49 protein-coding genes and 1 pseudogene (1 of these 50 running past the window's edge) are annotated in these 56,945 nt (G+C 68.6%); 27 read left to right on the top strand and 23 right to left on the bottom strand.

From position 1 onward, the window contains the following. The 4 genes from AXA74_RS12425 to AXA74_RS12410 all read right to left on the bottom strand — a co-directional run. On the bottom strand, positions 1-419 hold the 5' end (the start) of the coding sequence (locus AXA74_RS12425; RefSeq protein ID WP_032979783.1) for a thiamine pyrophosphate-binding protein. Its footprint begins 1,363 nt before the window's first position; 419 of the gene's 1,782 nt are visible here — the first part of the coding sequence; the start codon lies at positions 417-419; its stop codon lies off the left edge, out of view. 68 nt (positions 420-487) lie between these two features. After that, a complete protein-coding gene (locus AXA74_RS12420) occupies positions 488-1,468 on the bottom strand; it encodes a Bug family tripartite tricarboxylate transporter substrate binding protein (RefSeq protein ID WP_029577442.1) in 981 nt (326 codons plus the stop codon). A gap of 125 nt (positions 1,469-1,593) precedes the next feature. After that, positions 1,594-2,901: a citrate/2-methylcitrate synthase gene (locus tag AXA74_RS12415; protein WP_029577441.1), complete on the bottom strand. Its 1,308-nt coding sequence runs from the start codon at positions 2,899-2,901 to the stop codon at positions 1,594-1,596. Positions 2,902-3,094: 193 nt separating this feature from the next. Next, positions 3,095-4,018, bottom strand: a complete 924-nt coding sequence (locus AXA74_RS12410) for a LysR family transcriptional regulator (protein ID WP_029577440.1) — start codon at positions 4,016-4,018, stop codon at positions 3,095-3,097. Between the two features lie 134 nt (positions 4,019-4,152). Between AXA74_RS12410 and AXA74_RS12405 the strand changes: the two genes are divergently transcribed. The 8 genes from AXA74_RS12405 (at position 4,153) to AXA74_RS12370 (ending at position 15,422) form a co-directional block, all read left to right on the top strand. Beyond that, complete coding sequence (locus tag AXA74_RS12405) at positions 4,153-5,133, top strand: Bug family tripartite tricarboxylate transporter substrate binding protein (protein WP_029577439.1); 981 nt, start codon at positions 4,153-4,155, stop codon at positions 5,131-5,133. Next, positions 5,130-6,377 carry a CaiB/BaiF CoA transferase family protein gene (locus AXA74_RS12400; protein ID WP_029577438.1) on the top strand — a complete coding sequence of 416 codons (1,248 nt, stop codon included), beginning with the start codon at positions 5,130-5,132 and terminating at the stop codon, positions 6,375-6,377. The genes AXA74_RS12405 and AXA74_RS12400 overlap by 4 nt, the downstream gene beginning before the upstream one ends. Continuing rightward, on the top strand, positions 6,374-7,537 hold the full coding sequence (locus AXA74_RS12395; RefSeq protein ID WP_029577437.1) for an acyl-CoA dehydrogenase family protein: 1,164 nt from the start codon (positions 6,374-6,376) through the stop codon (positions 7,535-7,537). The genes AXA74_RS12400 and AXA74_RS12395 overlap by 4 nt, the downstream gene beginning before the upstream one ends. Positions 7,538-7,546: 9 nt before the next feature. Beyond that, entirely contained in the window at positions 7,547-8,554 is a 1,008-nt protein-coding gene (locus AXA74_RS12390; RefSeq protein ID WP_029577436.1) for an acyl-CoA dehydrogenase family protein, read from the top strand. A 25-nt stretch (positions 8,555-8,579) separates the two neighbouring features. Then, a complete protein-coding gene (locus AXA74_RS12385; RefSeq protein WP_029577435.1) occupies positions 8,580-9,365 on the top strand; it encodes a crotonase/enoyl-CoA hydratase family protein in 786 nt (261 codons plus the stop codon). Between the two features lie 219 nt (positions 9,366-9,584). Continuing rightward, the gene (locus AXA74_RS12380; RefSeq protein ID WP_032962228.1) at positions 9,585-10,772 is read left to right on the top strand and encodes an efflux RND transporter periplasmic adaptor subunit; all 1,188 of its coding nucleotides are present in this window, start codon (positions 9,585-9,587) and stop codon (positions 10,770-10,772) included. After that, positions 10,769-13,957, top strand: coding sequence for an efflux RND transporter permease subunit (locus AXA74_RS12375; protein WP_032962230.1), 3,189 nt, complete (start codon positions 10,769-10,771; stop codon positions 13,955-13,957). The genes AXA74_RS12380 and AXA74_RS12375 overlap by 4 nt, the downstream gene beginning before the upstream one ends. A gap of 1 nt (position 13,958) precedes the next feature. Beyond that, positions 13,959-15,422: an efflux transporter outer membrane subunit gene (locus tag AXA74_RS12370; protein ID WP_032979781.1), complete on the top strand. Its 1,464-nt coding sequence runs from the start codon at positions 13,959-13,961 to the stop codon at positions 15,420-15,422. Positions 15,423-15,458: 36 nt separating this feature from the next. Here AXA74_RS12370 and AXA74_RS12365 read toward each other — a convergent pair whose 3' ends face one another. From AXA74_RS12365 to AXA74_RS12320, 10 genes and pseudogenes are all read right to left on the bottom strand, one after another. Further along, complete coding sequence (locus tag AXA74_RS12365) at positions 15,459-16,271, bottom strand: SDR family NAD(P)-dependent oxidoreductase (RefSeq protein ID WP_032962234.1); 813 nt, start codon at positions 16,269-16,271, stop codon at positions 15,459-15,461. A gap of 33 nt (positions 16,272-16,304) precedes the next feature. Continuing rightward, positions 16,305-17,384 (bottom strand): CoA transferase, encoded by a 1,080-nt coding sequence (locus AXA74_RS12360; RefSeq protein WP_029577430.1) that lies wholly within the window; start codon positions 17,382-17,384, stop codon positions 16,305-16,307. Next, complete coding sequence (locus tag AXA74_RS12355) at positions 17,377-18,711, bottom strand: phenylacetate--CoA ligase family protein (RefSeq protein WP_029577429.1); 1,335 nt, start codon at positions 18,709-18,711, stop codon at positions 17,377-17,379. Before AXA74_RS12355 ends, AXA74_RS12360 begins: the two co-directional genes overlap by 8 nt. After that, entirely contained in the window at positions 18,665-19,348 is a 684-nt protein-coding gene (locus AXA74_RS12350) for a TetR/AcrR family transcriptional regulator (RefSeq protein WP_029577428.1), read from the bottom strand. The genes AXA74_RS12355 and AXA74_RS12350 overlap by 47 nt, the downstream gene beginning before the upstream one ends. A 23-nt stretch (positions 19,349-19,371) precedes the next feature. After that, complete coding sequence (locus tag AXA74_RS12345; protein WP_032979779.1) at positions 19,372-20,535, bottom strand: acyl-CoA dehydrogenase family protein; 1,164 nt, start codon at positions 20,533-20,535, stop codon at positions 19,372-19,374. Then, entirely contained in the window at positions 20,532-21,515 is a 984-nt protein-coding gene (locus AXA74_RS12340; RefSeq protein WP_029577426.1) for a branched-chain amino acid ABC transporter permease, read from the bottom strand. The genes AXA74_RS12345 and AXA74_RS12340 overlap by 4 nt, the downstream gene beginning before the upstream one ends. Beyond that, positions 21,515-22,387: a branched-chain amino acid ABC transporter permease gene (locus AXA74_RS12335; RefSeq protein WP_032979777.1), complete on the bottom strand. Its 873-nt coding sequence runs from the start codon at positions 22,385-22,387 to the stop codon at positions 21,515-21,517. The genes AXA74_RS12340 and AXA74_RS12335 overlap by 1 nt, the downstream gene beginning before the upstream one ends. A gap of 239 nt (positions 22,388-22,626) precedes the next feature. Continuing rightward, positions 22,627-23,124, bottom strand: a pseudogene (locus tag AXA74_RS12330) (ATP-binding cassette domain-containing protein); the annotation flags it as partial. Next, positions 23,121-23,915, bottom strand: a complete 795-nt coding sequence (locus AXA74_RS12325; RefSeq protein ID WP_029577423.1) for an ABC transporter ATP-binding protein — start codon at positions 23,913-23,915, stop codon at positions 23,121-23,123. The pseudogene AXA74_RS12330 and the gene AXA74_RS12325, both read right to left, overlap by 4 nt. Continuing rightward, positions 23,912-25,066 carry an ABC transporter substrate-binding protein gene (locus AXA74_RS12320; protein WP_032979775.1) on the bottom strand — a complete coding sequence of 385 codons (1,155 nt, stop codon included), beginning with the start codon at positions 25,064-25,066 and terminating at the stop codon, positions 23,912-23,914. Before AXA74_RS12320 ends, AXA74_RS12325 begins: the two co-directional genes overlap by 4 nt. 292 nt (positions 25,067-25,358) lie before the next feature. Between AXA74_RS12320 and AXA74_RS12315 the strand changes: the two genes are divergently transcribed. From AXA74_RS12315 to AXA74_RS12290, 6 genes are read left to right on the top strand one after another with little or no spacing between them, the layout of a single operon-like run. Next, a complete protein-coding gene (locus AXA74_RS12315) occupies positions 25,359-26,120 on the top strand; it encodes an SDR family NAD(P)-dependent oxidoreductase (protein ID WP_029577421.1) in 762 nt (253 codons plus the stop codon). A gap of 18 nt (positions 26,121-26,138) precedes the next feature. Continuing rightward, the gene (locus tag AXA74_RS12310) at positions 26,139-26,921 is read left to right on the top strand and encodes a crotonase/enoyl-CoA hydratase family protein (RefSeq protein ID WP_032962247.1); all 783 of its coding nucleotides are present in this window, start codon (positions 26,139-26,141) and stop codon (positions 26,919-26,921) included. Positions 26,922-26,923: 2 nt separating this feature from the next. Further along, entirely contained in the window at positions 26,924-27,304 is a 381-nt protein-coding gene (locus AXA74_RS12305) for a Zn-ribbon domain-containing OB-fold protein (RefSeq protein ID WP_032956188.1), read from the top strand. Beyond that, the gene (locus tag AXA74_RS12300) at positions 27,301-28,464 is read left to right on the top strand and encodes a thiolase (RefSeq protein WP_032979774.1); all 1,164 of its coding nucleotides are present in this window, start codon (positions 27,301-27,303) and stop codon (positions 28,462-28,464) included. Before AXA74_RS12305 ends, AXA74_RS12300 begins: the two co-directional genes overlap by 4 nt. Before the next feature lie 41 nt (positions 28,465-28,505). Then, entirely contained in the window at positions 28,506-29,369 is an 864-nt protein-coding gene (locus tag AXA74_RS12295) for a MaoC/PaaZ C-terminal domain-containing protein (RefSeq protein WP_032979772.1), read from the top strand. Between the two features lie 2 nt (positions 29,370-29,371). Continuing rightward, positions 29,372-30,451 carry an NAD-dependent epimerase/dehydratase family protein gene (locus tag AXA74_RS12290; RefSeq protein WP_032962473.1) on the top strand — a complete coding sequence of 360 codons (1,080 nt, stop codon included), beginning with the start codon at positions 29,372-29,374 and terminating at the stop codon, positions 30,449-30,451. A gap of 31 nt (positions 30,452-30,482) precedes the next feature. On the opposite strand, the gene AXA74_RS12285 is transcribed toward AXA74_RS12290, so the two are convergent. After that, entirely contained in the window at positions 30,483-31,454 is a 972-nt protein-coding gene (locus AXA74_RS12285) for a tripartite tricarboxylate transporter substrate binding protein (RefSeq protein ID WP_032979771.1), read from the bottom strand. Between the two features lie 48 nt (positions 31,455-31,502). Further along, positions 31,503-32,519: a cyclase family protein gene (locus AXA74_RS12280; protein ID WP_032979769.1), complete on the bottom strand. Its 1,017-nt coding sequence runs from the start codon at positions 32,517-32,519 to the stop codon at positions 31,503-31,505. A 360-nt stretch (positions 32,520-32,879) separates the two neighbouring features. Here AXA74_RS12280 and AXA74_RS12275 point away from each other — a divergent pair, with 360 nt between their 5' ends. The 9 genes from AXA74_RS12275 to AXA74_RS12235 all read left to right on the top strand — a co-directional run bounded on the left by AXA74_RS12275 (position 32,880) and on the right by AXA74_RS12235 (position 44,838). Next, the gene (locus tag AXA74_RS12275) at positions 32,880-33,869 is read left to right on the top strand and encodes a tripartite tricarboxylate transporter substrate binding protein (protein ID WP_051594013.1); all 990 of its coding nucleotides are present in this window, start codon (positions 32,880-32,882) and stop codon (positions 33,867-33,869) included. 458 nt (positions 33,870-34,327) lie between these two features. Next, on the top strand, positions 34,328-35,707 hold the full coding sequence (locus tag AXA74_RS12270) for a GumC family protein (protein ID WP_029577413.1): 1,380 nt from the start codon (positions 34,328-34,330) through the stop codon (positions 35,705-35,707). Then, positions 35,704-36,672, top strand: a complete 969-nt coding sequence (locus AXA74_RS12265; protein ID WP_032962255.1) for a polysaccharide biosynthesis tyrosine autokinase — start codon at positions 35,704-35,706, stop codon at positions 36,670-36,672. Before AXA74_RS12270 ends, AXA74_RS12265 begins: the two co-directional genes overlap by 4 nt. 11 nt (positions 36,673-36,683) lie before the next feature. Then, entirely contained in the window at positions 36,684-38,057 is a 1,374-nt protein-coding gene (locus AXA74_RS12260) for an O-antigen ligase family protein (protein WP_051594012.1), read from the top strand. Further along, positions 38,054-40,315: a capsular biosynthesis protein gene (locus tag AXA74_RS12255; RefSeq protein ID WP_032979767.1), complete on the top strand. Its 2,262-nt coding sequence runs from the start codon at positions 38,054-38,056 to the stop codon at positions 40,313-40,315. The genes AXA74_RS12260 and AXA74_RS12255 overlap by 4 nt, the downstream gene beginning before the upstream one ends. Continuing rightward, entirely contained in the window at positions 40,312-41,238 is a 927-nt protein-coding gene (locus AXA74_RS12250) for a glycosyltransferase family 2 protein (protein ID WP_029577409.1), read from the top strand. The genes AXA74_RS12255 and AXA74_RS12250 overlap by 4 nt, the downstream gene beginning before the upstream one ends. A gap of 5 nt (positions 41,239-41,243) precedes the next feature. Further along, positions 41,244-42,434, top strand: coding sequence for a glycosyltransferase family 2 protein (locus tag AXA74_RS12245; protein WP_029577408.1), 1,191 nt, complete (start codon positions 41,244-41,246; stop codon positions 42,432-42,434). Continuing rightward, a complete protein-coding gene (locus tag AXA74_RS12240) occupies positions 42,431-43,711 on the top strand; it encodes a polysaccharide biosynthesis protein (protein WP_032979765.1) in 1,281 nt (426 codons plus the stop codon). Before AXA74_RS12245 ends, AXA74_RS12240 begins: the two co-directional genes overlap by 4 nt. 62 nt (positions 43,712-43,773) lie before the next feature. After that, entirely contained in the window at positions 43,774-44,838 is a 1,065-nt protein-coding gene (locus AXA74_RS12235; protein WP_029577406.1) for an acyltransferase family protein, read from the top strand. Here AXA74_RS12235 and AXA74_RS12230 read toward each other — a convergent pair. The 5 genes from AXA74_RS12230 to AXA74_RS12210 are packed head-to-tail and all read right to left on the bottom strand — an operon-like array spanning position 44,810 to position 50,368. Further along, on the bottom strand, positions 44,810-45,826 hold the full coding sequence (locus AXA74_RS12230) for a capsular biosynthesis protein (protein WP_095075209.1): 1,017 nt from the start codon (positions 45,824-45,826) through the stop codon (positions 44,810-44,812). The two genes, AXA74_RS12235 and AXA74_RS12230, sit on opposite strands and share 29 nt — an antisense overlap. 26 nt (positions 45,827-45,852) lie before the next feature. Continuing rightward, complete coding sequence (locus AXA74_RS12225; RefSeq protein WP_029577404.1) at positions 45,853-46,779, bottom strand: NAD-dependent epimerase/dehydratase family protein; 927 nt, start codon at positions 46,777-46,779, stop codon at positions 45,853-45,855. Beyond that, positions 46,776-48,464 carry an FAD-dependent oxidoreductase gene (locus tag AXA74_RS12220; RefSeq protein ID WP_029577403.1) on the bottom strand — a complete coding sequence of 563 codons (1,689 nt, stop codon included), beginning with the start codon at positions 48,462-48,464 and terminating at the stop codon, positions 46,776-46,778. Before AXA74_RS12220 ends, AXA74_RS12225 begins: the two co-directional genes overlap by 4 nt. A gap of 39 nt (positions 48,465-48,503) precedes the next feature. Then, complete coding sequence (locus AXA74_RS12215; RefSeq protein ID WP_029577402.1) at positions 48,504-49,268, bottom strand: SGNH/GDSL hydrolase family protein; 765 nt, start codon at positions 49,266-49,268, stop codon at positions 48,504-48,506. Beyond that, a complete protein-coding gene (locus AXA74_RS12210; protein WP_048939962.1) occupies positions 49,268-50,368 on the bottom strand; it encodes an SLBB domain-containing protein in 1,101 nt (366 codons plus the stop codon). The genes AXA74_RS12215 and AXA74_RS12210 overlap by 1 nt, the downstream gene beginning before the upstream one ends. 199 nt (positions 50,369-50,567) lie before the next feature. Here AXA74_RS12210 and AXA74_RS12205 point away from each other — a divergent pair, with 199 nt between their 5' ends. Continuing rightward, positions 50,568-51,398, top strand: coding sequence for a WecB/TagA/CpsF family glycosyltransferase (locus tag AXA74_RS12205; RefSeq protein WP_223850510.1), 831 nt, complete (start codon positions 50,568-50,570; stop codon positions 51,396-51,398). After that, positions 51,356-52,720, top strand: coding sequence for a porin family protein (locus AXA74_RS12200; RefSeq protein ID WP_126623560.1), 1,365 nt, complete (start codon positions 51,356-51,358; stop codon positions 52,718-52,720). Before AXA74_RS12205 ends, AXA74_RS12200 begins: the two co-directional genes overlap by 43 nt. A 4-nt stretch (positions 52,721-52,724) precedes the next feature. Here the strand turns inward: AXA74_RS12200 and AXA74_RS12195 are convergent, their stop codons facing one another. Together AXA74_RS12195 and AXA74_RS12190 are read right to left on the bottom strand one after the other, a co-directional pair. After that, entirely contained in the window at positions 52,725-54,143 is a 1,419-nt protein-coding gene (locus tag AXA74_RS12195) for an undecaprenyl-phosphate glucose phosphotransferase (RefSeq protein WP_223850511.1), read from the bottom strand. Between the two features lie 18 nt (positions 54,144-54,161). Next, positions 54,162-55,580, bottom strand: coding sequence for a mannose-1-phosphate guanylyltransferase/mannose-6-phosphate isomerase (locus AXA74_RS12190; RefSeq protein ID WP_032979762.1), 1,419 nt, complete (start codon positions 55,578-55,580; stop codon positions 54,162-54,164). 629 nt (positions 55,581-56,209) lie between these two features. Here AXA74_RS12190 and bcsD point away from each other — a divergent pair. Both bcsD and bcsP read left to right on the top strand, forming a co-directional pair. Beyond that, positions 56,210-56,665 carry a cellulose biosynthesis protein BcsD gene (bcsD, locus tag AXA74_RS12185; protein WP_029577396.1) on the top strand — a complete coding sequence of 152 codons (456 nt, stop codon included), beginning with the start codon at positions 56,210-56,212 and terminating at the stop codon, positions 56,663-56,665. Positions 56,666-56,715: 50 nt separating this feature from the next. Then, positions 56,716-56,945 (top strand): cellulose biosynthesis protein BcsP (bcsP, locus tag AXA74_RS24380; protein WP_248845113.1); only part of this gene is annotated, 230 nt, incomplete at its 3' end.

Genomic DNA, 56,945 nt, shown 5'->3' with positions numbered 1-56,945 from the left:
TGAATCCAGTCTATCCAGGGACGGCGCTTGGCGGCGTCCACCGGGCCGGTGGCGCCGAAGACCAGCACGGGAACGCGATCCACCCAGGCGTCGAAGATCGCCATCGAGCCGTGCATGAGCCCGACGTTGCTGTGCAGGATGGCCGCCAGCGGCTTGCCATGGACTTTGGCATAACCGTGGGCGATGGCCACGGCGTGTTCTTCGTGCAGCACCACGATCATCTGCGGCCGCTCATTGCCCAGGTGATTGACGATGCTGTCATGCAGCCCGCGGAAGCTGGCGCCGGGGTTGAGCAGGACGTAGGGGATATCCAGCCCGCGCAGGATGTCAGCGATCGCGTCGCTGCACCAGACGGTCGTGTCGGGCGAGCTGGGTTGCGGGATGTCGCGGCGCACGGCGCCGTTGGAAAGTGCAGTCATGAAAGCTCCGGCAGAGGGAGTATGGGAAGACGGTGCCCGGCCGGCGCGGCGGCGCCGGCCGGCGGCAATCAATCAGGTTGGATGTGCGCGGCCTTGATCACCTCGGCCCAGCGCTTTTGATCGTCGGCGATCAGGGTGTTGAAGGCGGCGGCCGTGCTGCTCTCGGGAAGGATGCCTTGCTCGGCCAGTTTTTCCCTGACATCGGGCAGATCCAGGGCCCGCCGCAGTTCGGCGTTCAGCGCCGCGATGACCGGCGCGGGCGTCTTGGCGGGCGCGATCATGCCTATCCAGATATCGCTCTCGAAGCCGGGCACGGTTTCGGCGATGGCCGGCAGCTCGGGCAGCAGCGCCAGGCGCGACCTGCCGGTCGATCCCAGCGCCCGCAGCTTGCCGTTGCGGATATGGGGCAGGGCGGAGTTCAAGGGGCAGAAGAACAGGTCGACATTGCCCGAGAGCACGTCGACCAGGGCCGGCGAGCTGCCCTTGTAGGGCACGTGGACCAGCTTGATGCCGGTCATCGACTTGAAGACTTCGGCGGCCATGTGCTGGGGGCTTCCGGCGCCCGCCGACGCATAGGTGAGCGCATCGGGATTGGCCTTTGCCAGGGCGATGAGCCCGGCGACGGAAGAGACCGTCATTTTCGGCGAGACCACCAGCACCATGGGCACCCGCCCCAACAGCGTCACGCCTTGCACATCCTTGATGACGTCGAAGGGCAGCTTGGGGTAGAGCACGGGGTTGACCGCCACCGTCTGGTTGGGCGCGATCGCGATGGTGTAGCCGTCGGGCTCGGATCTCGCCAGATAGTCGGTGGCGATGTTGCCCGCCGCGCCCGGCTTGTTCTCGACGATCACGGGCTGTCCGAAAGTCTCCGACATCTTCTGGGCAAGGATGCGCGCCAGCACATCGTTCGAGCCACCCGGCGGCAGCGGGACGATGATGCGTATCGGCTTGGCCGGATAAGCCTGGGCGCGCGCCGGCATGGGCAGCGCCGAGGCCAGCGCGGTGGAAAGCAGGGTCGTGATGAACGTGCGGCGGCCGTCTTGCATGCTTGTCTCCCTTGGATTGTCGTTGTCAGCGCATCCTAGGGAGATATGGCGGGGGCTTCAATCTTGAACATTGAATCAACCTGAACCGGCGGCGGATCCCGGCGGGCCCGCGCCCGCGACGGCCGTCAGCGTGCCGATCCGCCGGCGACGAACTTTGCCCGCGGCCGCAACAGCATGCTGGTGGCGCGCTGCTCTTGCACATGGGCGATCCAGCCCGCGATCCGCGCCAGCGCGAATAGCGCCGGCGCGGCCTGCGGCGCAAGCTGCAGCGCGCGCGTCACCACGACGACGGCGAGTTCCTGCCGCGGCCGCAGGCCGGTGATCCGCTGCACTTCATCCAGAAAGGAAAAGACCGCCCGCAGTTCGCGCGTGAGCGTTGCGCGCTTGCGTATCATGTCCAGCAGCAGCGCCGCGCGAGGGTCGCCGGCCGGATAGAGCGGGTGATGAAAACCGGGGATGGCCTGGCCCTGCTCGAGCCGCTGGCATGCGCGCCGCACCAGGGTCGCGCGCCGGGCGCCCTTGCCGATGAGTGTCTCGACCCGGGCATACATTCTTCCGAGTTCGACCCCCGAGGTGGCGCACAGCGCCGCGGCCAGGCAGCTCTGCAGCGAGCCGCCCGCCGAGGCCACCACGCGGGCGCTCAGTGTCCCCGGCGGCAATTCATGGTCGGCCAGGAGGATCAGCAGCGCCCGCAAGACCTCGGTGTTTTCGGCCGTGGCGCTCATGCCCAGGGAAGCGGTCAGCGCCTGCAGCAGGGTTTCGCGCGCCTGCATGGGGCGGTAGGCGCGCCCGGGGCCGATAAAGCCACAGAAGCCCACCATGGCCTGCATGATCTCCCGCCCCGCGGCCAGGGTGCCGCCGCGCGCCAGCCGCTGTTCCGTCGAACCATGATCGATGCCCAGCAGCAGGGTGGCCATGGCGAAGACTTCCAGCACGTTGCCGGCCGGGTCGGACGCCGACAGCGAGCGCGCCAGGGCGAGGAGCGCTGGCGCCGGCGCGCGCACGCGCCAGCGCGGCGCCTTGTCCGGCAGCTTGCCGGTCCAGAGCAATTCCGACACCGCCTCCACCGAGGTCCCGGCCCTGACCAGTCCGGCGGCCGGATGGCCGCGGTAGGCGGGGCCTTGCGGGGTGATCTCGGTAATGGAGGTGGGCAGGATGGGCTGGCCCCAGTCCATGGCGGCGGCCGCCACGGCGCCATGCCCCGCGCGGGCCTCGGAGCGCTTTCTGAGGCGCTCTACATCGCCGCTGTGATAGCGCTTGGCCTTCTTGCCCGGCTGGGCGACGCTGCGGATCCAGCCCCGGCTGACGTAGGCATAGAGCGTCTGCGCCCGCACCTTGAGCAACTGCATGGCCGTGGCGGCGTCGATATAGTCGCTTTGCGAAGCCGGGGGCTGCGCGCCGCGGGCGGGAGGTTCCGGTTCGGGTATCAGCACGCTGGGTCGCGGTCCGGCAGCCCTCATGGCGGCGTCCAGAGGCCGGATAAACCCCATTATCGGAAGCCTGCCGCGGGTTTGCTAATGAAAAAAGCTGATCGGATATACGGCTTTTCGTATGCCGGCCAAGACTTGCCGGCGCTTGCCGCCAGCGATGATCCGCCGCCCTGCCAAGCGCCGCGGCGGGCGGGGCTTATCGCGGCGTATATGCCGCCTCGCCCATCCTGTCCTGCCGGAAGCTGAGCGCATGCTGGATGACGTGCTCGATGAGGCGGCTGGCGGGGCCGGCGGCGCGGGCCAGCGCGATGCCGACCTGGAAGCCGGGCGGGTTGTCCGTCAGGCGCAGGCACTTGACGCCCCGGGGCTGCACCAGCCGGGAGACGCCGGCCACCAGGCCCACGCCCAGGCCGGAGGCCACGAGGCTCATGATGGTCTGGACCTGCATGGCTTCCTGCGCGACCTGGGGCGTGAAGCCGGAGAATTCGCAGCGCATGCGCGCCAGGGCCGATAGGCTGGGCACTTTGTCGCGCGGATACATGATGAACGGTTCGTGCGCGGCTTCGCCCAGCGCGATCTCGTCGCGCGCGGCCAGCGGGCTGGCGGCGTTGACGGCGAGCATGAAATCATCGCGGTCCATGGGCACGAGGACGCAGCCGCTGTCTTCCAGCACGGGGTAGCGCAACAGGCCCATGTCGAGTTCGCGGCTGCGCAGGCCGGCGAGGATTTCCGAGGAGGTGGCTTCGTTGAATTCGAGGGCGACCTTGGGATAGCGCTCGCGCAGCGAGGGGATGAGCCGCGGCATGAGGTCATAGGTGGCCGAGCCGATGAAGCCCAGCCGCAGCCGTCCGCCTTCGCCGTCGCGCACGTCGCGCACGGCCTGTCGGCATTTGTCCGCATGCAGCAGGGCGGCGCGGGCGTCGGCCAGCATGGCCTGGCCGGCCGGCGTGAGGAAGACGCCGGTGCTGGTGCGTTCGAACAGCGCGCTGCCGACTTCGGCCTCCAGTTTGCGAATGGAGATCGACAGGGGCGGCTGCGCCATGTGCAGCTGGGCCGCCGCCCGGTGGAAGTTGCCGGTTTCGGCCAGCGCGATGAATTGGCTGAGTTGTCGCAGGTTCATTTGATATTGGACGAATATCAAAATCTAAATTCTTAATATTAGACAGCATAATGCCATGCGCATAGAGTCTGGGACACCCGACAGGGGCAAGCGGCGCCGCCAGAGCGTCCAGGCCCGTCCACCAAGGAGACACTATGTTGCACCGCAGACAGTTGCTGGCGGCCTTCCTGGCCACCGCATGCGTCGGCGCGATCGGCCACCAGGCCGAGGCGCGCGCCGAGGCTTTTCCCTCGCATCCGATCAAGTTCGTGGTGCCTTTCGGGCCGGGCAGCGGCACCGATACCTCGGCGCGCTATTTCGCCCGCCAGTTGCAGACGCTCACCGGCCAGCCGGTGGTGGTGGAAAACAAGCCGGGGGCCAACGGGTTCATCGCGGTCAAGAGCGTGCTGTCGGCGCCGGCCGATGGCTACACCGTGTTCATCGGCAGCAATTCGACGCTGGCGGTCAATGCGGCGCTGTTCAAGGAGCTGCCCTATGACCCGGTGAAGGATTTCGCGCCCTTGACGATGATGATGCGGTCGCCGGCGATGCTGGCCGTCAGCCCCAAGGCGCCGTACAGCACGCTCAAGGATCTCATCGCCTATGGGCGCGCCCACCCGGGCAAGGTGAATTTCGGCGCCGGATCGGCGGGCTACCAGCTGATGGGCGAATTGCTCAACGACGCGGCCGGCCTGAAGGCCGTGCATGTGCCATTCAAGGGTGCCAGCGAGGCGATCACCGCGGTGGCGGCGAGCACGGTCGACTACACCTTCGCCGAGGTGACGGCGGTGCAGGAGCTGGCCAAGGACGGGCGCGTGAAGGTGGTGGCGGTGGCGTCGGACCAGCGCGTGGGCACCTCGCCCGATGTGCCCACGGCGGCCGAGGCGGGCCTGCCGGGTTTCGAGGCTTACACCTGGGTGGGCGCCATGGTGAGCGCCAAGACGCCGCCGGCCGAGACCGCCCGGCTGGCCGAGCTGTTTACCCAGATCTCGAAGATGCCCGACACGCGCGCCTTCTATGAGCGGCTCGGGGCCACGCCCATGACGGGCGGCCCGACGCAGATGCATGAGTTCCAGAAGAACGAGATCGCGCTCTGGCAACGCATCGTCAAGAAAGCGGGCGTACCCCAGCAATGAAGGACGAGGCGGCCATGACGGCGTGTGCCCTGCAGCATGTGAAGGTGCTGGATCTGTCGCGTGTGCTTGCCGGCCCCTGGGCCGCGCAGACGCTGGGCGATCTGGGCGCCGAGGTGATCAAGGTGGAGCGTCCGGGCACGGGGGACGATACCCGGGCCTGGGGGCCGCCCTATGTGACGGACCCGGCCGGCCAGGCCACGGGCGAGTCGGCGTATTACATGTGCGCCAACCGCAACAAGCTGTCGGTCACCATTGATTTCACGCAACCCGAAGGGCAGGCGCTGTTGCGGCAACTGGCCGCGCAATGCGATGTGCTGATCGAGAATTTCAAGACGGGCGGCCTGGCGCAGTACGGGCTGGACTATGCCAGCTTGAGCGCGCTGAATCCGCGCCTGGTGTACTGTTCGGTGACCGGCTTCGGCCAGGATGGCCCATATGCGCATCGCGCGGGCTACGACTTCCTGATCCAGGGCATGGGCGGGCTGATGAGCATCACCGGCCAGCCCGACGGCGCACCTGGCGCCGGGCCGATGAAGGTGGGCGTGGCGCTGACCGACATCCTCACGGGCCTGTACGCCAGCACGGCCATCCTGGCCGCCTTGCAGGCGCGCGAGCACACCGGCCGCGGCCAGCACATCGACCTGGCCCTGCTGGACGTGGGGGTGGCCTGCCTGGGCAACCAGGCCATGAACTATCTCTACAGCGGGACGGCGCCGCGCCGCATGGGCAATGGGCATCCGAACACGGCGCCCTATCAGGATTTCCCGACCGCGGATGGCCATATGATTCTGGCCGTGGGCAATGATGGGCAATTCGCCCGCCTGTGCGTGGCCATCGGCCGTCCGGAATGGGCCACCGATCCCCGCTTTGCCGCCAACGCCGCGCGCCTGGCCAACCGCAAGGAATTGATCGACGGGCTGCTGGCCATCACCGTGACGCGCAGCACGCGCGAATGGATAGGCCTGCTGGAGCAGCACGGCGTACCCTGCGGTCCCATCAACAATGTGGCCGAGGTGTTCGAGGATCCGCAGGTCCAGGCACGCGGGATGCGCATCGCCATGACGCATCCACGGGCCGGGGAAGTCCCCCTGGTCGCCAGCCCCATCCGGCTGTCGGATACCCCGGTGAGCTATCGCCACGCCCCGCCGCAGCTCGGCCAGCACACCGATGCCGTGCTGGCCGCCTATCTGGGCCTGAGCGCCGAGGCCCTGCGCAATTATCGAAGCCATGGAGTCCTGGGATGACGGCCCTTAGCACGCTTTCGCTCGCGCCCACGCGCATCCCGCCCGAGGACGAGGCCCTGCGCGCCGAAGTGCGGGCCTTTCTGCAGCAGGCCACGCGCGAGATGCCGGCCCATGTGCGGGCCCGCTCGTGGGGCGGCTACGACACGGACTTCAGCCGCCGCATCGGCGCCAAGGGCTGGATAGGGCTGACCTTGCCGCCCGAATACGGCGGGGGCGGGCGCAGCGCCTTCGCGCGCTATGTGCTGGTCGAGGAATACCTGAACGCCGGCGCGCCGGTGGGATCGCACTGGATCGCCGACCGCCAGAGCGCGCCGCTCATCCTGAAGTACGGCACGGAGGCGCAAAAACGCTTTCACATTCCGCGCATCTGCCGCGGCGAATCCTTCTTCTGCATCGGCATGAGCGAGCCGAACGCCGGTTCCGATCTCGCCAGCGTGCGCACCCGCGCCGTGCCCAATGAGGGGGGCTGGCTGCTCAATGGGCAGAAGATCTGGACCACCAACGCCCATCACTGCCAGTACATGATCGCGCTGGTGCGCACCTCGGGCGAGCCGAAGGACAGGCACCAAGGCCTGTCCCAGGTCATCGTCGACCTGTCCTTGCCCGGCGTGACGGTGCGGCCGATCGAGGATCTGTCGGGCGACAGCCATTTTTGCGAGGTGTTTTTCGACAATGTGCAATTGGCCGAAGATGCCCTGATAGGCCGCGAGGGCCAGGGATGGGAGCAGGTCACGGCGGAGCTGGCCTTCGAGCGCAGCGGGCCCGAGCGCCTGTTCTCCAGCATCGTGCTGTTCGACCAGTGGCTGCGGTATGCGCGGCTGCCGGCCCATCGCACGCCCTCGGCCGCGCGGTTGGCCGGCAAGGTGCTGACCCAGCTCGCGCCGTTGCGCGCCATGTCGGTGTCCGTGCAGGAGAAGCTCACGCGCGGGGCAAGCCCTATCATCGAGGCGGCGCTGGTCAAGGAACTGGGCACCACGCTGGAGCAGGCCATCCCCGCCGAGATCGCGCAGGATCTGTTTTCGCGCCCGGCCGAGGATATCCCGGTGGAGCTGTTGATGACGCTGAAGTACGTGACCGAGGCATCGCCTTCGTTTTCCCTGCGCGGCGGCACCCGCGACATCCTGCGCGGCATGATCGCGCGCGGCCTTGGCCTGCGGTGAGGTAAGAGCATGAATGACAACGATCTGTATGCCGAGGCCGCGCGCGGCGTGCTGGCGGACCATTGCACGCCGCAGGCGGTGCGCGACATCGAAGCGGGCGGCCCGGCCGCCGGCCGGCTGTGGGCCCAGCTGGAGGCCGCCGGGCTGGCCGATGCCCTGGTCAGCGAGGACGCGGGCGGCTCGGGCCTGGGGCTGGGGCAGGTGTACGGGGTGCTGGAGCAGTGCGGGGCGCACGCCTTGCCCCTGCTGCTGGGCGAGACCATGGTGGCGCGGGCCTTGCTGCCGCAGCGGCCGGCCGGCGCCATCGCCCTGGCCCGGGGGCGGCGCGGGCCCGATGGCGCCTGGCATTGCGCCCTGGTGCGCGGCGGCCGGACGGCGTCGCATGTCCTGAGCCAGGCCGAGGGCGAGTGGCGCCTGCTCGCGGTGGCCGACGCGGATTGCCAGGCCCAGGCCCTGCCGCTGGATGCGGCGATGAGCTGGGCGGCGGCACAGGCCGGGCCGGCGGTCGCCATCGCAGGCGCCGCCGACGGCAGTCTTGACGTCTGGACCCTGCAGGCGGCCGTGGCCGCGGCGCAGATGGCCGGCGCCCTGGGCTGGGTGCTGGAGCGCACCTTGCAGTACGCCAACGAGCGCCAGCAGTTCGGCCGGCCTATCGGCAAGTTCCAGGCCATCCAGCATCAATTGGCGGTCATGAGCGAGCATGTCTGCGCGGCCCGGATGGCGGCGCAGCTGGGCTGCAGCGGCGACGGCGCGCTGCCGGACCGCTTGCGGGTGGCCACGGCCAAGGCGCGCTGCAGCGAGGCGGCCCTGGCGGTGGCCGAGCTGGCGCATGCGATCCACGGCGCCATCGGCTTTACCGAGGAGTACGACCTGCAGCTCTACACGCGCCGCCTGCACGCCTGGCGCCAGACGGCCGGCAGCGAAGCCTATTGGCAGGAGGCCGCCGGCCAGGCCCTGCTCGCGCATGAGGGGCTGACGCTCGATCTGGTGCGCCGTATCACCGATGTCCCGGCCTGAGCGGGACGGCAAGGAGAACCCAATCATGGCATTTCTGCAAATCGAACGCGAAGGCGGCATCGTTACCGCGACGATGAACCAGCCGGAAACGCGCAATGCGCTGACGGGAAACACCGCCGTCGACGAGTTCGTGGCGCTGTGCGCCGACATCCGCCGCGATGCCGGGGTCAAGGTGCTCATCATCACCGCGGCGGGCCCGATCTTCAGCTCCGGCGGCAACGTGAAGGACATGCGGCGCTTTTTCGATGAGGCGGTGACGCCGGAAAGCATTTGCGAAGAGTACCGCCAGGGTATCCAGCGCATCCCGCTGGCGCTGCACGCGCTGGATGTGCCGGTCATCGCCGCCATCAACGGGCCGGCCATCGGCGCCGGCCTGGACTTGGCGTGCATGTGCGATATCCGGATCGCCGCCGATACCGCGACATTCGCCGAGAGCTTCGTGCGCGTGGGCATCGTGCCCGGCGACGGCGGCGCCTGGCTGTTGCCGCGCGCGGTGGGCATGGCGCGCGCCTGCGAGATGGCCTTCACCGGCGAAGCCATCGACGCGGCCGATGCGCTGGCCTGCGGGCTGATCAGCCGCGCCGTGCCGGCCGAGGCGCTCATGCCGACCGCCAGGACGCTGGCCGCGAAGATCGCCGCCAATCCCGGGCCGGTCATGCGCATGACCAAGCGTCTCCTGCGCGAAGGCCAGCAGGCCAGCCTGGCGTCCTTGCTGGAGCTGTCGGCCAGCTACCAGGCGCTGGCGCACAAGACGGCCGAGCACCGCGAGGCGGTGACAGCCTTCATCGAGAAGCGGGCGCCGAAGTTCTGAGGCCTGCGCCGCGGCCCCTGTGCCGGACCGTCCGGCCCGGCCGCGCATCCGGGACGGACACCGGGCCAGCCCGGCAATGATCCCCGACACACCGTGCCCCGGCGTGGAGAGACTCCGCGCCGGGTATTGACCTTGCCGTCGTTGTAATGCCTAGCCTTGCATGGAATTGATGCAGCGCCGCTTCCGTCCTTCCGGAGCGGCACAGATAGGGGCATATCCATGCGTGGAAAATTGAAGATCGCCTTGATGGCGGGCGTCATCGCGGTGGCCGGGGGCTTGGCGCTTGCCGGGCGCGAGGTCTCGGGGGGCGAAACGGCGGCGCAGCAGGCGCCGGCAGGCGGCGCGCCGCAGGTGCCGGTGGCCGAGGTGATTACGCGCGTCCTTGCGCCATCGGCCGAGTTCACGGGGTTCCTGGCGGCGCCCGGGACGGTCGAGCTGCGGTCGCGCGTCGGCGGCGCGCTTGAGACGGTGCAGGTTCCCGAGGGCGGGATGGTGCGCCAGGGCCAGGTGCTGTTCCAGATAGACCCGCGCCCTTTCCAGGTCGCGCTGGATAACGCCCTGGCGCAATTGCGCCAGGCCGAAGTCCTGGCGCGGCAGGCCCAGGCCGACGCCGCGCGCACGGAGCGGCTGGTGGATACCGGCGCGGTTTCGCGCAAACTCCATGAGGATGCGCTATCGGCGCGCAGCGCCAGGCTGGCCCAGGTGCAGGCGGCCAGGGCCGCCGTGGCGGGCGCGCGCCTTGACTTGGCGTATACGCGCGTCGTGGCGCCGATTTCGGGGCGTGTGGACCGGGTGAGAGTCACCGAAGGCAATCTGGTCCATGGCGGGGTGTCGGGCGCCGCCACGCTGCTGACCACGATTGTGTCGGTCGATCCCATGCACGTCTATTTCGATATCGATGAGGCGACCTACCTGAAGGCCATCAGGCATGGCCGGCCCGATCCCGCCGGGGGGCAGGCCGCCCTGAAGGTCGACGTCGGCCTGGCCACCGATCCGGATCTGCCCTATGGAGGGGTGCTGGACTTCGTGGGCAACCAAGTCGATCGCGGCACGGGCACTATCCGCGCGCGGGCGGTGCTGCCCAATGCCGATGGCCAACTGACGCCCGGCCTGTTCGCGCGCGCCCGGCTGGTGACCGGTGATCCGCGCCCGACCGTGTTGGTCGATGACCAGGCCGTGGGCACGGACCAGGGCAAGAACTATGTGCTGGTGGTGGACCAGGATCAGCGGGCCCAGTATCGCCCCGTGCAGTTGGGGCCGATGGCGCAGGGGCTGCGCGTGATCTCGGAGGGGCTCCAGGCGGGCGAGAAAATCATACTCAAGGGCCTGGTGCGGCCCGGCATGGCCATCACGCCGCGCATGGTGGCGATGGGACAGGCCGAGCCGGCCGCGGGGGAAGTCCGATGAAGTTCCCGCATTTCTTCATCGGCCGCCCGGTCTTCGCCATTGTCTTGTCCCTGTTGATCCTCCTGGCGGGCGCCATGGCGTTCTGGCAATTGCCCCTGAGCGAATATCCCGCCGTCACGCCGCCCACGGTGCAAGTCACCGCCAGCTACCCGGGAGCCAGCCCGGAAGTGATCGCCGACACCGTGGCCGCGCCGCTGGAGCAGGCGGTCAATGGCGTCGAGGGCATGCTGTATATGAACGCCCAGATGGCGACCGACGGCCGCATGGTGCTCACCATCGCCTTCAAGCACGGAACCGATCCCGATATGGCGCAGATCCAGGTGCAGAACCGGGTGTCGCGCGCCTTGCCGCGTCTGCCGCAGGAGGTTCAGCGTATCGGCGTGGTCACGCAGAAAACATCGCCGGATGTGTTGATGGTCGTGCACATCGTGTCTCCCCAGAAGCGCTATGACCCGCTGTATTTGTCCAATTTCGCGATCCGCCAGGTGCGTGATGAGCTGGCGCGCCTGCCCGGCGTTGGGGATGTGCTGGTCTGGGGCGCGGGGGAGTACGCCATGCGCGTGTGGATCGATCCGGCCAAGGTCGCCGCGCGCGGCCTGACCGCCAGCGATGTCGTGGCCGCCTTGAGGGAGCAGAATGTGCAGGTCGCGGCGGGCTCGGTCGGGCAGCAGCCCGACGCATCCGCGGCATTCCAGGTGACGGTCAATACCCTGGGCCGCCTGGCCAGCACGGAGCAGTTCAGCGCCATCGTCCTGAAAACCGGCGCCGACGGCCAGGTGACGCGCCTGCGCGATGTCGCGCGCGTGGACCTGGGCGCCGACGGCTACACCCTGCGCAGCCTGATTGACGGCGAGGCGGCGCCCGCGCTGCAGATCATCCAGAGCCCCGGGGCCAATGCCATCGACGTCTCCAATGCCGTGCGCGCCAGGATGCAGGCGCTTGCCCAGGGCTTCCCGCAGGATGTCTCATACCGGATCGCCTATGACCCCACGGTCTTTGTCCGGGCGTCGCTGCAATCCGTGGCGATCACGCTGCTGGAAGCCATCGCCCTGGTCGTCATCGTGGTCGTGCTGTTCCTGCAGACCTGGCGGGCGTCCATCATTCCGCTGGTGGCCGTGCCGGTCTCATTGGTCGGGACGTTCGCGGTGATGCATATGTTCGGCTTCTCGCTGAACACGCTGTCGCTGTTCGGCCTGGTGCTGTCCATCGGCATCGTGGTGGATGACGCCATCGTGGTGGTCGAGAACGTGGAGCGGCATCTGGCGCTGGGCGAGCCGCCGGGGCAGGCCGCGCGCAAGGCCATGGACGAAGTGACGGGGCCGATCCTGGCCATCACCTCGGTGCTGGCCGCGGTCTTCATTCCTTCCGCCTTTCTCTCCGGCCTGCAGGGCGAGTTCTATCGCCAGTTTGCCCTGACCATCGCGATTTCGACCATTCTGTCGGCCATCAACTCGCTGACGCTTTCGCCCGCGCTGGCGGCCATGCTGCTCAAGCCGCACCACGGGGCGGGGCAGGCCGATTGGCTGACACGGGTGATCACAGGTGTCTTCGGCGGCTTCTTCCGGCGTTTCAACCGCGGCTTCGACAGGGCGGCGGCGTCCTACGAAGGAGCGGTGCGCCGGGCCGTGCGCGGCAGCGCCATCGTGCTGCTGCTGTACGCCGGTTTCGTCGGCCTGACCTGGCTCGGTTTCCACCAGGTGCCCAATGGCTTCGTGCCGGCGCAGGACAAGTATTTCCTGGTGGGTATCGCGCAATTGCCCAGCGGCGCGTCGCTGGACCGCACCGAGGCCGTGGTCAAGCAGATGTCGGCGATCGCGCTGGCCGAACCCGGCGTGGAGAGCGTGGTGGCCTTTCCGGGCCTGTCGGTCAACGGCCCGGTGAACGTGCCCAACTCGGCGCTGATGTTCGCCATGCTGCGGCCTTTCGACGAGCGCCAGCATGCTTCGCTGTCGGCCGACGCCATCGCCGGCAAGCTGATGGGCAAGTTCGGCGTAATCCAGGATGGCTTCGTGGGCATCTTCCCGCCGCCCCCGGTGCCGGGCCTGGGCGCCATGGGAGGTTTCAAGCTGCAGATCGAAGACCGCGCCGGCCTGGGGTACGAGGCCTTGGCCCAGGCGCAGGCGCGGATCATGGCGAAAGCCTCGCAGGCTCCGGAGCTGGCCAATATGCTGGCCAGTTTCCAGACCAATGCCCCGCAACTGCAGGTGGACATTGACCGGGTCAAGGCCAAGCGCATGGGCTTGTCGCTGACCGATGTGTTCGAGACGCTGCAGATCAACCTGGGTTCGCTGTATGTCAATGACTTCAACCGCTTCGGCCGCAGCTATCGCGTCATGGCGCAGGCCGATGCGCCATTTCGCATGCAGGCCGAGGATATCGGCGCGCTCAAGGTGCGCAATGCGCGCGGAGAGATGATTCCGCTCAGCGCGTTCGTCACCCTGACACGCGGGTCGGCGCCGGACCGCATCATCCATTACAACGGCTTTCCATCTGCCGATATCAGCGGCGGCCCCGCCGCGGGCTATTCGTCGGGCCAGGCCATCGAGGCCATCGAGAAGATCGTGGGCGAGACGCTGCCCGAGGGCATGGTGTTTGAATGGACGGACCTGGTCTACCAGGAAAAGCAGGCCGGCAATTCGGCGCTGTACATCTTCCCGTTGGCGGTGGTGCTGGCCTTCCTGATCCTGGCCGCCCAGTACAACAGCTGGTCGCTGCCGCTGGCGGTGCTGCTGATCGCTCCCATGGCCTTGCTGTCGGCGATCGCCGGCGTATGGCTGGCCGGGGGGGACAACAATATCTTCACCCAGATCGGCTTCGTCGTGCTGGTGGGGCTGGCGGCCAAGAACGCCATCCTGATCGTCGAGTTCGCGCGGGCCAGGGAAGACGCGGGGGCCGACCCGCTGAGCGCCGTGCTGGAAGCGGCGCGGCTGCGCCTGCGCCCCATCCTGATGACCTCGCTGGCCTTCATCGCCGGCGTGGTGCCGCTGGTGCTGGCCACCGGGGCCGGCGCGGAAATGCGCCGCGCCATGGGGGGCGCGGTATTCGCCGGCATGCTGGGCGTGACCTTCTTCGGCCTGCTGCTGACGCCGGTGTTCTATGTGCTGGTGCGCCGGCTTGCCCTGCGCCGCGCCGGCCGCCCGCCGCGCATGCCCGCGGTTGCCAGGTATGGTTCGGAGAAACATTGATATGAGATTTGCTCTTGCGCATGTCCGCCCGCCTGGACTGCTGACGGCGCTGGCGCTGGCCGCCGCGCTGGGCGGCTGCAGCCTGGCGCCCCGGTATGAACGTCCCGCCAGCCCCGTGGCGGCGGCCTATCCCACGGGCGAGGCCTATGGGCCGGCGGCATCCGACGCTTCGCCGGCGGCCGCCGACATCGGCTGGCGGGATTTTTTCCGTGATCCGCTCTTGAGGCAATTGATCGAGGTTGCCTTGCACAACAACCGGGATCTGCGCCAGGCCGCGCTCAAGGTGGAGGCGGCGCAGGCGCTCTACCGCATCCAGCGCGCCGAGCTGGCCCCGAGCCTGGCGCTTGCCGGCCAGGCGTCCGTCGAACGCCTGCCGGCCGATCTGCGCGCGGCCCGGGAGGCCGGCATCGAGCGGCGTTATGAGGTAGGCGGCGCCGCGGCCACCTGGGAGCTGGATCTATGGGGGCGTATCCGCAGCCTCAACGATCAAGCGCTGGCCGCGTATCTGGCCTTGGCGGAAACCCGCCATGCCGCACAGATGAGCCTGGTGTCGGAAGTGGCCACGGTTTATCTGGCCCTGCGCGCGGACCAGGAACTCCTGGGCCTGGCCGACGCCACCCTGGAGGCGCAGCGGCGTTCCTATGAGCTGACGGGCCACCTGCTGGGCGCGGGGCACGCCACCCGCTTGGACCTGCGCCTGGCGGAGACCGCCTTGCGCGATGCCGAGGCCAGCCGGGCGGCATCTCTGCGGCAGGCGGCCAGGCGGCGCAATGCGCTGGTGCTGCTGCTGGGCCAGGCCCTGACGCCGGAGCAGTCGCGGCGCCTGGACGCGGCGGCCGTTCTGTCCGATGACGTCATCCCCGGCGATCTTCCGGGCGGCCTGCCTTCGGACTTGCTGGCCCGGCGTCCCGACATCCGGGCCGCCGAGCAGGTGCTGCGCGGCGCCAATGCCCATATCGGCGCGGCGCGCGCGGCTTTTTTTCCCGCCATCCACCTGACGGCATCGGCGGGGACGGCCAGCGCCTCGCTGGGGGAGTTGTTCGAGGCCGGCTCGGGAGCTTGGCGCTTTGCCCCGAGGATGTCTTTGCCGGTGTTTCAAGGCGGCGCCTTGCGGGCGGCCCTGGACGCCGCGCACGTGCAGAAGCGCATCGAGATCGCCCGTTATGAGCAGGCCGTGCAGGCGGCCTTCCGGGACGTGGCCGATGGGCTGGCCGGCAAGCGCACCCTCGATGAGCAGGTCCGTGCCGAACGGCTGTCCGTGGCCGCCAGCCGCGATGCCCGCGCGCTGGCGGCCATGCGCTTCGAGCTGGGCCAGGATGACTACCTTGCCGTGCTGGAGGCGCATCGCGACCTGTACGCCACGCAGCGCAGCCTGGTCGCCACGCGCCTGGCGCGCCTGAACAACCTCATCGGCCTGTACAAGGCGCTGGGGGGCGGGTGGAGCACGCCGCCGCGCGACGGCTAGCGCCGATCGGACGGGCAGGGCGGCTTGCTGCCTGGGCTACTGCGCGGCCACCATGTGCAGCCCGGGGCCCAGGTGGGCGGCGCCGTCGATCTGCAACAGCTGCCCGGTCATGAGGTGGCCGGCGGGGGTGGCGAGGAAGGCGACCAGTTCGGCGACTTCTTCGACCGAGGTGGCGCGGCCCATGGGCGTGGCGGCCACCAGGCGGTCCAGCATGGCCCGGGCGGCCTCGCCGGCCAGGCCTTCGGTGATGACCGCGCCCGGGCCGATGCAGTTCAGCGCGATGTCATCGGCCGCCCATTCGAGCGCCAGCGTGCGCGTCAGCCCCAGCACGCCCGCGCGCGCGGCGATGGAGTGGGCGATTCCCATCGAGCCCCGGTCCACGCCGGACAGCGAGATGTTGACCACGGTGCCCTTGCGCGCTTTCAGGAAGGGATAGGCCGCCTTGGTGATGACGAACACCGCGTTCAGGTTGGTGTCGATGACGGCGTCCCAGCCCTTGCGGCTGATCTGGGCCGCCGGCGCGAAGAATTGCCCGCCGGCGTTGTTGACCAGCAGGTCCAGGCCCCGGCGTTCGCCGATCTCCGCGACAAGGGCCTCGATGGCGGCGGTGTCGCGGATGTTGGCGCTGGCGTAGTCGAACTCGCCCGGCAGCTGCCGGGCCAGGCTGGCCGTCTGGGCCAGGGCTTCTTCGCGGCGGCCGATCCCGTAGACGTCCATGCCCAGTTCCAGCAGGCGCAAGGCGATGGCCCGGCCTATGCCCGATCCGGCGCCGGTGACCAGCGCGCTGCGTCCGATCAGGACGCCGGGCCGCATCACATGGGTGGACGCGGCGCAAGTCGATGTATTCATGTTGCCTTCCTCATGGGGTTCAGGACGAATGGCTCAAGGGGTCTCGCGTTTCGGTCCGCCCACGTGGGGCGTGGCGCTGCGCGCGATGCGCAGGCCGTCGAAGAGGGCGGGAAAGGCCGGGACATGCTCGCCGCTGGGCAGGGCTTGCGAAACCGCGCCGGGACGCAGCTGGCGGATGAGCGCCAGGGCCTGTGCCGGCGGCTGCACGTTGCCGGCCGGTATCTGCAGCGCGCGCGCCTGGCGCAGGACCTCCTCGCGCGTTTGCGGCAGCGTCCAGGCTTCGACCAGGGCGTCGAAGTGCGCCGCGCGGCGGATGCGTTCCTGGATGGGCGCGTCCTCGGCGCCGATCAGGGGCCGCAGGCGGGCCCAGTAGCTATCCAGGCCGCCAAGGATATAGACGTGGCCGTCGGCGCAGCGGTAGATGCTGGATGGCGCGGAGGCGCGGTCGCGGTTGCCCATGGGTGGATCCAGCGTTTCGCCTTCGCTCAGCGCCAGCGCCGCCGGGCCGAGCAGCATGGCCGAGGCGACCTCCATCATGGAGATGTCGATCAGGCGCGCGCGGCCTTCCAGGACGGCCATGGCGCAGGACAGGCCGGCGTACATGCCGCTGAACATGTCGACGGGCCAGCCGGTGGACAGGCGCGGCGTGCCGTCCTCGTTGCCATTGAGCAGGGCGAAACCCGATTCGCACTGCGCGATGGTGTCCATGCAGACGCGGTCGTCCTGCTGCCCATAGCCGGAGATGAGCACCACGGTCAGGCGAGGATGGCGCCGCCGCAGCGCCGGGCCCTGCAGGTCCAGCCGGGCCAGCGAACCGGGGGCGAGGTTGCAGATGAAGGCGTCGGCCTCGTCCAGCAGCGCGTCGAGCGCCTGGCGGCCGTCCGCCAGGTCCAGCACCTGGCTGCGCTTGCCTGTGTTGAAGCTGCGCGCATAGAAACTGCCGTATTGATTGCCGGGCAGGGTGCGCACGCCGTCGCCGCGCGGCGGCTCCAGCTTCAGGACATCGGCGCCGAAATCGGCCAGGTATTGGGCGGCGGTCGGCCCGGCGATGAACTGGGACAGTTCGACGATGCGCTTGCCGGCCAGCGGACGGGGGGTGTCGGCCTCAGGCATGAATCACCCGCTTGGCCTTGTGCACCGTGCGCGGCAGGGTGCCGTTGTCGACCACTTCGACGTGGAACCGCACCTGCAGGCGGTCGCGCAGGCGCTGCGACAGGCGTTCGGCCAGGTCGGCGCCGGTGTCGGTCTCCCGTTCGACGCGCAGTTTCACGCCGGTGAGAAAGCCGGTCTTGGGGTCCTTGACGCTGTCGTCGATGATGATGACGTATTCGTTGGTGATGCCGGGGAAACCTCGGACCACATCCTCGATCGCCGAAGGAAAGAGGTTGACGCCGCGCACGATCAGCATATCGTCCGCGCGCCCGAGCACGCCCCCGGGCAGGCGCGCGTGCGTGCGGCCGTCCGGGGCCGGGCGGCTGTCGCGCACCACGATGTCCCCGGTCCACCAGCGCACCAGCGGGCAGGCCTGCTTGTCCAGGTGGGTGAGCACCAGCACCCCGCGCTCGCCGTCGGCCACGGGTTCGTGGGTCTCTGGATGAAGGATTTCCACATAGATGAAGTCCTCGGCCAGGGTGGGGCCGAGCTGCAGCGAGGTGTCCCAGCCTATGGGCTGGCATTCCAGCGCGCCGTAGCAATCGAACATCCGGGCGCCCCACAGGCGCTCGATCCGTTCGCGCGTGCCGGGCACGCTGGCGCCGGGTTCGCCGCCGACGCATACCATGCGCACGCGCGACTCCCGCAGGTCGCGTCCCATGGATTGGGCGGTTTCCGCCATGTGGGCCATGAAAGAGGGCGTGCCGATCACGCAGTCGGTGCCGTATTGGAACAGGGTCTCCACCTGGCGCTGCGTGTCGCCCGAGGAACCGGGGATCACCAGCGCGCCGACGCGCTGGGCGGCCAGCGTGGCGCCCAGGCCGCCAACGAACCAGGCGTAATTGAACATGCATTGGAAGATGTCGCCGCGCCGCAGGCCTTGGCCGTACAGGTAGCGGGCGTAGAGTTCGGCCCAGCGGTCCACGTCATGCTGGGTCCACAGCACCGGGGCGGGCTGGGCGGTGGTGCCCGAGGAAAAATGCACTCTGACCGCCTCGCCGGGCTGGACGGCGGCCAGGGTGCCGAAGGGCGGGGCGGCCCTCAGGCCCTCGAGGTAGTCGCGCTTGTGCGTGAAGGGCAGGCCGCGCAGGTCCGCCAGGCTCTTGAGGTCCTCGGGAACGAAACCCGCCTGCGCGAAGACGTTCCGGTAGTGCGCGCTGGTGTCGGCGACGCGCCGCAACTGGCGGCGCAGGGCGTCAAGCTGGAACTGCTCGATCCGCTCGCGCGGCCAGGTTTCGATCTCATCCCAGATGGTATTGGAATAAGGGAGTCGCTCTTGCTGCTTCATCGTTGGAGTCCTTGAGTAGGCCCCGCAGCGCATAGGCCGCGAGGGTGTGCGCGATATCGTCTATCGCCGCTTCGCTCTGCAGTCGGCGCTGGCTGTACCAGACAGTGGCCCAGTTCAGCGCTCCGAAGAAGGGTTTGCTCAACAACCTGGCGGGCAAGTCCACAAAAGATCCGGCTCGGATGCCGTCATCGATCACCTCGACGAACATCTGTTCGTAGTCATCGCGCATCTTGACCACCGAGCGCAGGCGCTTGGTGGCCGCGGAGGCTTCCAGCAAATGGCGCTCCAGGCCCTGTACCGCCACCTTTTGCATGGGCAGCTCCTTGAGCAGGATCTGGGTATGCCGCAGCGCCATGGCCGACAGCCGCTCGACCGCGTTGGCCCCGCCGCGCGCGATCGGCTCGATCTGGTCGGTCAGCCGTGTCATGGCCGCCACCTGGACGTCGAAGAACAGATCGGCCTTGCTGCGGTAGTGGTGATAGATGCGGCCCTTGGTGGCCCCCAGGCGCTGGGCCACCGCGTCGATGGAGGTCGCGGCATAGCCGAACTCCATGAAAAGCTCGGCTGCCGCCTGGAGGATTTCTTCGCGCGACTCGCCGCCACCCGCCTCTGCCGGGTTCTGTTGTGCACTCACCATTGCCACCTCTTGTCGAATACAGGTCAGTCAGGCTGCTCTTCGGTCTCCTTGCGGATAGCGCGCGATAACACCAGCCGCTGGATTTCGGAAGAGCCCTCGTAGATCTCGAGTATGCGCTGGTCGCGGTACAGGCGCTCGGCGACCGTCGGCTTGCAGTAGCCCAGCCCACCCCAGATCTGGACGGTATTGTCCACCACCCGATGGGAAACCTCCGAGGCGAACAGCTTGGTCATGGCGCCCAGGTGGGAGACGTCCTCGCCCCGGTCGTAGGCCTGCGCGGCCTGGTAGAGCATCATGCGGGCGGCGGATATCTCCGTGGCCATGTCGGCCAGGCGAAAGCCGATGGCCTGGTTTTCGCCGATGGCCTGGCCGAAGGTCTTGCGGCTGACGGCGCGCCGGCTGGCCTCGCGGAAGCCGGCCAGAGCCACCCCCAAGGACTGGGCCGCCACCATGATGCGGCCGACATTGAGCGTTTGCAGCGCCAGGCGCAGGGCCCGGTTGAGTTCGCCGACACGGGCGCTGTCGGGCACCACCAGGTCCACCTTGAGGTTGGACGTCTGAGTGCCCCGGATGCCCATTTTGTCGGAGAGCTCGTCGATGACGGCGCCTTCCTGCTCCTTGTCCACCATGAAGGCGCTGATGCCCCGGCCGCCGGCGGCCGGGTCCGTCTTGGCGAAGACCACGTAGTAGCGCGAGGCGCCGCCGTTGCCGATCCAGTACTTTTCGCCGCGCAGGCGCCAGCCCGCGCCTTCGCGCACGGCGGTCGCCTCGATGGCCGCCGCGTCCGAGCCCGCGCTGCGTTCGGACAGGGCGAAGCTGGTGGCGCGGCCTTCGGCCATCTCGCGCAGGTAGAAGGCCTTTTGCTCATCGCTGCCCGCCAGCAGGAGGGGGAAGGCGCCCAGCTGGTAGGCGCACATGATGGCCGCCGTCGAGGCGCAATGCGTGCCCAGGGCTTCGACGGCCGCCACCGTGGCCACCAGGTTGGCGCCCTGGCCGCCCCATTGCGTGGGCAGGAACAGGCCGGTGAACTTGTGCTCGACCAGCGCCGAAATGGTTTCCCACGGGTAGCGCTGGTCACGGTCGAGCTCGGGCGCCAGCGGCGCGAAATGTTCGGCGCCCAGGCGATGGGCCAGCGCCTGCCAGCGGCTGGCGGTGTCGTCCAGAGATGGATTCCAGATCACGGTCACTTCGAGTTCTCCAAAGTAGTCGCCACGGGCCGGGCCTGCTTGCGGCGGGACGCGAACAGACTCATGAGCCCTTGCGGGAAAAGGGTGAGGACGAGGATGAGCAGGCAGCCGAGCACGATCTTGTCGACATTGCCGCCGAAGGAAAAGAATTTCTCCTGGATCAAGACCAGGGCGGTGGCCAGCAGCGGGCCGAACAGCTGGCGGCGGCCGACCAGCACCACGGCGGTCAGCATCAGGATGAGGAAATAGGTCTCCAGGATGTCCGCGCTGACATAGGCGCGCTGGTAGGCGTACAGCCAGCCGGCGCAGGCGCTGATGGGCGCGGAGAACAGAAAGACCTGCAGGCGCGCCTTCAACGGGTCGATGCCGCTCATGGTGGCCAGGCGCGGGTTCAGGTGGGCCATCAGCGCGGCCTGCCCCAGGCGCGAGTGGCGGAAGCGCCAGACCAGGTAGAGGGTGATGGCCAGCAGCGCATAGGCGTAGGGCCAGAGTGCCTGGTCGTTGTCCGCTTTCAGGGTGAGCGGGCCGATGGACAGATCCAGCGTGGGCAAGCCGCGTATGCCGTCCGAGCCGCCAAGGAAGGCCCAGTTGGCCGCCAGCGTGACCGCCACCACGGACACCGCGTAGGTGACGAGGGAGAAAACGAATTGGCGCAGGCGCAGCGTGGCCAGGCCCACCAGCGCGGCCAGCACCAGGGCGGTGGCGATGGAAGCCGCCAGCGTCGTCCAGGCGCCGGCGCCGGCGCGGGTGGACAGTAGCGCCGTGGCATAGGCGCCGGCGGCGAAGAAGACGGTGTGCCCGAGGCTGACCTCGCCGAGATCGGAGACGATGACGTCCAGGCCATAGGCCATGACGGCCATGATGGCGATCAGCACGGCGGCGCTGTAGACCGCCGCGGAGCCGCCCAGCCAGGCCGGCAGGCAGAAGAGCCCGACCGCGCAGGCGAGCAGGATAAGGCGGCGGCAGGCGTGGGCGGCCATCAGTGCGCCTCCCGCGCCACGCCGGCGCTCAGGCCGCCCGGGCGCAGCACCAGCATGGCGATCAGCACCGCGAAAGCCGCCGAAGTGGCATAGGCGGGCGACACCAGGGTGCTGAACAAGGCCGTGAAGACCCCCAGCGCCACGCCCGCCACATAGCTGCCGGTGACACTGCCTATGCCGCCCAGGACGACGACCACGAAAGTGATGATGACCTCTTCGAAGCCCATGGAGGTCAGGATGGGCGTGCGCGGCGCCACCAGCCCGGCGGCCAGCGCCACCGCCGCGCCTTCGAAGGCGAACACCCCGTAGTAGACCCGGCGCACGTCGATGCCGGCGAGCTGGGCCAGCTTGGGGTCTTCGGCGACCATGCGCACCAGCCGGCCGGCGCGGCTGCCGTCCAGCACGCGCTTGAGCAGAAGAAAGAGCAGGATGGCGGCCGCGACGATGGCGGCGTCCTGCCAGGTCAGCCAGAGATCGCCGAACTCGATGTCGCGCTGCGACCAGGCCGTATCCAGCACCTGCCCGGTCGAGCCGAAGACCAGCGAGGCCGCGCCGTGCATGACGTAGCCGAAGCCCAGGGTCATGATCATGATGGACACCAAGTTCTGCTCGAAGGTGGCGCGCAGCATGACGCGCTGCATCACGAGCCCCAGCAAGGCCCCGGCGGCCATGGCCAGCGGCAAGGCCAGCAGATAGGGCAGCCCGGCGGTGGTGGTGGCCCACCAGGTGATGAAGGCGCCCAGCATATACATCTGGCCATGGCCGAAATTGACCAGCCGCGCCACGCCCAGCAGGAGGGTCCAGCCGATGGCGATGAGGGCGTAGGCGTGGCCCAGCACGAGGCCGTTTATCAGTTGTTGCGCGAGATTCATGCGGTATGCGCTCCCAGGTATGCTTGCGCGATGCGCGGATCCGCGCCGATCTCGGCCGCGGGGCCTTCCAGCACCAGCCTGCCGCGTTCCAGCAAGAGCAGGCGGTCCACGACCTGCAGCGCGGCGCGCACGTTCTGCTCCACCAGCAGGATGGCCAGGCCGGCGCGGGCCAGCTCGCGCAGGCTGTGCAGCAGCTGCGTCACCAGCATGGGCGCCAGGCCGATGGAGGGTTCGTCCAACAGCAGGGCGCGCGGGCCCATCATCAGCGAGCGCCCTATGCCCAGCATCTGGCGCTCGCCGCCGGACAGCTGGCCGCCGAGATGCTGGCGGCGCTCGCGCAGGCGCGGGAACAGTTCATAGATGTCATCGCGGCTGTAGTAGCGGCGGTCCTGCGCCGCGCCGGCCGCGGGGCGGGCCGAGAGCGTGAGGTTCTCGTCCACCGTCAGGCGCGCGAACACCAGGCGCGACTCGGGCACCAGCAGCAGGCCGGCGCGCACCCGTTCATGGGTGGGCAGGCGGCCGACGGGCCGGCCGTCGAGCATGACCTCACCGCTGACGGCCGGCTGGCCGCGCGACCAGCCCAGCAGGGCGTTGACCAGGGTGGACTTGCCGGCGCCGTTGGCGCCGATGACACCGACGATCTCGCCCGCCGCGATATCCAGCCGGTCCAGCTTCAGCACGCGGTTGCCCGCATAGCAGACCTCCAGCCCGCTGGCGTTCAGCACGGCGGCGCTCATGCGGCACCGCCCAGATAGGCTTGCAGCACGCGCGGGTCGCGCTGGACTTCGGCGGGCGTGCCGCTGGCCAGCGGACGCCCCAGGTTCAGCACGCAGATGCGATCGGCGACGGACATGATGAGATCCATGTGGTGTTCGATGACGACCAGGGCCAGGCCTTCGCGCTTGAGCGACAGCAGCAGGTCGGTCAACTGCGCCATGTCCGAGCCGCCGAGGCCGGCGGCCGGCTCATCCAGCAGCAGGACTTGCGCGCCATCGCCGTAGGCCAGCGCGATGGAAAGCATGCGCTGCATGCCATAGGAGATTTCGTGCGGGCGCAGTTCATGGCAGGCCGCGGGCAGGCCGAAGCGCTCCAGCCGTTGCCGGGCCTGGGCGCTCAAGGCCGCGGCCTTGCGGCCGGCCGCCAGAGGACGCAGGATGCTGGTGCCCAGCCCCGCGGTGCCGCCCAGCGCGGCGATCATGTTTTCGCGCACGCTCAACTGGTCGAAGAAAGCGTTCTGCTGGAAGGCGCGCTTGATTCCCAGGCGCGATAGTCCATGCGCGGGCACGCCGCTGATGTCGCGGCCATGCAGATAGACGCGCCCGCTGCGGGGAATCAGGGCCGAGACCGCGTCGTAGCAGGAGCTCTTGCCGGCGCCGTTGGGGCCGATGATGCCCAGCAGCTGGCCCGCCCGGACCTCCCAGCTGACATCCTCCAGCGCGACCAGCGCGCCGTAGCGCACGCCCAGTCCCTCGGCCCGCAGGGCGGCGGGCGACCGCCCGGCGGCAGGATCGGTGATCGGGGCGCTCATGGCTGGACCACGATCTTGCGGTCCTTGACCGTGAACAGATAGTAGTGGGACTTGAGCTGGCCGTTGGGTTCGAAATGGATCTCGCCCATGAGCGTGCCCTTGAAGCTGCCGCCGCGGATCCGCTTGGCGATGGCTTCGCGGTCCAGGGTCTTGAGCTCATTGGTCGCCTGTGCCCAGACCTGCAGGGACGCGGCGCCCAGCGCCATGAATTTGTCCGGGGCGTACTTGAACATTTCCTGCGTCTTGGCCACGAAGCGCTTGTTGGCCGGATTGGAGGCAAAGGGCTCGACGTCAGGGAAGTAGATGTCCGCGCCGATCAGGCCGTCGGAGGCATCGCCGGCGACATTGATGACGCTGGGCGCGACCGTGCCCACGGCGCTGACGAGCTTGCCCGGCAGACGCGACTGCCGGGCCTGGCGGATGATGGCCGGCATGCCCAGCCCTTCGTTGGCGTTGATGGCCACGGTAAGGTCGGGCTTGGCGGCGCGCACATTGGTCATCGCCACGCGGAAGTCCGCCTGCGCGAAGGGGAATTTCTCTTCGGCCACCTTTTCATAGCTGTGTCCGATGGCCTTGAGGCCTTGCTCGATCGAGGCCTGTGCGCCGTTGCCATAGGCGTCGTTCTCGGTCAGAAAGGCCAGCCGCCTGGCGCCCGCGCGCTTGATGTAGTCGGCGATCACGGCGCCGTCCTGGGCGTTGGAGCTGTTGAGCCGCACGGCCAGCGGATTGCCTTCGCCGGACAGGATGGGGTCGGCCTTGGAGATGGCGGTGATGTCCAGCACGCCGGCGCGCGCGATCACCGGCTGCATGGCCAGGGTGACGGGGCTGTTCCAGCCTTCGATGATGACCGAGACGCCCGCGCTGATGAGTTCGTTGGCCCGCGAGACGCCCACCGCCGGGGTGGATTCGTCGTCGCGCGCGAGGATTTCGATCTTGCGGCCCAGGACGCCGCCGTCTTCATTGATCACCGCGGCCATGGCCTGGATGGCCTGGGTAACGTGCTGGCCTTGCGGGCCCGCGCCGCCGGACAGCGGAAAGATGACGCCGACCTTGATGGGCGGTTCGGCCGCGCCCGCGGGCGCCAGCATGCCGATTCCCAGCGCCAGGACGAGGGGCGTCGTCACACGCAACAGCTTTTGTATCCGCTTCATGCCTGTCTCCTGATCTTATCGGCCGGCTTGCGCCGGCGCTGCGGTAATGCATCTAGGGGGACTGCGCGAGTGCTGCGCGGGCGGAGGATAGCGGCGCAAGACCGGTATGCCGTCGCACGCAAGGGCTGCCAGAGCAAACATACCATTCGGTATTTTTGATGGTCAATGACAACGATGAATATTCAGTATTGGCGGTTTCCCTAGGTATTTTGTTTTGTATTCGCTCCGCATTGAAAAGATACCAAGCGGTATGTATCATGGGTTTTCCTTTTCCTATCCTGAGGTCTGCTTCATGAAGACAGAAGGCAGTAGCGCGCTGGTGACGGGTGGCGCATCGGGCTTGGGCCTGGCGACCGCGCAACGCCTGGTCAGCCAGGGCATGAAGGTGGTGATCGCGGATTTGCCGGCGTCCGACGGCGCGGCGGTGGCGCGCGAACTGGGGGCGCGGTTCGCGCCGGCCAATGTCCTGGACGAGGCCGAGTTGCGTGCCGCTTGCGAACAGGCCGTGGCGATGGCGCCCCTGCGGGTGCTGGTGCATTGCGCCGGCCGGGGCGGACCGGTGCGCCTGCTCGACAAGGAAGGCAACCCCGGCTCGCTGGAGACCTACATCGACATCGTGCGCGTCAATCTGATCGGCACCTTCAATACCCTGCGGGTGGCGGCGGCGCAGATGGCGCGCAATGCGCCCGACGAAGGCGGCGAGCGCGGCGTCTGCGTGTTGACGGCCTCGGTGGCCGCCTACGAGGGCCAGATCGGACAGATCGGCTATGCCTCGTCCAAGGCCGGCGTGGTCGGCATGACCATCGTGGCGGCCCGCGACCTGGCAAGCAAGGCCATCCGGGTCTGCACCATCGCGCCGGGAATTTTCGATACGCCCATGCTGGCGCGCGTCTCGGAGGATGCCCGCAGGACCTTGTCCGCGTCGGTGCCGCACCCCGCCCGGCTGGGCACGCCGGCCGAGTACGCCTTGCTGGCCGAACACATCATTGTCAATCCCATGCTCAACGGCGAGACCATCCGGCTGGACGGCGCCTTGCGCATGGCGCCGCGCTGAGACACCGAGGAAACCACCATGTCGACGACGACCCACGAGCAGGACGAGGTGCTGCTGCAAAGCGGCGAGGGTATCCTGACCATCACCATCAACCGGCCGCAGGCGCGCAATGCGGTGACGCTGGCCGTGGCGCGGGGCATCGCGGCCGCGATCGACGAGCTCGACGCGCGCGACGACCTGCGCATTGGCATCCTGACCGGCGCCGGCGGTTCGTTCTGCGCCGGGATGGACCTGAAGGGCTTTCTGCGCGGCGAGCGGCCCAGTATCGAGGGGCGCGGTTTCGGCGGCCTGACGATGCGGCCGCCCAAGAAGCCGCTGATCGCCGCCGTGGAGGGCTATGCGCTGGCCGGCGGCTTCGAGCTGGTGCTGGCCTGCGATCTGGTGGTGGCCGCCGACAACGCGCAGTTCGGCGTGCCGGAAGTCAAGCGCGGCCTGGCCGCCACGGGCGGCGGCCTGCTGCGGCTGCCGCGCCAGCTGCCTTACCGGGTGGCGCTCGAACTGGCCTTGACGGGCGATATGTTTCCGGCGGCGCGGGCCTATCACCATGGTTTGATCAACCAGCTCACCGAGCCCGGCCAGGCCTTGGCGGGCGCGCGCGAGCTGGCGCAGCGCATCGTCGCCAACGGCCCGCTGGCCGTGGCGGCCAGCAAGCGCGTCATCATCGAATCCCAGGGCTGGCCGGCCGACGAACTCTGGAGCCGCCAGGCGGCGCTGACCGAGCACGTGTTCAACTCCGAGGACGCGCGCGAGGGCTCGGCTGCCTTCGCGCAGAAACGCGCGCCCGTCTGGCAGGGGAAATAGCCATGGCGGACGCGCGTTTCGATGGGCCCGGCCCGGATGCCCAGTACGAGGCCGGCCTGCGCTCGGGCCGCATTCTCCTGCAGCATTGCGAGGATTGCGCCGCCGTGCGCTTTCCGCCGGCGCTCGTGTGCCGCGCCTGCGGCAGTCCGCGCCTGCGCTGGCGCGAGTCGGACGGGCGCGGCGTCGTGTATTCCACCACCACGGTGCGCGACCGCAAGGGCGACTACAACGTCTCGCTGGTGGAGCTGGAGGGCGGTGCGCGCATGCTCAGCCGGGTCGAGGGCATGGCCGCCCCGGCCATCGGCCTGCGCGTGCGCGGACACATCGTCGCGCAGGAGGACGGCGCCCATGTCGTCTTCCGCGCGGAAGGGGAAGGCGCATGAGGCCGGCTTCGGATCAGGGGCTGCGCGGCCGCAGCGCCATCGTGGGCATCGGCAATACGCGGCGCTGGAACGCGCCCGGCCGCACGCCGTTCGATCAGCTGCAGGAAGCCGCCGTGCTGGCGCTGGAGGACTGCGGCCTGGGACTGCGGGATGTGGACGGCCTGTACTGCGCGATGTCCACCTCGGGCCTGCCGGTGCTGAACGTGGCCGAACGCCTGGGCATACGGCCGCGCCAGGCGGACGGCACCATGGTGGGCGGGGCATCGTTTCTGTTTCATCTGCAGTCCGCGATGGCGGCGCTGGAGACAGGCTTGTGCGAGGTCGCGCTGATCTGCTATGGCTCTAACCAGCTGACAGCCGGCGGCAAGCTGGCTTCCATGCCGGATCCCCAGCCATACGAGGCGCCGTTCGCGCCGCGCTATCCCATCTCCAGCTATGCGCTGGCGGCGGCGCGCCATATGCATCAGTACGGCACCACGCGCGAACAGCTGGCGGATGTGGCCGTGGCGGCCCGCGCCTGGGCCCGGCTCAATCCGGACGCCTATGCGCGCGAACCCCTGGGGCGCGGGGAGGTGCTGGCTTCACGCATGATCAGCGACCCCTTGAGCAAGGCCGATTGCTGTCTCGTGACGGATGGCGGGGCGGCCATCGTGCTGGTGGGCGCCGAACGCGCGCGCGATCTGCGGCGTCCGCCCATCTATGTGCTGGGAACCGGCATCGCGGTCACCCATCGTCAGATCTCGGCCATGCCGGACCTGACGATGACCGGCGCGGTGGAGTCGGGGCGGCGCGCCTATGCCATGGCCGGCCTGTCCGCGCGCGATGTCGATCATGTCATGCTCTACGACGCCTTCACGATCAACACCATCTTGTTCCTGGAAGACCTGGGTTTTTGCGCCAAGGGCGAGGGCGGCGCGCTCGTCGCCAGCGGGGCCATCGCGCCGGGCGGGGTATTGCCGGTCAATACCAATGGCGGGGGGCTGTCATGCAACCACCCTGGCATGTATGGCCTGTTTACCGTGCTGGAATCGGTGCAGCAGCTGCGCGGCGAGGCGGGCGAGCGGCAAGTGCCGGGCGCGCGGATATCGCTGGCCCATGCCAATGGCGGCGTGCTTTCGAGCCAGGCCACGGCCATCCTGGGCACGGCCGACGTGTTGTAGGGCCGTCCGTCTTCTTCAATCAGCCTTTCGGCGAGGTTGTCATGGCTATCGATCTTTCCCGGCTGCGGGATGCGCGCATCCCGGACGCGCAGCAGCGTTACGATTGGCGCGATTGCGCGCGCTATGCCCTGGCGCTGGGCGTGGGCCTGGACCCGCTGGATGAATCCGACCTGGCCTATCTGGACGAAACGCGCCTGAAGGTGGAGCCGACGCTGGTCAATGTGCTGGCCGATCCGGGGTTCTGGCTGCGCGATCTGCCGCTGGGCCTGGACTGGCGGCGCACCGTGCACGGCGAGCAGTCCATCCGCCTGCACCGTCCGCCCGCGCCGCAGGGCAATGTGAGAGGGGTCACGCGCATTGTCGATGTCGCGGATAAGGGCGCGGACAAGGGCGCGTTGCTCTATGTCGAGCGCGATCTCTTCGATCTTGAGGATGGCGGCCATCTCGCCACGCTGCGCCAGACGGTGTTTTGCCGCGGGGACGGCGGCTATGGCGGGGCGCCGGCTGTCCGGCCGCCGCCGGCGCCGCTGCCCGCGCGCGCGCCCGACCTCCTCGCCGACTGCCCGACCTCGCCGCAGGCGGCGCTGATCTACCGTCTGTCCGCCGATCTCAACCCCCTGCATATCGATCCCGCCTCGGCGCGCCGGGCGGGGTTCCCGCGGCCCATCCTGCACGGCATGGCCAGTTTCGGGGTGGCCGGGCATGGTCTGGTGCGCCATTGTTGCGCCGCCGATCCGCGGCGGATGCTGGCCATGGATGGCCGCTTCCGCGCGCCGGTGTATCCCGGCGAGACCCTGCGCCTGGAGATCTGGATGGAAGCGGCCGGGCAGGCCCGGTATCGAGCGATCGTGCGGGAGCGCGATGCCGTTGCCATCGATAACGGCAGTTTCGAGTTCGGGACATGATCATGACGACGAAAAAAGTCTTGGTGGTGGGCGCGCTGGGTGTGGTGGGGCGCGCGGTGATGGAACACCTGGCCGGCCGGGATGATGTGCATTGCGTGGGGCTGTCGCGCCGCGCGCCCGATTTCGCGCCCGGGGCCGTCTGGATCAGCGCCGACCTGCGCGATGCCGAGGCCACGCGCCGCGCCCTGGCCGGGCACGGCGACATCACGCATGTGGTCTATGCGGCCTTGAACGAACAGCCGGACCTGCTCAAGGGCTGGCGCGACCCCGACAATGTGGCCTTGAACACCCGTATGCTGGCGCATACGCTGCAGGCGCTGCGGGACGCGCCCTTGCGGCATGTCACGCTGATGCAGGGGACCAAGGCCTATGGGGTGCACACGGGCCGGGCCATGCGCATCCCGGCGCGCGAGGAGGATGCGCTGCGCGATCATGCGAATTTCTATTTCGATCAGCATGATCTGCTGGCTGAAGACGCGCGGCGCCGCGGATATGCATGGACCCTCTTTCGGCCGCAGATCGTGCTGGGCGTGGCGCTGGGCAGCGCCATGAACCCGGTCGCCACGCTGGGCGCCTATGCGGCGCTGCGGCGCGAGGCGGGTGAGCCGCTGGCTTATCCGGGACACCCCTGCCTGCTTACCGAGTGCACCGACGCGCGCCTGATCGCCCGCGCGGTGACCTGGGCCTGGGACGCCGCCGGGGCCTGGGGACAGGCCTTCAACATCGCCAATGGCGATGTCATGGTCTGGCGCCATCTGTTCGAGCGCCTGGCGGCTTTTTTCGATATGCCCTTGGGCGCGCCCACGCAGGACCGCATGCGCCATACCATGTCGCAGGAGGCCGATGCCTGGCGCCGCTTGGCGCGCCGGGCCAAGCTGCGTGTCCCGGAACTTTCCACCCTCATCGGTTTGTCCTGGCAGTATGCCGACGCCACCTGGGCCGCCCAGCATCCCTTGCCCCTGCCGCCCCTGGTGTCGACCATCAAGCTGCGCCAGGCGGGCTTTGGCGATTGCATCGACAGCGAGGTCTCGGTGCTGGAGCATCTGCGCGCGATGCAAGACCTGGGCTATCTGCCGCGCTGAGGCGGCGTGGCCGCGGCGCGGCCACGGGCCTTTACTGCAGTGGCGGGATGTCCAGCTTGGTGATGAGCGCGCCCCAGCGCCGGCTCTCGCGCTCGGTGATGTCGCGCAATTCCTGTGGCGTGCTGCTGCGCGCCTCGTTGCCGATCTGCCGCATGATCTGGCCGAATTCGGCTGACGCCGTGATCTTGCGCAGGGCGCCATTGAGGCGCGCCACCACCTCCGGCGGCGTGCCCGCCGGCGCGAAGACCGCGTACCAGGTCTCGCCGACGATATCGGGATAGCCGAGCTCGGCGAAGGTCGGGACGTCTTGCAGCAAGGGCTGCCGCTGCGGGCTGAGCACGGCCAGGGCGCGATACTGCCCCGCCCGCACATTGGGCACCGCGCTGGTGAGCGCCTCGATGTTTGAATCGACCACGCCGCCTATCATGTCGACCGTGGCCGGGGCGGCGCCCTTGTAATGCACCTGGGTGACCTTGATGCCCAGGCCGGAGGCGACCAGCTCGCCGAGCAGGTGCACCATGCTGCCCGAGCCGTTGGTGGCGTTGTTGATCTTATCCGGATGCGCCTTGGCATAGGCGACGTAGTCGGCCAGGCTGCGGGCGGGGAAATCCTTCTTGACGACAAAGGCGAAGGGCACGGTGGCCACGGCCGCCACGGGTGCGAAATCGTCCAGGGTGTAGGGCATCTGCTTCATCAGGTGCGGCGTGACCGTGAAGGTGCTGCCGGAGGAGAGCAGGAGCGTATAGCCGTCCTTGGGCGCCCGGGCGACGTAGGTGGCGCCTATGGTGCTGGCGGCGCCGGCCTTGTTGTTGACCACGAACGTGCCGCCCAGTTCTTCGCCCAGCTGCTTGGCGAGCTGGCGTCCCACGACGTCGCTGGTGCCGCCGGGCGGGAAGGGAATGACAAGGGTGACGGGTTTGTCGGGATAGACGGTCGTGGCCTGCGCCAGCGGCGCGAGGCTGGCCAGGGCCAGGATGGCCCAGGCCGGAATGCGAGCGAGCATTGCGGTCTCCGGATAAGAGGGCGGCCGGGGCCGGGCCCCGGCGCCGGTTCAGACGGTGGCGATGGGGGTCACGGGCGAGCCGACGGCGCCCGGCAGGCGCAGGGGCGGCGCGGTCAGCAAGAATGCGTGGCGGCCTTGCTGCCTGAGCCATCGCGCCAGCTCGGCGAAGTACCACAGCTCGCCCAGGTGCAAGCCCAGCTTGAACAGGCAATGGGCATGAAGAGGCAGCCCGGGATAGTGCTCGCCCTGGGCGGGGCCGGCCGGGTAGGCCTCGACGGCGAAGTTGTCGGCGCAGATGGCCACGATGCCCGAGTCGCTGATCCATTGCAGCAGCCGCTCGTCGCGGCCGTCCAGCACCGCGCAGGAGCGCGACAGCACGTCGCCGTCGGGCTGCTTGTTCATTTCGAGGACGAGGTCGGCGAAACCGGTGTACAGGCATAGGAAGTCGCCCGGCAGCACTTCCACGCCGTCGAGCGCGGCCATCAGTCCGTCGTAGCCCACGAGCGCGCGCTCGCGTCCGTAGCGGCGCTCCAGGTCGACCATCACGCCGCGTCCCTGTACGCCGGCGGTGGCCATGTTCTCGATACCGATGGCCTTGGCGCCCCGGCCGCTGTCGGCATCGTCCGGGCCGATGATGTCCTGGCCGGCGCGATAGCCGTTGTAATAGACCTTCTCGGGCAGGCCGTCGCCGTTGGCGTCGAACATCTGGCCGACATGGCCCAGCCCATCCCATTGCGTGGAGTACTGCAGGAACATCAGCACTGCGTCATCGGAGACGACATCGCTGAAGCAGGGGCAGACCTGGGACAGCCGGTAGTTGTAGTTATAGCCGTCGCCGCGCCTGTCGTAGTGGAACTGCGGCGCCTTGCGGTGCTGAAACAGCGTGTTGCCGCCGGGATAGTCCAGCGGCAGGCTCAGGCAGAAGACGCGGCCCTCCCGGGCTTCGCGCAGGGCCCGCAACCGTGTTTGCGGGGTCAGCAGATTCATGCGGCCGATCTGGTCATCGGGACCGAAGTCGCCCCAATTCGAGCCCTCCGGGCGCTGCTTCCAACGTGGGGTATCCATATGCTTAGACATCCTTGCCATGGGTTGGTGAGCCTGCGGGGCGAACCTGCGCCGGTTGTCTCCTCCGGGGATCCGCCATCATGAGCGCAACATACCATTTGGTATGTTTTGCCGTCAAGAATTCGTGAGCTATTTGGAAAAATGGCCTTAAATGCGGGATTTTTTACGATGTTCTTCCTTGGGCCATACAAGGTACTAGTTGGTATTTGTCCGTGGGATGGCGCGCGGCAGGCCGGAGCAGGCGTATTCCCCGCGCGGGATGATGCATACTGCACGGCGCAGCCGGGCGGGCCAGGGACAGGCATGGCGCGGCTGCCGTATAACAGGGCCGCGCAGCGGCCCATCGAAGAGGAGAGGACGATGATGAGGCAAGCCGGCGCGAAGCTGGGCAAGGTGATATTGGGAGCCACGCTGGCCGCCGCGGCGCTGGCCGCGTCGGTGTGCCGCGCGCAGGCGGACGTTTACCCTTCGCAGCCGATCAAGCTGATCGTGCCTTTTGCCGCCGGCGGCGGCAATGACGGCATCGCGCGCCTGCTGGGGCAGTTGCTTTCCGATGAACTGAAACAACCCGTGGTGGTGGAGAACCGCCCCGGCGCCGGCGGCAAGCTGGGCGTGGAACAGGGTCTGAGAGCGGCGCCCGACGGCTATACGCTGACCTTGATTTCCAACAGCTATTCGGTCAACCCCAGCCTGTACAGGCTGCCCTTCGATCCGGTGCGGGACATGACGCCGATCGGCATGATCGCGCGCGCGCCTTTTTTCGTGTCGGTCAATCCGGGGGTGCCGGTGCAGACCCTGGCCGACCTGGTGGAGCTGGCCCGGAAGAAGCCGGGCGGCCTGAGCTATGCCTCCTCCGGCACGGGCGGGATTTCCCATCTGGCGATGGAGGCCTTGCTCAAGACGGCGGGTATTTCCATGGTCCACGTGCCCTACAAGGGATCGGCGCCGGCCTTGACGGACACGGTGGCGGGCCAGGTCGATGCGATGCTGACCACGGCGGGCTCGACGCTGCCTTATCGCGAAGACAAGCGGCTGAAAGTGCTGGCCGTGACCTTGCCGCAGCGCGTGGCCTCGGCGCCGGATATCCCGACGGTGCGCGAGGCCGGCGTGCCCTATGACGTGACGGTCTGGTACGGCATCATCGCGCCCAAGGGCGTGCCGCCCCAGGTCCAGGCCAGGCTCAACGCCGCGGTCAATGCGGCCGTGGTGATGCCCGAGATGAGCGAGCGGCTCAAAGCCACCGGCGAGCAGGCCGCGCCCGGCAGCCCGGAGGCTTTCCGCGACCAGATCGTCAAGGAAATCTCGCTCTGGGGCGAGGTGGTGCGCGAGGCGGGCGTGACCGTCGACTGACCCGGGCCGGGCATTTCAAGGCGGGCTTGCCAGGGCGGGGCGAGCCGGCCGGAAATGACAGCCGCAATGGGGCGGCGGCCCGCCCCGCATGGTTTTTTGTTTGACCGCCGGAGTTTTCCGTGCCGCCGCTGGATTTTCAAGGCGCTCCCAGGGTTATAAACGGCCGCCCGAGGCGGGGATTTTCTCCGCCCGGTATTTCCCGGTTTCAGGTCGTGCGCGGGGGCACCGGAGAACCTGCCCGTCGCATGCGCCAGCCCCGGGCCCAATAAGGCTGAAATAAAAACGGATTATTTCCATCTGAAAAAAAAACGGCTGGGCATGTCCGCCTTTTTTTGCAAGGTTTTTTTTGACAAGCATTGTCAATTTGAATTTTCTGTCGGGGTTTTTTCCCATCCGTTCCCTAAAGCCGACTCTCCGGTAAAATCGGCGATTACGTCACGCTGACTCCAAATCCCGCCGTGAGCCCTGAATACAGTCTGCTATCGTTGAACCAGGTATGGGCGATGCTCGCCGCGCGCGCCCGGCTTATCGCATGGGTAGCCCTGGGCACCCTGCTGCTGACCTGTCTGCTCATATTGGTATTGCCGCGGGTATGGACCGCCTCCTCGGATGTCTTCATCGACTACCGGGAAAACGACCCCATCAACGGCCGTTCGTTCTCGCCGCTGCTGGACGAGAGCTATATGCAGACGCAGATCGACATGATCCGCAGCCAGACGGTGGCCGATCATGTGATCGCGAGCCTGGGGCTGTTGTCGGGGGAGGAGGCCGCCTCCGGTTCGAAAGCGCGCAATGAGCTGGTGGCCTATATCAAGCGCAACCTGGAAGTCGCCAAACAGCAGAACAGCCGCGTGCTGACGATTTCGTTTTCGGCCAATACGCCGCAGAAAGCGCGCGAGTTCGCCAATGCGGTGGTCAATTCCTATATCGCGGTCAGCCAGGGGATTTCCTCGGCGGCCGCGAGGGCGCGCACTGAACAATACACCGCGCAGCTGGAGCAGCTGCGCGGCGAACTCGACGCCATCCAGGACAAGCTGACACGCTACCAGCAGGAGACCGGCATCGTCGATACCCGGCAGACGGGCGACGATATTGATGTGCGCCGGCTCAATGACATGGCCACCGCGATGCTGGCGCTGGAGTCCCAGCTGGAAGCGGCGCGGGCGCGCAAGGCCACGACGGCCAGCCTGCTGGCCGGCGGCATGCGGCCGGAAGACTTGCCCGAAGTGGGTCTGATCGCGCCCATCAACGACTTGCGCAATGGTTTGACGGTGGTTGAGCACCAGTTGGGCCAGTTGCGCGGCGCGCTGGGCCCCAAGCATCCCAGCGTGGCCGGGTTGCTGGCCCAGCGCGCGCAAATGCAGGCCGAGATCGCCCGCCAGGCCAAGGCGGCGGTGGAGGCGCAGGATAGCGAGGTGCAGCGCCTGGAGGCGCAGAAGGCGGCCTTGCAGCGCGACATGGACGCGCAGCGTGCCAAGGTGCTGGACCAGATGGCCAAGCGCGACCGCATCGCCGCCTACCAGCGCCAGTTCGCCGGCGTCGAGCAGGTCTACCAGACCGCCTTGCAAAAATACGATGGCATCCTGATGGCCAGCAATATTTCCCTGCCCAGCCTGTCCGTGCTGCGCGCGGCCGAGGTGCCTTCCTCGCCCTCGCGCCCCAAGGTGCGCACCAGCCTGGTGCTGGGGTTGCTGTTCGGCATCATGGCCGGCCTGGCCCTGGCGCTCCTGCTGGAGCTGAGCCGCCGCCGCGTCCGCTGCCTGGATGATCTGGAGCGCAATACCTCCCTGCCGGTCCTGGGCCGAGTGGGCCGCAACACCGTGGTGGCGGCATCATGAGCGACTCCACCCTGCGTCCGCTGTTCGACCGCCTGAACCAGCAAGCCGGCCAGGAGGCCGGCGCGCCCAGCGCCGCGGCGGGCGGGAAAATGGGCGAGCGCTTTGTGCAGCTGGGGCTGCTGACCGAGGAACAGGTGGCGCGCGTGGTCGAGCTGCAGCAGGCCGAGCGCCTGCGCTTCGGGCAGGCGGCTGTCAAGCTGGGTTTCGTCTCCGAGGCCCGCGTGCAATCGGTGCTGGCCGAGCAGTACCGCTATGACTATGCCTCGGCGCAACATGCCGAGGTCAAGCTGCCCATTGCGGCCATGCCCTTTGGCCGTGAGGCCGAGGCCATCCGCCAGTTGCGGGCCGAGATCTCGATCCGCCTGGAGGATCTGCCGCGCATTACCGTGGCGGTGGTGAGCCCGCAGGACGGCGAAGGGCGCAGCTATCTGTCGGCCAGCCTGGCCATCGCCTTCGCCCAGACCGGGCGGCGCACGCTGCTGGTCAATGCCAATCTGCGCGCCAGCGGACAACAGGAACTGCTGGGCGCCGGCAGCGGAGCGGGCCTGTCGTCCATCCTGGCCGGCCGCGCGGCGGCCGGCGAGAGCCGCGCCGTGGCGGGTTTTCCGGCCCTGGCCGTGCTCGATGCCGGTCCGCAACCGCCCAACCCGGCCGAGCTGTTGCGCGAGCCGGCGCTGGCCCGGGTGCTGGCGGCCTATGCCGACCCGTACGAGGTCTTCATCGTCGATACACCGCCGGCGGCGCAATCGCCTGATGCGCAAAGCATCGCGCGCCAGGTGGACGCCTGCGTGCTCGTGGCGCGCAAGGATGTCACGTCGCTGGGCGAGCTGGCGCGCACGGCCGAACAATTGGAGACGGCCGGCGCGCGCGTGCTGGGCACGGTCTACAACGAATACGACCCCGAAGGGGGCCGCGGCTGGCTGGCCCGGCTGGGCGCACTTGTGCCGGCGCGCCTGCGCCGCTGAAGGTCAGGGCCATGGGCGCGCAGACCGTCCTTCCGGACGCCGGCGGGCAAAGCCGGGGCAGCCGCTGGGCCGTGTGGCTGCTGGTGGGCCTGAGCCTGCTGTTTGCCATCGTGCCGGATACGCTTTCGGTCGGCGAGCTGGGTCCGCAGGCGACCCATACGGTGATGCAGGGATCGATGCTGCGCCAGGTGCAGTATGCCTCGCTCTTTCTGGGCGCGGCCATCGTGGCATGGAGGCATCTGCCCGTCATGCTCACGAATCTGCGCGCCTCCAATCTCTTTCTTCTCCTGCTGGTGGTGTATTGCCTGGCCAGCACGGCCTGGTCTCCCTATCCCGACATCACGCTCAAGCGCACCGTCATCTTCGCCGGCCTGGTCCTGATCGGCCTGGCGGTGGCGCCGCCCCTGAGCGGCCCGCGCCAGTTCCTGCGGGTGGTGCTGGGGACCTACTCCCTCGTGCTGGTGCTGTCCTTCTTCGTGGCGCTGCTGGTGCCCAGCGTGGGCGTGGACGCCTTGCTGGGCAATGCCTGGCGCGGCATCACCTGGCAGAAAAACATGCTGGGCTCGATCGCCGGCTTCGCCGTGCTGCTCTGGCTGCGCGAATGGGTGATGACGCCGCGTATCCGCCGCCTGGCCATCGCGGGTTTTCTGTTCAGCGCCTTCATGCTGGTGATGACCAAGAGCGCCACCGCCATCCTGGTGACCGCGCTGGGCGCGGGTGTCTACCTGATTTCGCGCAAACGTTTTTTGGGCGGACAGCATACCGGCCAGATCCTGCTGCTCGGCAGCCTGCTTTTCCTGCTCTATTTCCTGTTGGTGTTTTTCGTGGCGGTGGGCCGCATGCCGCAGGTCGACGATGTGGTCCAGGTGGTCACGTCCTTGTTCAACAAGAGCAGCGACCTGACCGGCCGGGGCGAGATCTGGGCCCTGGTGGATATCGCCATCGAACGCCACAAGCTGCTGGGCATAGGCTATAGCGCTTTCTGGGTGGGCGAGGGCGGACCGGCGCAGTTCATCGGCGACAAGCTGGGCTGGCTGCCCGGGCAGGCGCACAACGGCTATCTCGACATCCTGCTGGACCTGGGGCAGGTGGGGATGGGGCTGTTTCTCGCCTGCCTGTTCTGGCATGTCGTGAGCATCCTGCGGCTCTACCGGATCGACCGCGAGGATGCGGCGATGCACCTGGGCATCTGCGTGACGATCATGGTCAGCAATTTCTCGGAAAGCCAGATCCTGCGCGACACCAATTTCCAGAACATCATGTTCATCTATTCGTCGCTGGCCATCAGCGGCCGGCTGGCGATGGATGGCGCGCGGCGGCGCGCCGAACGCCGTGCCGCCGCGCCCAGGCCGGGCTATGCGCCGCGCCGGGAGCGCGGGGCATGAGGGGCCGCGCGGCGGCGTGCTGCCTGATGTTGTTGCTGGCGGCGCGCGCGGCGCTGGCCGCGCCGGCCGATTGGTTCGTCTTCGGGATGGATCCGGCGAATCTGTCGGGCGCGCCCGAGGTGGCTTTTCTCAACCGGCCGCTGGATGCCTCGGCGCGCATCGTCGCGCGCGACGGGCATTTCTTCCGGACAGGCGCCGACGGCCGGGCCGGCGAGCGGGTGCGGTTCTTTGGCGTCAACCTGTCGTTCGGCGCCAATTTCCCGGATGCCGGCGAAGCGGCCAGCCTGGCGCGGCAGCTGCGCAGGCTGGGCTTTAACGCGGTGCGCCTGCATCACCTCGATTCGCTGCCGTCCGACTATCCGGATGCCCCCATCAGCATCCTGACGCCCGGGCCGTTTCCGAGTTTCAGCCAGCCGGCCGTGGCCAGGCTGCGCGGCCTGATCCAGGCGCTGGCCGCCGAGGGAATCTACGTCAACCTGAATCTGCACGTGGGCTATCGCTTCCGTCCCGGCGTGGACGACCTGCCCGCGCTCGATGGCGGGGCCGACATGCCTGCCCTCACCGCGCCCATCCACCTCTACGATCCGCGCCTGATCGCCATGCAGGAGGAGTACGCCCGCCAGCTGATCGCGCGGCTGGGCCTGAAAGACAATCCGGCGCTGGCGATGGTGGAGATCAACAATGAGTCTTCGCTGCTGGCCGCCTGGCTGGGCCCGGATTGGCAGGCGGCGGTTCCGTCGGCCTACGCCCCGCAGCTGCGCAAGCGCTGGCAGGCTTGGCTGTTGGCCCGCCATGGTTCGCTGGCGCAGGCCTGCGCGGCCTGGGGCGGCTGTCCGGGCGGCGATGCGACCGAGTTTCCGGAACCGGGCGGGCAGCAGCCCGTTTATGAAAATGGCCTGGCCCAGCTGCGCGCGGGGATCGCCCGGCGTGTCCATGCCTGGCTGGGGCCAGGCGGACCGGCCCAGGCGGATCCGCGCGAACAGGACTTCCTGCGCTTCCTGGCGGCGACCGACCAGGCGTATTTCGAGCGCCTGCGTCGGGTGGTGCACGACAGCGCCGGCGCGCCGGTGCCGGTGACCGGCACGCAGATGGGGTTTGGCGGATTGATGAATTTCGATTCCCAGCCGGCCATGGACTATATCGACGAACACTTCTACGTGGCGCATCCGGATATCCGCTCGGCCGACGATTGGCGCATTCCGGACCTGAACGCCAGCGACAACGAATTCGCCCGCGTGCTGGCCCTGTCCTTGCGGCGCGACCGCAAGCGGCCTTTCGTGGTGAGCGAGTTCAACCAGCCTTTTCCCAATCCCCGCGGGGCGGAGATATTGCCGCTGATGAGCGCCATGGCCGCCCTGCAGGATTGGGATGGCCTGTTCTACTTCGATTACAGCGATGCGCAGCGCCTGCCGCAATCGCCCTCGCGTTTTGCCCTGAGCGGCGACTGGGGGCGCATGGCCCTGGCCGGCCAGAGCGCGCGCCTGTTTCGCCAGCCGCTGCTGCAGGCGCTGCCGGAGCGCATCGACATTCCAGTGGGGCCTCGGCAGCGCCTGCTCCTGGGCGCCGACCGGCGCTTTGACGCCATCACGGCCGGGCTGGCCGAAGGCCTGGGCGTGCAGCCGCAATGGGCTTTGCAGGGCCGGGTGGCGCTGGACCTGGCGCCGGCGCCCGATGCCCCGGTGCGCGCGCCGGACGCCGCGCCGACCGCCGTGCTGAACCGGGCGGACGGTCATGTCCTGATCCAGGCGCCCTGTCTGTGGGCGGTCTTCGGCGCCGCCGGCAGCGCGCCGGTGGGCAGCGGGCCGGCCTGGATGCAGTTCGACGGCGCCGGCCCGGTCAGCGCCATGCTGACCTGCCTGGACGGGCAGCCGCTGGCGCGCTCGCGCCATCTGCTCTTGAGCCTGGGCAATGACACGACCGGCACGCAGCCCGGCTCGATGCCGCAGCGGCCCAAGCTGCGGATTCCCTATCGGGGCGGGGCGGCTGGCTACACTCTGGAGCCCGATCCCGGTTCGGCGGGACCTTCGGGCGACTACGCCACGCGGCCGCCGGCCTGGCTGCGCCGCATGCCGGCCACGCTCGGCCTGTCCGCCCGCGCCGGCCGCCTGACGGTCTATCCGCTGGACGGCGAAGGCCGGCGCCGGCCGCCCTTGCCGGCCACCGACGTGGTCCAGGGCGTCGACGGAGCGCGCGTGCGCGTGCAGGCCGGGGCGTCGCCCAGCCCCTGGTATGAATTGGTTTATGAGGACAAGCCATGAGCGCCGGCCCGATCACCGTCTGCATCGCCACCTACCGGCGCGCGCCGCTGCTGGACGCCCTGCTCGGCGACCTGGCGGCGCAGACGCTCGTGCCGGCCCAGGTGGTCGTGGTGGACAATGATGCCGCAGGCAGCGCCCGGGCCGTGGTCCAGGCGCGCCAGCCGGCGCTGCAGGCGCTGGGCGTGCGGCTGGACTACGCCATCCAGCCCGAAAAGAATATTTCGCTGACCCGCAATATGACGGTCGCGCTGGCCCGCGGACAGTGGCTGGCGATGATCGACGATGACGAGCGGGCTCCGCCCCAATGGCTGGCCCTCCTGGCCCAGGCGGCCGCCCGGTTCGGCGCCGATGCCGTGCAGGCGCCCGTGCTGCCCGAGCTCCCGGACAGCGCGCCGGCCTGGGTGCGCCGCGGGCGTTTCTATGACGGGCCGCGTTTCCGCACGGGCGAGGTGGTGCCGCGCAATGCGTTGCGCATCGGCAATTTCTTCATCCTGGCCGACTGGCTCAAGCGCCGCCCGCAGGCCTTCGATCCGGCCTATGGCCTGACTGGCGGCGAGGATGGCGACACCTTGATGCGCCTGGTGGGAGAGGGGGCGCGCATTGTCTGGTGCGATGAGGCGCATGTGGCCGAGCCGGTGGCCGAGAGCCGCATGACGGCCGGCTGGATAGTGAAGCGCGCGCTGCGCGGCGGCCAGGACTTCGCCATCCATTTCGAGGCCGGCCGGCTGGGCGAGCGGCCGGGACCGGCGCGGCGCCTGCGCTTCTATGCGCGCGCGGCCGCGCAGATGGCCGCCGCCGGCCTGCTGGCGCTGCTGAGCTGGCCGCTGGGCCGCCATCACGCCGTCCATTGGCTGGGACGCGCCTACGCCAACTACGGAAAACTGTCCGTCCTGTGGGGTGGGCGCTATCACGAGTACGCCTGAGCATCATGGCCCTGATCCTGCACCTCCTGCTGTTTATCATCGCCTTGCCGGTCACGGCGGCGACCCTTTATCTGGGCCTGCTGACGCTGCTGTCGGCGCGCCTGCCGCGGCCGCAGCCGCGGCGGCGCGACATGCGCTTCGACATCCTGGTGCCGGCGCATAACGAAACGGCCGTGATCGAGCGCACGGTGCGCAGCCTGGCCGCCATCGATTGGCCGCGCGAGCACTATCGCATCGTCGTCATCGCCGATAACTGCACTGACAACACGGCGGCGCTGGCGCGCGCGGCCGGCGCCGAAGTGATCGAGCGCCACAATCCCGAGCAGCGCGGCAAGGGCTATGCGCTGGAGTTCGGCATCGCGCGCAGCGCGGCCGACGGTTTTGCCCACGCGGTGGCGGTGATCGACGCCGACACCGAAGTCACGCCCAATCTGCTGGCCGCCTGTGCGGCGCGCATCGAGCAGGGGGCGGAGGTGATGCAGGTCCATTATGGCGTGCTCAACCCGGACGACTCCTGGCGCACGCGCATCATCACCATCGCCTATGGCGCCTTCCACGCCGTGCGCGGCCGGGCGCGCGAACGCCTGCATGCCTCCAATGGCCTGCGCGGCAACGGCATGTGCATGACGCACGCCTTGCTGCGCGAGGTGCCCTTCAACATCCATTCGATGGCCGAGGACGTGGAGTACGGCATCGTGCTGGGCCTGGCCGGGCGCCGCGTCGTCTATATCGACGAGGCCAGCGCCGACGCCGAGCTGGTGGCCTCCGAGCGAGGCTCGCGCACGCAGCGCCAGCGCTGGGAAGGCGGACGCCTGGCCGTGCTCAAGGCCTATGCGGGCCGTCTGCTGCGCCAGGGCCTGGGGCGGCCGAGCTGGCTCTGCCTGGAGCTGGCCATCGATCTGCTGACCCTGCCGCTGGGCTATATCGTCCTGCAGACCGGGGCCTTGTTCGTGCTGGGCGGCCTGGCCGCCCTGGCGCTGCCGGGCGCCGGGCTGGCGTTCTGGCCGCTGCTGGCGCTGGGCCTGCTGGCTGTGCTGGCCTTGCATGTGCTGCGCGGCTGGCAGCTCTCGCCGCTGGGGCCGCGCGCCTTGCTGGACCTCCTGCGCGCGCCCTTTTTCGTGCTGTGGAAACTGGTGGTGCTGTTGCGCAACCGGCGCAACCGGCACTGGATCAAGACCGACCGGGATTCCCGATGAGGCGGCCCGCTTCCTCGGCTTCGGGCCTGGCGCGCCTGTTCGGCAGCTCGATCGCCGACCAGGCCATGCTGTCGGCGGCGAATTTCGCCGTGGGCCTGATCCTGATCCGTTATGCGGCCGAGGCCCAGTACGGCTATTACATCCTGGCCTTCAACACTATGATGCTGCTGACGACCTTGCAAGGCACCTTCATCGGCACGCCGATGGTGATCCGCCTGCCGGGGCTGGACGGGCCGCAGCGGCGCCAATGGATGGGCAGCCTGTTGCGCGACCAGAAGCGCCTGGGCCTGCGGGGCGGGCTGCTGGCCCTGGCCGTGATACTGGGCGGTTGGGCGGCGGGCCTGTTCGACGGCGAATCCGCCGCCGTGGCGGCCGCGGCCGTCGGCCTGGTGCTGGCCGCGCTGTATCGCGAATACCTGCGCGGCATCTTGTTGATGTATCACCGTCCGCAGCAGGTGCTGGGCGCCGATGCCGCCTATGTGGCGGTGCTGCTGGCCGGCTGCGCCCTGGCCGTGCGCGCGCCGGCGGCCGCCGTGGGCGCGCTGCTGGCGGGCATGGCCGCGGCGCTGGCCTGCGCGGCCATCCTGCGCCGCGCGCTGGCCGGCGATATCGACGCCCAGGCCGCGCCGGGCCGCCTGCGCGAGATTGCGCGCATGGGCTTTTGGGCCGCCTCGGGCGGGGTGATCTATTGGCTCTTCAACCAGGGCTACAACTTCCTGACCGCCGCGACGCTGGACCTGGCGGCGGTGGCGGCGCTGGCGGCTTCGCGGCTGACGCTCATGCCCATCAATCTCTTGCTGGCCGGCATGCAGAAGCAGCTCACGCCCTTGGCCTCGGGCTGGATGCATGCCATGGGCGCGCGGCGCACCTTGCGGCGGCTGATGCTGTTCTCGCTGGCGCTGGCGCTGTCCACGCTGCTCTATGGCGGCGTCATCTGGCTGCTGCGCGACTGGATCTTCCTGGACCTGATGCGCAAGGATTTTCCGCAGCGCGATACGCTGCTCTTGCTGTGGACGGGGCTGTTCGTGCTGATGGTGATCCGCGAACCCATCATGATGGTGCCTTTGCTGCGCCAGCGCTTCCGCGCCTTGAGCGCCGGCACGCTGGTCTGCGCGCTGATCGCCCTGGGCACCAGCTATATCGGTATGCTCAAACTCGGCCCGGTCGGCGCGGCCGCCGGCATTCTGGTGGGCGAGGCCTGCTATGGGCTGGCCGTCGCCGTCATGGCCTGGCGCGAGGTGCGCCGCGACGAGGGCATGGCCGGAGCGCGGACATGAGCCGGGCCTGGGTTTTCTCCGCCGCGCCGGCAGCCGGCCGGATCTTTCCTGGACGATGATTCATGGACATTATTTCGATTCAGTATCTGCGCGGGATCGCGGCCATGATGGTGGTGGTGGTCCACCTGCATCCGCAGCTCGAGCGCATGGGCTACCAAGGCTATTGGCCGCATTGGCTGGCCGCGGGCGTAGACATCTTCTTTGTCCTGAGCGGTTTTCTGATGTGGATCACCACCCGCGACAGGAAGGTCGGCGTGCTGGAGTTCTACCGCCGCCGCGCCGTGCGCATCATCCCCCTGTACTGGCTGCTGACCTCGGTCGCCGTCGCGGTGATGCTGATCGCGCCGCAGCTGATGCAGACCACGCGCTTCGGCCTGTTCCACGTGATCGCCTCGTACTTCTTCGTGATGGTGCCCAATCCGGCGGGGCTGATCGAGCCCGTGCTGACGGTGGGCTGGACCCTCAATTACGAGATGCTGTATTACGTCATCTTCGGCCTGACGCTGGTCCTGCCCACGGCCTGGCGTTTTGCCGTGACGGCCATCGTGCTGGTCGGCATCAGCATGCTGGGCTGGTTCGTGGTGGGCGACGACACGCCTATCCTCAAGGTCTATACCTCGGATATCGTGCTGGAGTTCCTGCTGGGCATGAGCATAGGGTGGTGGTTCTCGCGGCCGCATCAAGGCGGGTCGGCGGCCCTGGGCTGGCTGCTGGTGCTGGGCGGTTTCGCCGCCATCGCCTTGGCCTCGGTGTTCGCGCCGGACGCTTCGCGCCCGCTGGCCCAGGGCGTGCCGTCGGCGGCCATCGTGATGGGGGCGATCCTGCTGGAGCGCTTCCAGGCCTTGCCGCGCCTGGACATGCTGCACAGGCTGGGCGACGCCTCTTACTCGCTTTACCTGTCGCATGCCTTCGTGCTGTCGGCGCTCAGCCAGGGCTGGCGCAAGCTGCACCTGGACAGCCTGCCGGGCGGCCGGGTGGGATTTTGCGTGGTGGGCATCGCGGCCTGCACCGTGGCAGGCCTGGCGGTCTACTACCTGATGGAAAGGCCGCTGATCAACCTCTTCAAGAAGCCCCGCGAGCAGGAGGCCTCCAAGGCCGCTACCCGCCGATCCGTAGCCGGTCTTTGAGCATGCGCAGCCAGCGCTTGTGGCGGCGCGTGGCGGCGCGCTGCGAAGACCAGTCGATCATGCTGTCGTGGATGTCGTAGTGGCCGCGCTGGGCCTCGGGCAGCTCGCCCGATTCGACCGCGGCGATCAGTTCCGGCAGCCTGCGATAGAACTCCGCGCCGCGATAGGGCGGATGCAGTGACCATAGGCCGGGCGCGGATCCGAGCAGGTCGACGCGGTACAGCCCCCGCGCGCGCAGCACCTCGCCCAGGATGACTTCGGCCTCGCGCACATGCGGCGGGTTGCCCAGCAGATGCGATTTCAGGCGCTGCAGCGCGCCGGGCGGCAGCAGCGGCAGATGGCCCAGCGTGGCGCGCAGGCGCTCCATGTCCAGCATGAAGATGCGGGTGCTGGCGCTCTGGAAGCGATAGGCCGGCGCGCCGGCGATCTCCGTGCGCCGGGGTTCGGGCTGGCCATGGCCATAGACCGCCGCGTCGGCGCGCGGCGGGCCTGGAAAGGGCCCGGTGAGCAGGACGCTGGGATCTTGTTCGGTATAGGCGATGGCCTCCTCGACCCAGCGCCGGCTGCCGCCGCCGAACAGCATGTCGCCGTCGAAGTGGACGATGTGGCGCGCCTGGCTGTGGTGCATGCCGTAGAAGTAGGCATAGAAGGGGCCGCCGTCCCAGGCCTTGACGGGGATGTCATCGGCGCCGAAGAAGGATTGCGCCACCTCGCGCCGCGCCTCGGGCGCATAGTCCACCTCGATGACGTCCAGCTTGGGCGTGTCGCGGCGCAGCTCGCGCGCCAGCGCCAGCAGCTTGGCGCGGTATTCGTCAAAATGCGTGCCCCGGTAGCGTCCCGAACGGCTGCGGTGGGTGTCGATGGTGACCAGGATGCGGTCCACCATGGGCGCCCAGACACGGATCTGGTGCGGCAGCAGGAGCGCCGCATGGGGGTAGTCCATGGGGTACATGCTGATCTGGGCGGCGACGCGGTAGGGGTAGTGCACGGCGGTTTCTCCTGGGTTCGGCGTCATCAAGCGCGGTCTGCCGCGACGGTTGCCGCCAGTCCCTCTTGCAGGGGCGTCCAGCGCAGGCCAAGTTCGCGTTCGGCGCGCTCGGAGAGCAGGCGTATGGGCTGGCGCCACAGGCGTGCCAGCGAGGGCGGGATGGGCGGCGGCACGCGCAGGCCCATGCGGCCGAGGCCGATCTCGGCGATCTTCAGGGCGGGCGCGAGCAGATGGGTCTCGATCTTCAGGCGGCGCTCGCCGATGCGCTTGAGCGGGACCGCGCCCAGCGCCCGGGCATAGGCCAGGAAATAAGCGTTCCAGTCCGGCGCCTGCGCCATGGCGAGGTTGTAGACGCCGGCCGGCGCGCGCAGGCCGGCCAACACGGCGGCCACGACATCGTCGATATAGACCAGATTGCTGCAGCCGTCGCCGGCCGCGCCCAGGTCGCCGATGCGGCGGGCGCGCAGCAGGCTCGCGATGCGCAAGCTCCATTGCGGGCTTTGCGGGCCGTAGATGCAGCCCGGGCGCAGCGTGACCACGGCCGGGCGCGAGGACAGCAGGCGCTCGGCCTCGACCTTGGCGCCGGCATAGCCCTCCATGCCCTGGGCTAGCGGATGGTCCTCGCCGATGTCGCCCTGCGCCGGGCCATAGACGGCCATCGAGCTGAAATGCACCAGGGGCGCGGGCTTGGCATCCAGGGCGCTGGCCAGCGCCCGGGCGCCGGCCGTCATGGTCTCGGCCGGGCCCGCCACGCAGTTGACGGCGGCATCGGCCTCGCCCAGCGCGCGCGCCACCGACGCGGCGTCGGTGGCGTCGAGCACGATCTCGCGGCCCTGGCCGCGGGCCCGTCGCACGCCGGCCACCGGTTCGGCCCAATCGCTGGCCGCCAGTTGCGCCATCACGCGCCGGCCGACATAGCCGTTGGCGCCCAATACCAGGATGCGTTGCTTCATGTTGGGGAGGTCTCCTTGCGGGCGGCCGCGGCGGGCGTGCGGAGCTCGCGGCGCAGATGATCGGCCAGGCGCAGGGCCAGCGCCACGATGGTCAGGGTGGGGTTGGCCTGGCCGGAGGTCGGGAAGACCGCCGAGCCGGCGATGGAGAGATTGGCGGCTTCGTGCACGCGGCAATCGGCGTTGACCACGCTGTCGCGCGGATCCCGGCCCATGCGGGCCGTGCCGATGTGGTGGCCGCCATAGGCGCCGTAGCGCGTCATTTCGGCTTCGACCTGTGCCGGGTCGTAGTCGAAGCGCCCCACGCCGCTGGCCGCCAGCGCCTCGGCCAGGGCGGCCAGCGCGGTCTGCACCGTCTCGACATCGCGGCGGGTATAGCGCCAGTCGATGTGCAGGCGCGGCATGCCCAGGGCGTCCCGGCCGCTGCCCAGCGTGACCCGGCTGTCCGGGTTGGGCTCCTGTTCGGCATGGAAGTCCAGGCTGTAGCGGCGATTGCGCGGATGGACGATGATGGACGGGAACTTGCGCGCGGCCAGCTTGCGCTGGGTGAGCATATGCCACAGGAATCCCGCCGTGGCCGGCGCGCCCAGCAGCACATTGCGCAGATGCCGCAGCCACAGGCCCGCCGAGCCCGGCGTGTCGCCGTAGAGCCGCTTGGCGTATTCATAGGGCACGATGGGGCGGGCCAGGTAGAGCGCCGACAGGATGCCGTTGCCATGCCCGGGGTCCGGGATGCGCGGGTGGTGCAGGCGGGCGATGAAGTTGCCGGCGCGCAGGCGGCGCTGGGCCGCGGCGCGCAGGGCCAGGCGCCGGCGGCAATACACGCCCTCGTCGCTGATTTCATAGCCGTGCCAGACCGAGCTGGCGCCGGACAGGTCCACTTCGCCTATGGTGCCGGCGACATGGCACATGTAGTAGCGGCCCACGACATCGTGGGCATTGCCCAGGCCGCGCCCGCTGGCGCCCGGGCTGGCCAGCAGCAGGCGCGCGGTTTCCAGGCCGCCGGCCGCCAGCACATAGTGGCGCGCCTGGACCGTGAAGGCCGTGCCGGCCAAGGTGCGCACCTGGGCCGGCCCCACGGGGGCGCCGGCCGGGCCACTGTCGAGCCCGCACAGATTGGCGTGCTGCACCACGCGGACGGGGCCTTGGCGCAGCCGCTGCGCGTAGCGGCTGCCGAAATCGGTGGGCAGGCTGAAACGCTCCAGCGTATCGGTGGAAAAAGCCGCGCTCTCGAAGCCGCCTATCATGGGCCGCACCGGATGATGGAAGGCCGTCTGCACGGTATAGGCGAAGTCGCCGGCCTCGCACAGCTGGTTCGCGCGGGGATAGTAGGGCAGCAGGTCGTCCAGGCCGATGGGCCAGCCGCTGTGCGCGATGTAGTCCCGCCGCTCGAAGTCGATGGCGTCGAAGGGCATGCAGCGCCCGCCCCAGATGGTGGTCGAGCCGCCCATGCGGCGCTGGCGGTAGCGGTCCGGCTCGGGATGCATGCGCGCATCGGCGACCGTGCCGGCGTAGAGGTCCTGCGCGGCGGGCGTTTCGCGCGGCCCGCCGCTTTCGAGCAGCACGATGTCCAGCCCGCTATCCATCAGGGCCAGGGCCAGTGTGATGCCGGCGGCTCCGCCGCCGACGATGCACAGGTCGGCGGTCAGGGTCGCGCCGTCAGGAATGGTGCTGGCGTCCAGGATCATGGTCGGGTTCCAGGGCCTTGCGGCGGGGCGCCGCGATAGTCATCCGTACTGCACGCTGCTGTTGGCCGGCAGTTTCAGGGTTTCGTGCACATAGCGCGCGAAAGCCGCATAGCCCGTGGTGGAGGGATGCACCCCATCGGCGAACATGCCCGGCGCGAGCTTGCGGTAATCGTTGCTGCCGCCGCTGGACCAATAGAGATAATCCACCACCCGCAGGCCGGGATAGCGCGGCGCCAGCTCCTGCAGCAGCCAGTCGTTGAAGGCGCGGGTCTGCAGGATCATGGCATCGGTCATGCCGAGGTAGGCGCCGATATTGTCCACGACCAGGGGGATGCTTTTCTCGGCCGCGGTCTGCGCGAAATAAATGAAATTGTCCTGCATGGTCCGCAGGGGCAGCATGCCCATGGCGACGTCATTGATGCCGACATGCAGGTAGATCAGGCGCGGCAGCGTGCCGGCCGGCAGGGTGCGCGGGCCGCGCCCGTCGCCGGGATCGTCGTCTTCGGCCAAGGCATCACGGCGCCAGCGCGCACGGACCTGGGTGGAGGTCTGCCCGCCTATCCCCTGGTTGAAATGGAACACACCGGAATACTGCGCCAGTTCGTAGGAAAGCTGGCCCGGGCTGGAGGGGTAGTCAGGGATGAACTGGCCCTGGACGTTGAGCCGGCCCTTGCGCTGGATTTCGCCTTCGGCGATGGAGTCGCCGATCAGCACGGCGTAGGGGGGCTGGCCGCGCGCCCAGGCGGGCAGCGCGGCGTAGCCCGGGGCCAGGAGCAAGGCCGAGAGCAGGGCGCGGCGATTCATCAGAAAAAGCGTTCGTTGACGTGGATGACGTCGCCGGGCTGGACCGCGTCGGTGAGCTTGACACGTTTGTCGGTGACTTCGCCGGTCAGCACGTCGGTGCGGTTCAGGTCGATGCGGCTGTCGGAGGCGCGCGGGGTCAGGCCGCCGGCCAGCGCCAGGGCGCGCATCACGTTAAGGCCGGGTTCGACCGGGTAGGCGCCGGGCTTGCCAACCTCGCCGTAGACATAGAAGCGCGGCGCCTCGGGCACGAAGACCACGTCGCCGGGCTGCAGTTCAGTGTCCTGCACGGTTTGCGAGGGCGATTGCCGGTTGCCCACATAGAGATTGATGCGGTCATTGCCGCCGCCGGCGCGGCGCACCAGCGTGGCGATATCGGCGGCCCCGGGCGTGGCGCCGCCGGCCATGGCCAGCAACTCCAGCACCGACAGTTGGCCTTCCAGGGGATAGCGCCCGGGCCGGGCGACCTGGCCCAGCACGGAGACGATGCGGCTGCGCAGGGTCACCACTTCGATCGCGACCTGCGGATTGGTCATATAGCCTTTGCTGCGGAGGTCTTGTTCGATGCGCCGGGCCAGGGCCGACGGGGTCAGGCCCGACGCCTTGACTTGGCCCAGCATCGCCACCACGACCTGTCCGTCCGCATCAACGGTGGCGCGCGCGCTGCCCGTGCCCATGATGTTGATGTCCAGCGTGTCGCCGGGACCGACGGCGCCTATCGCGCCGCCGATGGCCTGCTCCATGGCGGCGTTGGCCGGCGAAGGGGCGGCGACGGCGGAGGGGATGGGCAGGGTGTCGGGCAGGCGGTTGCCGGCCAGATCGCCCTCGGTGCCCCGCCTGCCGCTGCCGATCTTGACGGGCCGCGTGGTCGGCGCCGTGATGGGCGGCGCCGTATAGACCGCCGGCGCGGGCGCCTCCACGGGCGCGCCCAGGGGCAGGGGAGGGGTATAGGCCGGCGATTCGACCGGCGCGTTGTAGCGTTTGAACTCCGCCGGGGCGCCGGCCGCCGCCGGCGCAACCGGATCGGGGATGGGCAGGTCCTGCGCGCCCGCGGCTTGCGTGTAGACCACCAGCGCCGCCAGCACCGCTTTTTGCCACGTCATATTCCGACCCGCCACGTTATTCTCCGGTCCCTTGATAATGTGAGGTTGCGCGCGCGTGTAATAGTAGCCCAGGCCGGGCGCCACACCGCAGGTATTTTAAATACAATACGCGGGTGCCGGCTTGAATGAATGTGGTTTTCTCAAATGCGAGTGTGAGACCATTATTTTTAGCTAACCGCCCTTCGTATCGAGATTACCCTTGCCTAGTCCCCAGCAAGTATCCGACCCCGGGCTGCGCGCGGTTGAAAACAGCGCCGGGCCCGCGATGCCCAGCGTGCGCCTGTTCGATCTGGACATCGCGGCCGTCTCCTTCGGGCAGGCTGTCGAAGCGCTATCGCAGGCCGCCGTGCGCCGCGACGGCCGCGCCCGTATCGTGGTGACGCCCAATGTCGACCACGTGGTGCGCCTGGACGCCGCGCCCGATTTCCGCGCCCGCTATGCGCAGGCGGATTTCATTTTTGCCGACGGCATGCCGGTGGTATGGGCCAGCCGCCTGCTCGGCCAGCCGTTGCCCGAGCGCATCACCGGCTCCGATCTTTTCGTCGCCCTGTGCCGCCGGGCCCAGCGCGATGGCTGGCGCGTGATGCTGCTGGGCGGCATGCCGGGCTCGGAGCCCGCGCTGCACGAGCGTTTCGCGCAGTATTTCCCCGGGTTGGACATCGAGGTGGTCAGCCCGTCCATGCGCTTCGATCCGGTCGGGCCCGAAGGCCAGGCCTTTGCCGACCGGGTGCGGGAGCGCAAGCCCGATGTGGTCTTCCTGTGCGTGGGCATGCCTAAACAAGAAAATTGGGCGCTGCACCATGCTCCGGCCCTGCCTGGGGGCATCCTGCTATGCGTGGGCGCGGCGATGGAATTCGCCATCGGCCTGCAGCGCCGGGCCCCCATGTGGATGCAGCGCGCCGGCCTGGAATGGCTTTGGCGCCTGGCCAGCAATCCGCGCCGCCTGTGGCGCCGCTACCTGGTCGACGACCCCCGTTTCGCGGTCCTGTGCTGGCGTCAGTGGCGCAAGCGGCGCGGTTCGGCGCCGTGACCGAAGGCGCGGCCATCCTGGCCCTCCGGCAGGGGGGCTGGACGGCGCGGCTGGCCGCGGCCGGCCTGGCCTGGCACGCCGCCTGCGCCATGGCAGCGCCCGGTCCGGCCGAATATGCCGTGCAGCTGGGCAGCTCGTTCCAGTACCAGAGCAATCCGGCGCGGCTGCCCGAATCCATGGCCGACGATATCCGCGGCGCGGGGGTCATGGTGAATTCGGCCGGGCTGGGGCTGCGTCTGCCGCTGCTGTCCGACGACACCCGGCTGGAGGCGGGCGGCACCCTGGGCGATGCCCGCTACACCAGCAACCGCCAGCTGGACCATCAGCCCGGCAACATGCTCTCGGCCCTGCACTGGCGCGCCGGGCGGCTGTTGGCCGGACGCTTCGACTACGGCTATCAGAAGCAGCTCAATCCCAATCTGTCGCGCACCTGGCCCGACCGCGATATGCAGGCGCGGGACAACAAGGGGGCCGAGATCGGCCTGCGCGTGAGCGAGCGCCTGACACTGCCGGTGTTCAGCGTCTTTCGCAACGGCACGCGCTATGACCAGGACATCAACAAGACGCTGTATGACCGCAAGGAAGACGGCTGGCAGCTGGCGGCGCGCTATACCGGTTTTGGCCGATCCGACGCGCAGGTGGGCTTGCGCCGCAGCAACGTCGACTACTACGGCCGCACGCCGGACCTGGTGGCGACCATAGACGACCGTTACACGGACGACGAGGTCTTCGCCGCCGCGCGCTGGGACTACAGCCCCAAGACGGTGCTGCAGGCCCGCGTCGGGCTGCTCAAGCGCCGCTATGAGCACCTGGGCGACCGCGACACCAATCTATTCACCTTCCAGGGGCGCGCCACCTGGGACTATTCGCCCAAGACGCGGTTCGACCTGCAGTTCTGGCGTCGTCCCTATGCCTATGACGATGACCCCACGGTGCTGTATTCGGTGCAGACCGGCGGCCTGGCCTCGGTGACCTGGCGGCCCACCGTCAAGACCGCTCTGCAGCTGGGCGCGGAACTCACGCGCCAGCGCAACACCGCCTTCACGGGCGGCGACGGCCAGGTGTTGCAGATCCGCCGCTATGGCGCGCGGCTGCAGTGGCAGCAGCAAGACAATCTGCGCTGGATCCTGGATGTCTATCGCGACCAGCAGACCGGCGGCTCGCCGGGCGACGACTACAAGCAGAACTTTGTGCGCATCGGCCTGGAGTACACCTTTGGCAGCCGGGGCAAGGAGGACTTGCGCCGCTTGATGCAGCCCTCCGATTGCCAGTGGCGCAGGCCGGAGCTGGCCATGTGCGACCCCATGGGCGAGGAGCCCTGAGCGTTCAATAGGCGTTGCGGTCCCAGAAGATCACCAGCGCGGTGCGCGCCAGGATCTTCAGGTCCAGCATCAGCGACCAGTTGGCGATGTAATAGCGGTCGTAGCGCACGCGCTGAAGCATTTTTTCCGGGGTGTCGGTCTCGCCGCGCAGGCCATGGATCTGCGCCCAGCCGGTGATGCCCGGCTTGACGCTGTGGCGCAGCATATAGCCCTGGATCATGCGGCGATAGACTTCGTTGTGCTCGGCGGCGTGCGGGCGCGGGCCGACCAGGCTCATGGAGCCGGCCATCACATTGAAAAGCTGGGGCAGTTCATCCAGCGAACTCTTGCGCAGGAAGCGGCCGATGCGGGTGATGCGCGGATCGCCCTGCTGGGCCTGGCGCAGCGTGCCGTCGGCCTCCTTGCCCGCATCGGCGCGCATGGAACGGAACTTATAGACCGTGATGGGAAGGCCGCGCTCGCCATAGCGCAACTGGCGGAAGATCACCGGACCCGGCGAGTCGAGCTTGATGGCCAGGGCGATCAGCAGCATGAAGGGGGAGGCCGCCAGCAGCATCAGCCCGCCGATGGCGAGGTCCATGGCGCGCTTGAGGCTGCGCGACAGCCCCTGCATATGGCTTTCGTGCAGGGCCAGCAGCGGCACGCCGGCGATTTCGGCGCTGCTGGCCGTCAGTTCGCCCAGGAAGGGCGACTCCGGCATCAGGTAGATGGCGGCCGTGGAGTCGTACAGCCGGTTCATCAGGTCCCTGACGACGGGATCGTTCTTCCGGTCGTCCAGGGTGACGAAGGCGATGCCATAGTCGCCGGCGTCGATACGGGCCTGCGCGTCCGGGTAGCGGCCCAGATAGGGCGGCGGCTCGGGTTCGCCCTTGCGCGTGAGAACCTGCTGCTCGGCGTAGTAGCCGGCGGTATGGATGCCCAGGATGGGCGAGCGCCGCAGGCGCATGGCCAGCTTGCGTGCCTCCGGGCCCATGCCGAAGAAGACGGCCATGCGCCGGCTGGAGGGGGCGTTGTTCAGGCGATAGGCCGCGCGGCGCAGGGCGTAGAGGCCGAGCGTCTGCAGCGGCAAGGCGACGGCCGCCCATTTGACGAGCAGCAGGCGCAGGGATTCGGTATCGGTGGTGCTGCCGGGCAGGAAAAACAGCGCGATCAGGGCCAGGAACAACACCTGCAGCCAGCGCAGCACGCCGCGGCCCAGCATCCAGATCATGCTGCGCGCGCTGATCAGCAGCGTGAAGCGGGCGAAGGTCGCGAACGCGCCGGCCGCCAGGATGGCCGGTATCCACCCCTGGAATATGGGCGACATCAGGCCCGTCGACTGCGTGAGGAAGAAAAAGACGCCGGCGTTGATCAGCGCGCAGGTCAGGCCGGTCAAGGCCATGAACGAGCGCTGAGGATGGCTGGGTGTCGCGTAGGTGAGCATGGGAAGGGTAAGGGGGTATCAGCGGCCGTAGACGTCGTCAAACCGGACGATATCGTCCTCGCCGAGATAAGGGCCGGACTGCACTTCGATGAGCTCCAGGTCTATCGAACCCGGATTTTCCAGGCGGTGTTTGACGCCCAGGGGAATGTAGGTGGACTGGTTTTCCGTCAGCAGGAAGACCTCGTCGCCGCGCGTGACGCGGGCCGTGCCGGTCACGACGATCCAGTGTTCGGCGCGGTGGTGGTGCATCTGCAGCGACAGGCGGGCGCCGGGGGCCACGCGGATGCGCTTGACCTGGAAGCGTTCGCCGCCGTCGATGGCGTCATAGCTGCCCCAGGGGCGGTACACCAGGCGGTGGGTGGAGGCTTCGGCGCGCTTGGCGGCGTTGAGGCGGGCGACAATGCGCCGCACGTCCTGGACCTTGTCGCGGGCGGCCACCAGCAGGGCGTCGGCGGTCTCGACGACCACGGTGTCGTCCAGGCCCAGCAGCGTGACCAGGCGATGGCTGGAATAGGCATAGACATTGCGGCAGTCTTCGGCGATGACGTCGCCGCGCAGGGCATTGCCCTCGCCGTCCTGCGGCGCCAATTGCCATAGCGAGGCGAAGGAGCCGATGTCGCTCCAGCCAGCATCCAGCGGCACCATGGCCACGCCCGGATCGCGCTCCATGACGGCATAGTCGATGGAATCCGAGGGGCAGGCGGCGAAGGCGGCCTCGTCCAGCCGCAGGAAATCGCCGTCGTGGCGCGGGCTGGCCATGGCCTGGCGGCAGGCCGCCAGGATGTCGGGGCGGTGCGCCTGCAACGCCTGCAGGTAGCGCGAGGCGCGGAACAGGAACATGCCGCTGTTCCAGAAATAGCGGCCGCTGGCCAGGTACTGCGCCGCCGTGGCGGCGTCGGGTTTTTCGACAAAGGCCTCGACCTCGGCCACGCCCTGTGCGACCGCGCCGGCGCGGATGTAGCCGTAGCCGGTCTCCGCGTAGCCGGGCTGGATGCCGAAAGTGACGAGGCGGCCTTCCAGGGCGGCGGGCAGCGCCTGGCGCACGGCCTCCTGGAAGCGCCCGACGTCGGTCACGGCATGATCGGAGGGCAGCACCAGCAGCACGGGGTCGTCGCCGTCGGCCCGCGCCAGCAGGGCCGCCAGGGCGATGGCCGGGGCGGTGTTGCGCCCGGCCGGTTCGAGCAGGATGGCCGGCTTGCGCTGGCCGATCTGGCGCAGCTGTTCGGCGACGATGAAGCGGTGTTCTTCATTGGCGACGAAGATCGGCGCCTGGCCGCCAAGCCCGTTGACCCGCTCGCAGGTCGCCTGCAAGGGCGAAAGATCGCCCAGCAGGGGCAGAAACTGTTTGGGATAGCTGCCGCGGGAAAGCGGCCATAGACGGGTGCCCGTGCCCCCCACCAATATGACGGGGCGCAGTTTTGGCGTGGTACTCGACATCTGAGGGTCCCTTGCAATTGGCCGCGCATACCCGCTGCTGCCCGGAGTTTATGGGTACAAATACTTGCACGGGTGCAAACTATATAGTCTGCGAGACAGACTGTGGCGTGGACTTTGCAAATCCTGAAGATCTATATGTTTTAATTTACATCGCAGCTATACTAATATACTCACTGCGGCACCCCGCCATAATGCGATGTATTTTGCGATTTTCGGAAATATAAGTCGAGGCCTGGGCTCGCGCAGAAGGCCGGTTTACACCGGTATTCGCGCAATACCTCCCTGCTTCGTCACATCGTTCCGTGGCTCAGTCGCTGCCTAAGACGCAAGGTTATGCTCCAAGAATGCGGCCTAAAGTCCCGCAGCTCCGCCTTGCCAACTCGCGGATGCAGGCTATGCAAGGCCTGGGAACCACAAAGTATGGGCCGCTGCCCTTGCGGGATGACCGTGGGCCTGCGGCGGTGATTCGCCATGATGCTTGCCGCCGGCAACACGGTTTTCCCGTGCTTGCCCGGTTTGGTGCATCCGTTTCTGTTCTGCTCCTACACATTTTTTTCCGCCGCGCGGCGTGTCGTGACGCTGTCCCCGTCCGGCGGAAGCCTCTTGCCTGTCTGTAATGAAGGATTAATGTGCAAAGCGCCATCCTCTCCCATCTCGACGAACGACTCTGTGCCAGCCAATGGCGCGATGTGCTGGCCGCGTTCGCGCAAGAGCTGGCCCAGGATCTGACCGCGCAGCGCCTGCGCGCGCTGATGCGGCGCACGGGCGAGACGTTCGCCGCCCGGCATGTATTGCCGCAGGCCGCGTCGGTCGCCGATATGCAGTCGGCCATCAACCAGGTGTGGCGGCCGCTGGATTGGGGGTGGGTGGAGATTGCCGAGGCCGAGGATCATCTGGCGCTGGCCCATCATTGCGCGCCGCTGCGCGGGGCTTTCGGCGACAGCCATTTGGTCTGGAGCACCGGATTTCTCGAGGGCGCTTATGAGTCATGGATGCGCCGCCTGGGCGCCGATGCGCAATTGCGCGTCACGCAGCAACAGGCGTCCGATGAGCTGGGGACGATTGTCTATCGATTCGGCCGCTGAGACAGGGAATGCGCGTGGGGGAAGCCTTCGCGGCGCATGGGGAGTCAGGGATGCATAACACCAGCGACATAAGCAGCCTGTACCGGGAGTTCGGGGGAGACCCACGCAACTACCGGGAAATAGGCCAGGAGACCCGCGCGGCCGCGGCCCGCGGGCGTTGGCCGCTGCTGGGCCGGATACGCCCCGGGGCCCTGGCCGTGCCGGCCGCCGTCGGAGGGCGTTCCGATCCGCCGGCGCGCGTGGCGCCTTGGCCGCCGGCCGCGGTTGCCACGCTGGCCTT

Origin of the sequence: Bordetella hinzii LMG 13501 (assembly GCF_001548475.1) — a bacterium.
GTDB classification, from domain to species: domain Bacteria; phylum Pseudomonadota; class Gammaproteobacteria; order Burkholderiales; family Burkholderiaceae_B; genus Bordetella; species Bordetella hinzii.
The sequence above is the reverse complement of the archived record's forward strand: the minus strand, read 5'-3'. Positions and strand labels throughout refer to the sequence as shown.

Excerpts from the sequence above, each read along its gene's own strand:
- AXA74_RS12420 (WP_029577442.1), bottom strand. The coding sequence starts at position 1,468 with ATGCAAGACGGCCGCCGCACGTTCATCACGACCCTGCTTTCCACCGCG.
- AXA74_RS12410 (WP_029577440.1), bottom strand. The coding sequence starts at position 4,018 with ATGAACCTGCGACAACTCAGCCAATTCATCGCGCTGGCCGAAACCGGC.
- AXA74_RS12405 (WP_029577439.1), top strand. The coding sequence starts at position 4,153 with ATGTTGCACCGCAGACAGTTGCTGGCGGCCTTCCTGGCCACCGCATGC.
- AXA74_RS12400 (WP_029577438.1), top strand. The coding sequence starts at position 5,130 with ATGAAGGACGAGGCGGCCATGACGGCGTGTGCCCTGCAGCATGTGAAG.
- AXA74_RS12395 (WP_029577437.1), top strand. The coding sequence starts at position 6,374 with ATGACGGCCCTTAGCACGCTTTCGCTCGCGCCCACGCGCATCCCGCCC.
- AXA74_RS12390 (WP_029577436.1), top strand. The coding sequence starts at position 7,547 with ATGAATGACAACGATCTGTATGCCGAGGCCGCGCGCGGCGTGCTGGCG.
- AXA74_RS12385 (WP_029577435.1), top strand. The coding sequence starts at position 8,580 with ATGGCATTTCTGCAAATCGAACGCGAAGGCGGCATCGTTACCGCGACG.
- AXA74_RS12380 (WP_032962228.1), top strand. The coding sequence starts at position 9,585 with ATGCGTGGAAAATTGAAGATCGCCTTGATGGCGGGCGTCATCGCGGTG.
- AXA74_RS12375 (WP_032962230.1), top strand. The coding sequence starts at position 10,769 with ATGAAGTTCCCGCATTTCTTCATCGGCCGCCCGGTCTTCGCCATTGTC.
- AXA74_RS12370 (WP_032979781.1), top strand. The coding sequence starts at position 13,959 with ATGAGATTTGCTCTTGCGCATGTCCGCCCGCCTGGACTGCTGACGGCG.
- AXA74_RS12365 (WP_032962234.1), bottom strand. The coding sequence starts at position 16,271 with ATGAATACATCGACTTGCGCCGCGTCCACCCATGTGATGCGGCCCGGC.
- AXA74_RS12360 (WP_029577430.1), bottom strand. The coding sequence starts at position 17,384 with ATGCCTGAGGCCGACACCCCCCGTCCGCTGGCCGGCAAGCGCATCGTC.
- AXA74_RS12355 (WP_029577429.1), bottom strand. The coding sequence starts at position 18,711 with ATGAAGCAGCAAGAGCGACTCCCTTATTCCAATACCATCTGGGATGAG.
- AXA74_RS12350 (WP_029577428.1), bottom strand. The coding sequence starts at position 19,348 with ATGGTGAGTGCACAACAGAACCCGGCAGAGGCGGGTGGCGGCGAGTCG.
- AXA74_RS12340 (WP_029577426.1), bottom strand. The coding sequence starts at position 21,515 with ATGGCCGCCCACGCCTGCCGCCGCCTTATCCTGCTCGCCTGCGCGGTC.
- AXA74_RS12335 (WP_032979777.1), bottom strand. The coding sequence starts at position 22,387 with ATGAATCTCGCGCAACAACTGATAAACGGCCTCGTGCTGGGCCACGCC.
- AXA74_RS12325 (WP_029577423.1), bottom strand. The coding sequence starts at position 23,915 with ATGAGCGCCCCGATCACCGATCCTGCCGCCGGGCGGTCGCCCGCCGCC.
- AXA74_RS12320 (WP_032979775.1), bottom strand. The coding sequence starts at position 25,066 with ATGAAGCGGATACAAAAGCTGTTGCGTGTGACGACGCCCCTCGTCCTG.
- AXA74_RS12315 (WP_029577421.1), top strand. The coding sequence starts at position 25,359 with ATGAAGACAGAAGGCAGTAGCGCGCTGGTGACGGGTGGCGCATCGGGC.
- AXA74_RS12310 (WP_032962247.1), top strand. The coding sequence starts at position 26,139 with ATGTCGACGACGACCCACGAGCAGGACGAGGTGCTGCTGCAAAGCGGC.
- AXA74_RS12305 (WP_032956188.1), top strand. The coding sequence starts at position 26,924 with ATGGCGGACGCGCGTTTCGATGGGCCCGGCCCGGATGCCCAGTACGAG.
- AXA74_RS12300 (WP_032979774.1), top strand. The coding sequence starts at position 27,301 with ATGAGGCCGGCTTCGGATCAGGGGCTGCGCGGCCGCAGCGCCATCGTG.
- AXA74_RS12295 (WP_032979772.1), top strand. The coding sequence starts at position 28,506 with ATGGCTATCGATCTTTCCCGGCTGCGGGATGCGCGCATCCCGGACGCG.
- AXA74_RS12290 (WP_032962473.1), top strand. The coding sequence starts at position 29,372 with ATGACGACGAAAAAAGTCTTGGTGGTGGGCGCGCTGGGTGTGGTGGGG.
- AXA74_RS12285 (WP_032979771.1), bottom strand. The coding sequence starts at position 31,454 with ATGCTCGCTCGCATTCCGGCCTGGGCCATCCTGGCCCTGGCCAGCCTC.
- AXA74_RS12280 (WP_032979769.1), bottom strand. The coding sequence starts at position 32,519 with ATGGATACCCCACGTTGGAAGCAGCGCCCGGAGGGCTCGAATTGGGGC.
- AXA74_RS12275 (WP_051594013.1), top strand. The coding sequence starts at position 32,880 with ATGATGAGGCAAGCCGGCGCGAAGCTGGGCAAGGTGATATTGGGAGCC.
- AXA74_RS12265 (WP_032962255.1), top strand. The coding sequence starts at position 35,704 with ATGAGCGACTCCACCCTGCGTCCGCTGTTCGACCGCCTGAACCAGCAA.
- AXA74_RS12260 (WP_051594012.1), top strand. The coding sequence starts at position 36,684 with ATGGGCGCGCAGACCGTCCTTCCGGACGCCGGCGGGCAAAGCCGGGGC.
- AXA74_RS12255 (WP_032979767.1), top strand. The coding sequence starts at position 38,054 with ATGAGGGGCCGCGCGGCGGCGTGCTGCCTGATGTTGTTGCTGGCGGCG.
- AXA74_RS12250 (WP_029577409.1), top strand. The coding sequence starts at position 40,312 with ATGAGCGCCGGCCCGATCACCGTCTGCATCGCCACCTACCGGCGCGCG.
- AXA74_RS12245 (WP_029577408.1), top strand. The coding sequence starts at position 41,244 with ATGGCCCTGATCCTGCACCTCCTGCTGTTTATCATCGCCTTGCCGGTC.
- AXA74_RS12240 (WP_032979765.1), top strand. The coding sequence starts at position 42,431 with ATGAGGCGGCCCGCTTCCTCGGCTTCGGGCCTGGCGCGCCTGTTCGGC.
- AXA74_RS12235 (WP_029577406.1), top strand. The coding sequence starts at position 43,774 with ATGGACATTATTTCGATTCAGTATCTGCGCGGGATCGCGGCCATGATG.
- AXA74_RS12225 (WP_029577404.1), bottom strand. The coding sequence starts at position 46,779 with ATGAAGCAACGCATCCTGGTATTGGGCGCCAACGGCTATGTCGGCCGG.
- AXA74_RS12220 (WP_029577403.1), bottom strand. The coding sequence starts at position 48,464 with ATGATCCTGGACGCCAGCACCATTCCTGACGGCGCGACCCTGACCGCC.
- AXA74_RS12215 (WP_029577402.1), bottom strand. The coding sequence starts at position 49,268 with ATGAATCGCCGCGCCCTGCTCTCGGCCTTGCTCCTGGCCCCGGGCTAC.
- AXA74_RS12210 (WP_048939962.1), bottom strand. The coding sequence starts at position 50,368 with ATGACGTGGCAAAAAGCGGTGCTGGCGGCGCTGGTGGTCTACACGCAA.
- AXA74_RS12195 (WP_223850511.1), bottom strand. The coding sequence starts at position 54,143 with ATGCTCACCTACGCGACACCCAGCCATCCTCAGCGCTCGTTCATGGCC.
- AXA74_RS12190 (WP_032979762.1), bottom strand. The coding sequence starts at position 55,580 with ATGTCGAGTACCACGCCAAAACTGCGCCCCGTCATATTGGTGGGGGGC.